56 protein-coding genes and 1 tRNA gene (2 of these 57 cut by a window edge) are annotated in these 56,653 nt (G+C 64.1%); 22 read left to right on the forward strand and 35 right to left on the reverse strand.

All coding sequences use genetic code 11. The features are described 5' to 3' along the window. The 3 genes from E1809_RS06710 to E1809_RS06720 all read left to right on the forward strand — a co-directional run. Positions 1–507, forward strand: the 3' portion of a protein-coding gene (locus tag E1809_RS06710) for a response regulator transcription factor (protein WP_133203446.1). It extends 201 nt beyond the left edge of the window; the window shows 507 of its 708 coding nt (coding positions 202–708); the start codon falls outside the window, past its left edge; its stop codon occupies positions 505–507. After that, complete coding sequence (locus E1809_RS06715) at positions 504–1,859, forward strand: sensor histidine kinase (protein ID WP_133203447.1); 1,356 nt, start codon at positions 504–506, stop codon at positions 1,857–1,859. Before E1809_RS06710 ends, E1809_RS06715 begins: the two co-directional genes overlap by 4 nt. 77 nt (positions 1,860–1,936) lie before the next feature. Next, on the forward strand, positions 1,937–2,338 hold the full coding sequence (locus E1809_RS06720; protein ID WP_133203448.1) for a VOC family protein: 402 nt from the start codon (positions 1,937–1,939) through the stop codon (positions 2,336–2,338). Between the two features lie 6 nt (positions 2,339–2,344). On the opposite strand, the gene E1809_RS06725 is transcribed toward E1809_RS06720, so the two are convergent. After that, positions 2,345–3,598: an acyltransferase family protein gene (locus tag E1809_RS06725; protein WP_165962231.1), complete on the reverse strand. Its 1,254-nt coding sequence runs from the start codon at positions 3,596–3,598 to the stop codon at positions 2,345–2,347. Positions 3,599–3,694: 96 nt separating this feature from the next. Then, positions 3,695–4,177: a GtrA family protein gene (locus E1809_RS06730; RefSeq protein ID WP_133203450.1), complete on the reverse strand. Its 483-nt coding sequence runs from the start codon at positions 4,175–4,177 to the stop codon at positions 3,695–3,697. 214 nt (positions 4,178–4,391) lie between these two features. Here E1809_RS06730 and E1809_RS06735 point away from each other — a divergent pair, with 214 nt between their 5' ends. Continuing rightward, positions 4,392–5,900: a DUF2142 domain-containing protein gene (locus E1809_RS06735; protein ID WP_205754116.1), complete on the forward strand. Its 1,509-nt coding sequence runs from the start codon at positions 4,392–4,394 to the stop codon at positions 5,898–5,900. Positions 5,901–5,910: 10 nt separating this feature from the next. On the opposite strand, the gene E1809_RS06740 is transcribed toward E1809_RS06735, so the two are convergent. The 4 genes from E1809_RS06740 to E1809_RS06755 form a co-directional block, all read right to left on the reverse strand. Beyond that, the gene (locus E1809_RS06740) at positions 5,911–6,372 is read right to left on the reverse strand and encodes a Clp protease N-terminal domain-containing protein (RefSeq protein ID WP_133203452.1); all 462 of its coding nucleotides are present in this window, start codon (positions 6,370–6,372) and stop codon (positions 5,911–5,913) included. Between the two features lie 7 nt (positions 6,373–6,379). Further along, positions 6,380–6,583 (reverse strand): helix-turn-helix domain-containing protein, encoded by a 204-nt coding sequence (locus tag E1809_RS06745; RefSeq protein ID WP_133203453.1) that lies wholly within the window; start codon positions 6,581–6,583, stop codon positions 6,380–6,382. 64 nt (positions 6,584–6,647) lie between these two features. Next, positions 6,648–7,154, reverse strand: a complete 507-nt coding sequence (locus tag E1809_RS06750) for a GNAT family N-acetyltransferase (RefSeq protein WP_165962233.1) — start codon at positions 7,152–7,154, stop codon at positions 6,648–6,650. Continuing rightward, positions 7,151–7,606: an SRPBCC family protein gene (locus tag E1809_RS06755; RefSeq protein WP_133203455.1), complete on the reverse strand. Its 456-nt coding sequence runs from the start codon at positions 7,604–7,606 to the stop codon at positions 7,151–7,153. The genes E1809_RS06750 and E1809_RS06755 overlap by 4 nt, the downstream gene beginning before the upstream one ends. Positions 7,607–7,770: 164 nt before the next feature. On the opposite strand from E1809_RS06755, the gene E1809_RS06760 reads away from it, so the two are divergent. After that, entirely contained in the window at positions 7,771–8,850 is a 1,080-nt protein-coding gene (locus tag E1809_RS06760) for an FUSC family protein (protein ID WP_235835486.1), read from the forward strand. On the opposite strand, the gene E1809_RS06765 is transcribed toward E1809_RS06760, so the two are convergent. Continuing rightward, positions 8,816–9,592 carry an SDR family NAD(P)-dependent oxidoreductase gene (locus E1809_RS06765; protein ID WP_133203457.1) on the reverse strand — a complete coding sequence of 259 codons (777 nt, stop codon included), beginning with the start codon at positions 9,590–9,592 and terminating at the stop codon, positions 8,816–8,818. The genes E1809_RS06760 and E1809_RS06765 overlap by 35 nt on opposite strands. A gap of 56 nt (positions 9,593–9,648) precedes the next feature. Between E1809_RS06765 and E1809_RS06770 the strand changes: the two genes are divergently transcribed. Beyond that, positions 9,649–10,104, forward strand: a complete 456-nt coding sequence (locus E1809_RS06770) for a MarR family winged helix-turn-helix transcriptional regulator (RefSeq protein ID WP_133203458.1) — start codon at positions 9,649–9,651, stop codon at positions 10,102–10,104. Beyond that, positions 10,101–11,705, forward strand: a complete 1,605-nt coding sequence (locus E1809_RS06775; protein ID WP_205754117.1) for a chloride channel protein — start codon at positions 10,101–10,103, stop codon at positions 11,703–11,705. Before E1809_RS06770 ends, E1809_RS06775 begins: the two co-directional genes overlap by 4 nt. A 33-nt stretch (positions 11,706–11,738) precedes the next feature. On the opposite strand, the gene E1809_RS06780 is transcribed toward E1809_RS06775, so the two are convergent. The 5 genes from E1809_RS06780 to E1809_RS06800 all read right to left on the reverse strand — a co-directional run bounded on the left by E1809_RS06780 (position 11,739) and on the right by E1809_RS06800 (position 17,346). Then, positions 11,739–12,893: a hypothetical protein gene (locus E1809_RS06780; RefSeq protein ID WP_205754118.1), complete on the reverse strand. Its 1,155-nt coding sequence runs from the start codon at positions 12,891–12,893 to the stop codon at positions 11,739–11,741. Between the two features lie 27 nt (positions 12,894–12,920). Then, a complete protein-coding gene (locus E1809_RS06785; protein ID WP_133203459.1) occupies positions 12,921–13,277 on the reverse strand; it encodes a GNAT family N-acetyltransferase in 357 nt (118 codons plus the stop codon). Continuing rightward, positions 13,274–14,620 (reverse strand): acyltransferase family protein, encoded by a 1,347-nt coding sequence (locus E1809_RS06790; RefSeq protein ID WP_133203460.1) that lies wholly within the window; start codon positions 14,618–14,620, stop codon positions 13,274–13,276. Before E1809_RS06790 ends, E1809_RS06785 begins: the two co-directional genes overlap by 4 nt. Before the next feature lie 111 nt (positions 14,621–14,731). Continuing rightward, the gene (locus tag E1809_RS06795) at positions 14,732–15,931 is read right to left on the reverse strand and encodes an amidohydrolase (protein WP_205754119.1); all 1,200 of its coding nucleotides are present in this window, start codon (positions 15,929–15,931) and stop codon (positions 14,732–14,734) included. After that, a complete protein-coding gene (locus tag E1809_RS06800; protein ID WP_133203461.1) occupies positions 15,928–17,346 on the reverse strand; it encodes an MFS transporter in 1,419 nt (472 codons plus the stop codon). The genes E1809_RS06795 and E1809_RS06800 overlap by 4 nt, the downstream gene beginning before the upstream one ends. 135 nt (positions 17,347–17,481) lie before the next feature. Between E1809_RS06800 and E1809_RS06805 the strand changes: the two genes are divergently transcribed. Both E1809_RS06805 and E1809_RS06810 read left to right on the forward strand, forming a co-directional pair. Further along, the gene (locus E1809_RS06805) at positions 17,482–18,483 is read left to right on the forward strand and encodes an Lrp/AsnC family transcriptional regulator (protein WP_165962234.1); all 1,002 of its coding nucleotides are present in this window, start codon (positions 17,482–17,484) and stop codon (positions 18,481–18,483) included. 313 nt (positions 18,484–18,796) lie between these two features. Next, complete coding sequence (locus E1809_RS06810) at positions 18,797–21,703, forward strand: aminotransferase class I/II-fold pyridoxal phosphate-dependent enzyme (protein ID WP_308166815.1); 2,907 nt, start codon at positions 18,797–18,799, stop codon at positions 21,701–21,703. 11 nt (positions 21,704–21,714) lie between these two features. On the opposite strand, the gene E1809_RS06815 is transcribed toward E1809_RS06810, so the two are convergent. Continuing rightward, positions 21,715–22,107: a DUF1304 domain-containing protein gene (locus tag E1809_RS06815; protein ID WP_133203463.1), complete on the reverse strand. Its 393-nt coding sequence runs from the start codon at positions 22,105–22,107 to the stop codon at positions 21,715–21,717. A 152-nt stretch (positions 22,108–22,259) separates the two neighbouring features. On the opposite strand from E1809_RS06815, the gene E1809_RS06820 reads away from it, so the two are divergent. The 3 genes from E1809_RS06820 (at position 22,260) to E1809_RS06830 (ending at position 24,190) form a co-directional block, all read left to right on the forward strand. After that, entirely contained in the window at positions 22,260–23,084 is an 825-nt protein-coding gene (locus tag E1809_RS06820) for an alpha/beta fold hydrolase (protein ID WP_133203464.1), read from the forward strand. A gap of 28 nt (positions 23,085–23,112) precedes the next feature. Continuing rightward, a complete protein-coding gene (locus E1809_RS06825) occupies positions 23,113–23,814 on the forward strand; it encodes a FadR/GntR family transcriptional regulator (RefSeq protein ID WP_133203465.1) in 702 nt (233 codons plus the stop codon). 166 nt (positions 23,815–23,980) lie between these two features. Further along, on the forward strand, positions 23,981–24,190 hold the full coding sequence (locus E1809_RS06830; RefSeq protein ID WP_133203466.1) for a dodecin: 210 nt from the start codon (positions 23,981–23,983) through the stop codon (positions 24,188–24,190). Between the two features lie 70 nt (positions 24,191–24,260). Here the strand turns inward: E1809_RS06830 and E1809_RS06835 are convergent, their stop codons facing one another. The 6 genes from E1809_RS06835 to speB all read right to left on the reverse strand — a co-directional run bounded on the left by E1809_RS06835 (position 24,261) and on the right by speB (position 30,256). Then, positions 24,261–24,533: a hypothetical protein gene (locus tag E1809_RS06835; protein WP_133203467.1), complete on the reverse strand. Its 273-nt coding sequence runs from the start codon at positions 24,531–24,533 to the stop codon at positions 24,261–24,263. Beyond that, positions 24,530–24,733 (reverse strand): hypothetical protein, encoded by a 204-nt coding sequence (locus tag E1809_RS06840; protein WP_133203468.1) that lies wholly within the window; start codon positions 24,731–24,733, stop codon positions 24,530–24,532. The genes E1809_RS06835 and E1809_RS06840 overlap by 4 nt, the downstream gene beginning before the upstream one ends. A 211-nt stretch (positions 24,734–24,944) precedes the next feature. Beyond that, complete coding sequence (locus E1809_RS06845) at positions 24,945–26,240, reverse strand: D-arabinono-1,4-lactone oxidase (RefSeq protein ID WP_133203469.1); 1,296 nt, start codon at positions 26,238–26,240, stop codon at positions 24,945–24,947. 28 nt (positions 26,241–26,268) lie between these two features. Continuing rightward, positions 26,269–27,786, reverse strand: a complete 1,518-nt coding sequence (locus E1809_RS06850; protein ID WP_205754120.1) for an aldehyde dehydrogenase family protein — start codon at positions 27,784–27,786, stop codon at positions 26,269–26,271. An 11-nt stretch (positions 27,787–27,797) separates the two neighbouring features. Then, positions 27,798–29,255, reverse strand: a complete 1,458-nt coding sequence (locus E1809_RS06855; RefSeq protein WP_133203470.1) for a purine-cytosine permease family protein — start codon at positions 29,253–29,255, stop codon at positions 27,798–27,800. Further along, positions 29,252–30,256: an agmatinase gene (gene speB / locus E1809_RS06860; protein WP_133203471.1), complete on the reverse strand. Its 1,005-nt coding sequence runs from the start codon at positions 30,254–30,256 to the stop codon at positions 29,252–29,254. Before speB ends, E1809_RS06855 begins: the two co-directional genes overlap by 4 nt. Before the next feature lie 232 nt (positions 30,257–30,488). Between speB and E1809_RS06865 the strand changes: the two genes are divergently transcribed. The 5 genes from E1809_RS06865 to E1809_RS06885 all read left to right on the forward strand — a co-directional run bounded on the left by E1809_RS06865 (position 30,489) and on the right by E1809_RS06885 (position 35,910). After that, a complete protein-coding gene (locus tag E1809_RS06865) occupies positions 30,489–31,988 on the forward strand; it encodes a PucR family transcriptional regulator (protein WP_133203472.1) in 1,500 nt (499 codons plus the stop codon). A 61-nt stretch (positions 31,989–32,049) separates the two neighbouring features. After that, the gene (locus E1809_RS06870) at positions 32,050–32,895 is read left to right on the forward strand and encodes an aldo/keto reductase (protein WP_133203473.1); all 846 of its coding nucleotides are present in this window, start codon (positions 32,050–32,052) and stop codon (positions 32,893–32,895) included. A gap of 32 nt (positions 32,896–32,927) precedes the next feature. After that, positions 32,928–33,899, forward strand: a complete 972-nt coding sequence (locus E1809_RS06875) for an aldo/keto reductase (RefSeq protein WP_133203474.1) — start codon at positions 32,928–32,930, stop codon at positions 33,897–33,899. A gap of 49 nt (positions 33,900–33,948) precedes the next feature. Next, complete coding sequence (locus tag E1809_RS06880; protein WP_133203475.1) at positions 33,949–34,779, forward strand: aldo/keto reductase; 831 nt, start codon at positions 33,949–33,951, stop codon at positions 34,777–34,779. A 63-nt stretch (positions 34,780–34,842) separates the two neighbouring features. After that, positions 34,843–35,910 (forward strand): lactonase family protein, encoded by a 1,068-nt coding sequence (locus E1809_RS06885; RefSeq protein ID WP_205754121.1) that lies wholly within the window; start codon positions 34,843–34,845, stop codon positions 35,908–35,910. Between the two features lie 19 nt (positions 35,911–35,929). On the opposite strand, the gene malQ is transcribed toward E1809_RS06885, so the two are convergent. From malQ to E1809_RS06945, 12 genes are all read right to left on the reverse strand, one after another. Then, a complete protein-coding gene (malQ, locus tag E1809_RS06890) occupies positions 35,930–38,137 on the reverse strand; it encodes a 4-alpha-glucanotransferase (protein ID WP_133203476.1) in 2,208 nt (735 codons plus the stop codon). A 127-nt stretch (positions 38,138–38,264) separates the two neighbouring features. Then, entirely contained in the window at positions 38,265–39,284 is a 1,020-nt protein-coding gene (locus E1809_RS06895; protein ID WP_133203477.1) for a PHP domain-containing protein, read from the reverse strand. A 23-nt stretch (positions 39,285–39,307) separates the two neighbouring features. Continuing rightward, a complete protein-coding gene (locus E1809_RS06900) occupies positions 39,308–40,372 on the reverse strand; it encodes a HoxN/HupN/NixA family nickel/cobalt transporter (protein ID WP_133203478.1) in 1,065 nt (354 codons plus the stop codon). Beyond that, complete coding sequence (locus E1809_RS06905; RefSeq protein ID WP_133203479.1) at positions 40,372–41,409, reverse strand: urease accessory protein UreD; 1,038 nt, start codon at positions 41,407–41,409, stop codon at positions 40,372–40,374. The genes E1809_RS06900 and E1809_RS06905 overlap by 1 nt, the downstream gene beginning before the upstream one ends. Next, entirely contained in the window at positions 41,406–42,023 is a 618-nt protein-coding gene (gene ureG / locus E1809_RS06910) for an urease accessory protein UreG (protein ID WP_133203480.1), read from the reverse strand. Before ureG ends, E1809_RS06905 begins: the two co-directional genes overlap by 4 nt. A gap of 16 nt (positions 42,024–42,039) precedes the next feature. After that, positions 42,040–42,711 carry an urease accessory protein UreF gene (locus tag E1809_RS06915; RefSeq protein ID WP_133203481.1) on the reverse strand — a complete coding sequence of 224 codons (672 nt, stop codon included), beginning with the start codon at positions 42,709–42,711 and terminating at the stop codon, positions 42,040–42,042. Between the two features lie 171 nt (positions 42,712–42,882). Beyond that, positions 42,883–43,362, reverse strand: a complete 480-nt coding sequence (gene ureE / locus E1809_RS06920; protein WP_133203482.1) for an urease accessory protein UreE — start codon at positions 43,360–43,362, stop codon at positions 42,883–42,885. Positions 43,363–43,381: 19 nt separating this feature from the next. Continuing rightward, the gene (gene ureC, locus E1809_RS06925) at positions 43,382–45,166 is read right to left on the reverse strand and encodes an urease subunit alpha (RefSeq protein ID WP_133203483.1); all 1,785 of its coding nucleotides are present in this window, start codon (positions 45,164–45,166) and stop codon (positions 43,382–43,384) included. After that, positions 45,163–45,513 carry an urease subunit beta gene (locus E1809_RS06930; protein ID WP_133203484.1) on the reverse strand — a complete coding sequence of 117 codons (351 nt, stop codon included), beginning with the start codon at positions 45,511–45,513 and terminating at the stop codon, positions 45,163–45,165. The genes ureC and E1809_RS06930 overlap by 4 nt, the downstream gene beginning before the upstream one ends. 9 nt (positions 45,514–45,522) lie before the next feature. Further along, a complete protein-coding gene (locus E1809_RS06935; protein WP_133203485.1) occupies positions 45,523–45,825 on the reverse strand; it encodes an urease subunit gamma in 303 nt (100 codons plus the stop codon). 203 nt (positions 45,826–46,028) lie between these two features. Further along, positions 46,029–46,637: a DedA family protein gene (locus E1809_RS06940; RefSeq protein WP_133203486.1), complete on the reverse strand. Its 609-nt coding sequence runs from the start codon at positions 46,635–46,637 to the stop codon at positions 46,029–46,031. 75 nt (positions 46,638–46,712) lie between these two features. Then, positions 46,713–46,785: transfer RNA gene (locus E1809_RS06945), tRNA-Lys, on the reverse strand. Between the two features lie 158 nt (positions 46,786–46,943). Between E1809_RS06945 and E1809_RS06950 the strand changes: the two genes are divergently transcribed. The 3 genes from E1809_RS06950 (at position 46,944) to E1809_RS06960 (ending at position 49,466) form a co-directional block, all read left to right on the forward strand. After that, the gene (locus E1809_RS06950) at positions 46,944–47,603 is read left to right on the forward strand and encodes a hypothetical protein (protein WP_133203487.1); all 660 of its coding nucleotides are present in this window, start codon (positions 46,944–46,946) and stop codon (positions 47,601–47,603) included. Positions 47,604–47,833: 230 nt separating this feature from the next. Further along, positions 47,834–48,451: a DUF47 domain-containing protein gene (locus E1809_RS06955; protein ID WP_133203488.1), complete on the forward strand. Its 618-nt coding sequence runs from the start codon at positions 47,834–47,836 to the stop codon at positions 48,449–48,451. 1 nt (position 48,452) lies between these two features. Beyond that, positions 48,453–49,466: an inorganic phosphate transporter gene (locus E1809_RS06960; RefSeq protein WP_133203489.1), complete on the forward strand. Its 1,014-nt coding sequence runs from the start codon at positions 48,453–48,455 to the stop codon at positions 49,464–49,466. Positions 49,467–49,788: 322 nt separating this feature from the next. Here the strand turns inward: E1809_RS06960 and pstB are convergent, their stop codons facing one another. From pstB to pstS, 4 genes are all read right to left on the reverse strand, one after another. Continuing rightward, positions 49,789–50,568 carry a phosphate ABC transporter ATP-binding protein PstB gene (gene pstB, locus E1809_RS06965; protein WP_133203490.1) on the reverse strand — a complete coding sequence of 260 codons (780 nt, stop codon included), beginning with the start codon at positions 50,566–50,568 and terminating at the stop codon, positions 49,789–49,791. Positions 50,569–50,616: 48 nt separating this feature from the next. Beyond that, a complete protein-coding gene (gene pstA / locus E1809_RS06970; protein WP_133203491.1) occupies positions 50,617–51,726 on the reverse strand; it encodes a phosphate ABC transporter permease PstA in 1,110 nt (369 codons plus the stop codon). Further along, positions 51,726–52,658 carry a phosphate ABC transporter permease subunit PstC gene (pstC, locus tag E1809_RS06975; protein WP_133203492.1) on the reverse strand — a complete coding sequence of 311 codons (933 nt, stop codon included), beginning with the start codon at positions 52,656–52,658 and terminating at the stop codon, positions 51,726–51,728. Before pstC ends, pstA begins: the two co-directional genes overlap by 1 nt. 139 nt (positions 52,659–52,797) lie before the next feature. Beyond that, the gene (gene pstS / locus E1809_RS06980) at positions 52,798–53,916 is read right to left on the reverse strand and encodes a phosphate ABC transporter substrate-binding protein PstS (RefSeq protein WP_133203493.1); all 1,119 of its coding nucleotides are present in this window, start codon (positions 53,914–53,916) and stop codon (positions 52,798–52,800) included. A gap of 294 nt (positions 53,917–54,210) precedes the next feature. On the opposite strand from pstS, the gene E1809_RS06985 reads away from it, so the two are divergent. Together E1809_RS06985 and radA are read left to right on the forward strand one after the other, a co-directional pair. Further along, positions 54,211–55,344: an FUSC family protein gene (locus E1809_RS06985; protein ID WP_133203494.1), complete on the forward strand. Its 1,134-nt coding sequence runs from the start codon at positions 54,211–54,213 to the stop codon at positions 55,342–55,344. Between the two features lie 68 nt (positions 55,345–55,412). Next, positions 55,413–56,653, forward strand: the 5' portion of a protein-coding gene (gene radA / locus E1809_RS06990; protein WP_133203495.1) for a DNA repair protein RadA. 133 nt of this gene lie beyond the right edge of the window; 1,241 of the gene's 1,374 nt are visible here — the first part of the coding sequence; the start codon lies at positions 55,413–55,415; its stop codon lies beyond the right edge, outside the window.

Genomic DNA, 56,653 nt, shown 5'->3' on the forward strand with positions numbered 1-56,653 from the left:
TGCAGGCAGCTCCGCTTGGCCGAGGACTGGACGCCGGTGCTGTTCGTGACCGCGCGGGATGAGGAAGTCGACCGCGTGCTCGGGCTGGAATTGGGCGCGGACGATTACCTGACCAAGCCGTTTTCGCCGTCGGAGCTCGTGGCCCGCGTCAAGGCCGTCCTGCGGCGCACGGAAGGGATGGTCCGTCCCAAACCGCTTGTTGTTGGCGCGGTGGAACTCGATCCGTTGAACCGGACAGCGCGGGCCGGCGCCAGCCACATCACCTTGACCGCCACCGAATTCGACCTCCTCGCCTACCTCATGGCCCAACCCGGTCGCGTCTTTTCCCGTGAGCAGCTCCTTTCCGCGGTCTGGGGCCAAGCAAGCTACGCGGCCGGACGGACAGTAGATGTCCACATCGCGCAATTGCGCGCAAAGCTTGGCGAATACTCCCCCATCGCGACGAGCCGCGGCGTCGGATACTCGGTGGTCGCAGACGACCGCCCTGCCGCCGGAGGCTCCACGTGAAACGCTGGCTCGGCACACTCGCGGGACGCACGACGGCGATCATCGCCGCGGTGGCGACGGTCGCCGTCGTACTCGCGGGCCTTTTGGCCGCCCAACTCGTGAATGCGACGGCCGTCGACGAAGCGAAGAAGTACCTTGCCGTCGAGGCCGATTCGCTGAGCAAGCAGACCAGCCTTGGGGGTTTCCAGGACCTTCGCGCCGACCTGCTCACCCACGGCGCGCGACTCGCGGCAATCAGCTCCGATGGTCGCGTCACCGGTGGCGGGGCAAGGCTCGTGGACGCGAAGACAGTGGCTGACGTGCAGTCCGGCAAGTCTGTTTCGAAAACCGTGGACGGCCCGCAGAACACCGTGGTCCTCGAGGCGCGGCCACTGACAAACGGCGGAGGGGTGGTCCTTGCGCAACCGGTGTCCGAAATCCGCGCGGCAGCGGCGCCCCTCCTGAGCCGGATGCTGATCGCCCTCGCGGTCTGCTTGGTGTTCGCGATCGTCGCGGGAGCACTTTTGGCGCAGTGGCTGAGCCGCCCGCTGGTGCGCACGGCCCAATCCGCCCACCGGCTCGCGGCCGGAGAACGTTCCGTGGAGGTGGCCGCCGGAGGGCCGGCCGAGGTGGTGGAAGTCTCGCAGGCCTTGGGCGCCCTCGACGCCGCGCTCCGCACCAGCGAGGGACGGCAGCGCGAATTCCTGCTGTCCATTTCGCATGAGTTCCGGACTCCCCTGACCGCGCTGCGCGGCTATGCCGAGGCCCTCGCCGACGGCGTCGTGACCGGCTCCGACGTCGCGGGCGTGGGACGGACCTTGGTGGCGGAAACCAACCGCCTGGACCGCTTCGTCCGCGACCTCCTCGAGCTCGCCCGGCTCGAATCCGACGACTTCCGAGTGGACAGACAGCCCGTGGACGCAGCCCTGATCCTGCGCGAGAGCTGGCAAGCATGGCAAGCCGTGTGCTCCCGGAACGGAATAGCGGGACGACTCGAATTGCCGCAGGGTGCGCTGATTGTCCGCACTGACGGCCAGCGACTGCGCCAAGTGGTGGACGGACTGTTGGAAAACGCCCTTCGGGTCACTCCGGAAGGCTCGCCCGTGGTCCTCGCGGCGTACACGACCGCGCCCGGCTCACCCGTTCTCACCGTGGAAGTGCGCGACGGCGGGCCGGGGCTCACGGAAGCCGATGCCGCCGTCGCGTTCGACCGGGGTGCGCTCTTTGCCCGGTACCGCGGCGAACGTCCTGTCGGCAGCGGATTGGGTCTGTCGATCGCAGCACGGATCGTGGGGCGGCTGGGCGGCCGGATCAGCGTCCGCGCCGCGCTCGAGGGCGGGGCTGCGTTCGTGGTTGAACTGCCCGCTGCCTGACCGTTCCGGCGGGCCATTCCAATGGGCCGTTCCGGCGGGCCATTCCGCCGGATGCCAAGCGAACGTAGACTCACGGCATGGCTGAAGTACCAGCAGGATCGCTGCACCACGTCGAGATCTGGGTGCCCCACATTGGCCGGGCACAAGAGGAGTGGGGCTGGCTATTGTCGGAGTTGGGCTACGAACAGTTCCGGGAGTGGCCCGAGGGCTGCAGCTGGAAACTTGGAGATACCTACATTGTGGTCGAACAGTCTCCGGCACTCACGGGGAGCACTCACCGCCGGACCGAACCCGGACTCAACCACCTCGCCTTCCACGCGGGCAGCAAGCAAAACGTTGACCGGCTCCGGCAGCAGGGCGCAGATTCCGGGTGGTACGAAATGTTCGAAAGTCGCTACCCCCACGCCGGGGGTCCCGATTACTACGCCGCTTACCTCGTGAACACGGACGGCTACGAAGTGGAGTTGGTCGGGGCCTAGCTCCGTTCATCTGGGGATGGGCGCCAACTCCGTTTCGGCTTTCTTCGTCTTCACCATCGACTTCTTCAATTTCATCGCGGGACGCTCCACCGCGTAATACGTCAGGGCCGACAGGGGAAGGGTAATCGCCAAGACGAGCAGGCCGTTCAACGCGACGGAAACTGAGTCCTGCCCAAAAGTCCGATGGTGCGTGATGAGCCAGAAAATGATCGGCAGATGCCAAAGGTAGATGCTGTAGCTAATCACGCCGGTAAAGCGGAAAGGCAACCACTCCAGCACGCGGGCAGCCCTGTTGAGGCTGCCGTTCCGGCTGGACGAAGGCAAAACAACGGCCACCAAACCCAGGGCGGCCGCCACACCCGAAAGGTGGGAAAGGGCCGGCCGCGCCAAGACGATCCCAATGAACACCAGGAGTGCCGCTCCAAAAACAATTGCCGCCTTGATGCCGGTATGTACTCGTTGCACGCCGCGTTGGTGGAGCAGGACAACCGCGACGGCGGCGAGCATCCCATAGGCGAAAAGATCCGCGTGGGCGAGGAAGCTCCTCAAGAGGACAGCGCTTCCGGTCTGGCCAAACCTGAACTCGCCGGCCTCGTCCGATCCCATGCGGCTTGCGGCATCGTTTGACCAGGCCGCAATTCCCAGGGAAACGACGACCATCGCAAACGGACCCCAAACCAGGGCAGACGTGTTGTTCGCTCCCTTTCGAATCCGCCACAGAGCCAGGACCGCCACCAGCGGCAAGACAAAATAAAACGTGATCTCCGCGGTGAGCGACCAGGAAACGGGCAGGCCGCTCATCACGTATTGCGGGATGAACATTTGGACGAGAAGCGCGTTCGCGGCGATCTTCAAAGGATCGGTCAGCCTGCCGATGTTGTCCGGCCCGAATCCGTGCGTGCTCCCCTTGAGATAAACAGCGCCGACCAAAATGCCCGTCACAACGAAAATAACGATGTACACCGGATAGATCCGCAAAAGCCTGTTGTAGGCGTAGCGGCGGATGGACGGTAGCGGCTTTCCCTGCATGATCGCGGAAACGAACGGCCTGTAGAGGAGGAAGCCGGACAAGACGAAGAACAAGGTGAGGCCTTGGTTGAAAAGGGTGAAGGCAACTTCCAAAGGCCCGGTCAGCAAATGGAATGATGCAGTGAGGCCAAGGTGGTAGAAAACGACGATGACAGCAGCAACTCCGCGGAGGCCTTCGATTCCGCCAAGGCGATGTCCCCACGACGGGCGGGCGGCGATGGTGTCCTGCACGTGGTTCCCCCAAGCTGTTGGCCGATCCCGTGGGAGCTTACAGGAAATACCCAGCTGTCCGTGATTTTGACGCGCGGGGGTGGCCGAGGCCTCCGCTCAGGCCCGCTCGCTGTCTTCCACTGGAGCGGGAGTGAACTCCCCGTCCTCTTGGCGCGTCTCCGGGTCACCCCGGAAGATCCAGTGCTTGTAGAGGAAGAAGTTCCAGGCCATTGTGGACACCGTGGCCACGACCTTGCCCCCCGCGTAGGTGAGCGCGAGGTTGTCGAAGAGATTAACGATGATGTCCGTGGCGAAAATGTTGAAAACTACCAGCAGTCCGTACCGGAACATGCTGACGCCCTTCCGGCTCCTTGCGCGGAAGGTGAAGGAACGCTGGACAAAGTAATTGAAGATCAGGCTGGCGATGAAGGCCACCGGCGTGGCAAGCCACAGGTCCACTTCCATCGCTTCGTGCAGCAAGACCAACAGCCCAAGGTCAATGGCAAAGGAAAGGCCGCCGACAATGAGGAATTTCACCAGATGGCTGCGATGGACAAATCCCGCCAGGCGCGACGCGAGAGCACGCGGGTCAAGCGCCATGGTCAATACCCCGGAATCTCTAATGTCCTTGAACTATGGCCCCCGATGACGAGCGGCCCGCCTCAGCGACGGCAAGGCTCCGTCAATTGTAGCGGTTGTGATAAAGGGGCGCGGTCAGCCCAAGGAAGCACCCATGCGGTAACGTAACTGCACGATGGCTACCAATTCTCCCGCACTGCCTGGCTTAGTCCGCCGGCCAGGAGCGTCCCCAACCTTGCGGTACACGCTCCTCGCGTTCCCCGTTTTCGCGGTTCTTTCCATGATTTGGGTTTTTGCTTCGCCACTCATGTCGGTGCCTGACGAACCCGCCCACACCATCAAAGCCGCGGCGGTTGCCCGTGGGGAGCTGAAGGGCGAATCAGCGGGGAAGCAGGGCGACCTGACCATCGTCACAGTGCCAAGGTACATCGCCATGATCAACGCCCAGGCGTGTTTCGGCGCCAAAAACGCTGTTACGCCGGCGTGTGCCCCTCCCATAGATGCCACCGCGCGGGACCTGATGAAGGCTCCCACGAGCGCCGGTAACTACAATCCGATGTACTACGCGATGGTGGGCCTCCCCTCGCGCGTGATGGGAGGAGCGCCAGCCATCTACATCATGCGCTCCATCGGCGCGCTGGTCTGTTCGTTCTTCCTTGCAGCCACCTTTGGCGCGGCGGCTTCCATGCGCCGTCGATTCTGGCCCGTCGCAAGCACGTTGGTTTCCGTCACCCCCATGGTGCTCTTCCTCGAGGGTTCGGTTAACCCCAACGCGCTCGAAATCGTGACCACGTCCGCGCTGTTCATGAATCTTTGCCTTGTCTTCCAGAACTACCGCAAGCTGAATACGGTTCGAACAAGCATCGTCCTGGTCGGGATCTCCGGGGCGGTGTTGGCCAATACCCGGGCCCTGTCCTTGCTTTGGTTGGCATTGGCCGTAGTGGCGGCGGTCCTCATTTACGGATTCAGGCCACTCCTTGCAACCCTGAAAAACAAGCTTGGCCTGTCCATGACCGTCCTGATGGGCCTCGGCTGCGCTATCAGCCTTGTCTGGCTGGTCCGGGCGAACAGTTTCAACAGCCTGACGGGCGCCCCCAGCGACGTGACCCCGGACCAAGCATTCGTCACGATGCTGGACCGCACGTTCGATTACTCTTCCGGCTACATAGGAATCATGGGCTGGCTCGACGCCCCGGCGCCCGCGGCTGTTTTCGCCTTCTGGCACTTCGCCTTCGCTGCCATCATCGTCGGCGGCCTCACGGCACGGCCGGTACGTGCGCGGCCTGCGGTGTGGGTCGCCCTGCTCGCGGTAGTCATCCTTCCGCCGATCCTGCAGGCCCAAGTGATCCAGCAAATCGGCTACATCTGGCAGGGCCGGTATCTCCTTGCCTTGTTCGTCCTGCTCTTGCTCGCGAGCGGGGTGGCCATGCGTTTGCGCCCGACGCCGAACGGAACCTGGGCGCGTTCCCTTTCCCGCTGGCTCCTGGCTGGCGGCGTGGGCGTGCACCTGTATCTTTTCCTCCAGGTACTTCGCCGGTACACGGTGGGCTTCCAGGCCCGGACCAACTGGACGGAAATGTTCGATCCCGCGTGGCAGCCGCCGCTCACCTGGCAGGGCCTGTCCGTTGCCTACCTCCTGGTACTTGCAGCGGGCGCCATCCTCACCCACCGCTTCCTTTTCCCGCGGGAACCGCTCGCGGGACGCAAAGTGAAGCGCGGTGGAGTGGAACTCGTCGCGGCTTAGGCTCCCGGCCTCATTCCGCGTTGCGCAGCCGCGCCTTCATCCCCTCCGGATCCACTCCAAGCTTGTTGAACAAGGCTGCGGCAGGGTCCGGCTGTTGCCTTTCCAATAGGGCGAGCAGGAGGTGGCGACCGCTGATCCTCCGGGCTTTCTCCCGGGTGGTGAGGATCAGCGAATCCTGGATCACCGCGCGGGCACCGGAAGTAAAGGTAGTCCGGATGCTTCCCCTGGGGGCCCTGAGCGGGCCGAAATCGCGGAGGGCAACACCCACGGATTCAAGGGCTTCCTGGTCCAAGGCATCGAGTTGGGCGCGGGCCGATTCAAGGTCCACCGAGAGGACCCGGCAGCTCTCGGGGTCATGCAGCAACCCCAAGAGCAAATGCTCCGTTCCAATTCTCCGGTCACCCCGGTGCTTGGCTTCTTCCGCTCCTTCACGGACCGCAGTCCTTGCCTCGGCAGCGAATCGTTCAAACATGGCAAACTCACTTTCCGTGCTTGGCGTGGACCGACTGCTTGGAGACGCCCAACGCGTCTCCAATCTGCTCCCAGGACCAGCCTTGCTCCCGGGCGAGCGCCACGTTCGTGGCTTCGACCTTCTCGGCGAGCCGGTGCAGGGCACCGACGGCGCGGAGGCCGACTGCCGGGTCCGAGCCGGATCCGGGAGGAGTCAATTCTTCACCGTCCATGCTGTCAGTTTGGACTGACAAAACGGCGCTGTCAATCTAAACTGACAAGTTCCTCGACGGTCTTTTATCCCACCCGACGCCGCATCGCCACCCTCGGCCAGCGGTCAAGGCCAACCATGGCCTCCCACTCCAAGATGCCGCGCAAGCCATCGTCCAGTTCATGGCCTGCCAATTCCTGGAAGCCGAGCCTGCGGTAGTAAGGGGCATTCCATGGAACTTCGCGGAAGGTAGTCAGGGTCAACCACTCCAGGCCCTCAGCCCGGGCCCACTCTTCGGCAGCATCCAGCAAGGAACTTCCGAGTCCTTGCCGGGCATGCGAAGGGTGGACGCTCAGTTGCTCGACGTGCGCATTGCCGTCCAGCCGCTCCAGCAAGAGATATGCCACGGGCTCGTCCATTCGATCGGCAAACACCAACGCGCAACCGCGGGCTTGGAATAGCGCCAACTCCGTGACAGTCAACGGCTCATCGTCAGCTATGGCAGCCATCCCCCAGGCCCGAAAAATCTCGCCGGCGGCATATTCTATACCGCGCAACTGCTCCAGTTCGTGGGCACGTGCTTCCCTGATCACGAAAGGCCGGCTTGCCCGGCGAGGTACCGATTGCGCTGCACAATGAGGTTCCGCAGATATCGCGCGAGGACCATTTTCTCCGCAAGGCGACCCACCACTCCGAAAGGGGCAGCGAACTCGACCTCGTCGACCATGAGCGTCCCGCCGTCGTCGGGAATGAACCGGTGCACGTGGCGGAAGAAGCGGAAGGGACCGCGCACTTGCTCATCGGTGAACGAATCGGGAAAGTGGAATTCCGTGATGCGGCTGCTCATCTGCAAAGGCAACGTGAAATGCCACGCCCGCCACGTCACTTCGTCTCCCTCAGACATCAGCCCGGACACGACGCCGCCCACTGCGCGCTCCCGGGACCGGGCCATGGAACCCACGTGGGCGTCGACGTTGCGGGAGAGGTCGAATACCTCGGCCGGCGCAAGCCTGATAAGGGTGCGGCACGTGAAAGATACGGTCATGCTTTCGATCCTGTCACTGTTTCCCCCACCGCAGTGCCAGCCCGGCTCCCGTTCTGGTGAAACACTCGGCAACGTTGGACCCCTCCCGTGGCGCCAATCTTGAGCTACTGGTACCTTCCAAATGATCGGCCGAATTGATTGGTGGTGTCCCGATGCGATCAATCATGTCCCACGCCCGCGCCCTGTATAAGGTCCCGCCCGCGAGCAACGACCACCTTGCCGCCGTCAGGGTTGCGCTGAGCGTGGCCGTTCCGGCGCTCGTACTGCTCGTGACCGGCCACCCGGAGCTCACGCTTTACGCCGTCTTCGGCGCGCTCACGGGCATGTACGGCCGCAACGAATCGCACCAGTTGCGTCTCAAGCACCAGGCCCAGGCCACCGCCATCCTGCTGGCCGGCGTCTCAATTGGAACGTTCCTTTCCATCGCGAATATCCACTTCTGGAGCCTCGTAGCGGTCGAGGCCGTTTTCGCGGGCGCGGGATCCCTCTTCGCGGACAAAGTGCAGCTCAGGCCGAACGGGCCGTTCTTCGGAATCCTGGCGCTTGGCACTTGCTCCGCCGTTCCAGTGACCATCCCTTTCTTCATACCCCTCCTGGTTTTCGCCGCCTCCGCAGCGTTCTCGATACTTGTCGGCTTTGCCGGATGGCTGCGGTACCGGACGTGGGAGCGCGGGGCCAATCGCGATGTCCCCGCACCGGACCGGCAGTGGCGTCAGGCCGCCGGAATACACGCTGCCCGGTACATGCTGGCGGTCGGCGCGGCAGGCTCCGCGGGCGTACTGTCCGGACTTGGACACCATCACTGGGCGATGGCGGCCGCAGCGGTCCCACTCGCCGGGGCCGACATGCCCAGCCGGCTGCACCGGGGCATCCACCGCATCGTGGGGACGTTCCTCGGATTGGCGATTGTCGCCGTCGTACTCTTCCCGGGCCCGTTGTCCCCGCTCCATTACTTTCCGGGGCAGTCCCAGGTCATCCTCGCGCTGGTGGTGATCGTCTGCCAGTTCCCCACCGAGCTGTTCATGTCCAGGCACTACGGCTGGGCGATGGTGTTTTTTACCCCGGTGATCCTGCTCATGACGCAGATGGCGGCGCCCGCCAGCCCGGCCGTGCTCATTGTCGAACGCGGCGCGGAAACATTCATCGGCGCCGTGGTGGGGATTGCGGTGGCGGTGCTCGTCCAGGGTCGCCGGGCAGCTCCAGCGTCGGCTACTCCAGCCGACGCCGCGCCGGACCCGAAGTAAACTTAGCCGGCACGAACCGCATGACGGTGGTAAGCACCTTGTACCGTTTGCTCGGAACGGAAATCCCCTTGCCGCGTGCGTTGTCTTCCAACCCTTCCCGGACCACGTTTTCGGCGTTGAGCCACAGGAAGCCGGGGATAGCCCTTTTATCCATGGACATGCGCTGGTGGAATTCCGTGTGGACGAAGCCAGGGCAGACTGCCGTCACCTTCACGCCGCGGCCCGCGTAGGCGAGGTTGGCCCATCGGCTGAAGCTGACCTGCCAGGCCTTGGCCGCGGAATAGCTTCCGCGGTTCGCAAAAGCAGCCACGCTGGCAACGTTGATGATCCGGCCGGAGCCGCGCTCCAGCATTCCTTGCAGGGCGGCATGGCAGAGCTCCAAGGGAGTCTGGACGTGGAGCCGCAGGTGCCGCTTCTCGTCTTCCACATCGTTCTTCTCGAACGGTTCCAGCAGGCCGATTCCTGCGTTGTTGACCAGCACCTCCACCGGGCGCGAAGCGTCCTGCAGGCGTGCGACGACGGCTGCCACGCCGGCGTCCGTGGTCAGGTCGGCGGGCAGCACCTCAGCCGTGATGCTGTAGTCGCGCTCCAGGACTTCCGCTTCGGCACGGAGGCGGCCCTCGTCGCGCGCCACGAGGATGAGGTGGTGCCCATCCTGTGCGAGCTGACGGGAGAACTCGGCTCCCATACCGGCCGAGGCCCCCGTGACAAGCGCGGTAATGGCATCTGCTTTCGTAGTCATGGGCCAAGACTAACGGGTAGGAGACAGCAAGCCTTGCATTATGCAATAGTTGTCGTATGCCAAATCCTCTCGACAGCCAGATCGACGCCCTCCAGCGCGCTACGCGGGACCTGCTCGCCGTCGCAATGCGCAGTGTTGACGAGGTGACGGACTTGTCCATGCCACAAATGCGCATGCTGTTCGCCCTCCACGACCACGGAACGGTACCCAGCGGCACGCTCGCGCACGTCCTCGAAGTATCCGGTTCCTCAGTAACCCGCCTTGCCGACCGCTTGTGCGCGGGAGGATATGTCCAGCGCACCGCCGTGCCGGAAAACCGCAGTCTCGTGCTCCTTTCCCTGACCGAGGCCGGCCGGGAGGCCGTCGCGGCCGTCGTCCGCCGGCGCGACGACGAATTCCGCCAAGCGCTGTCCCACCTCAGCCCGGAGCTCCGGGAACAACTCGCCGAAGGACTCACGGCGCTGCATGGGCACCTTTCCGAGGCCTCCCTGAGCCGGGCGGTAGTGGCATGAGCGGCCATCGAAGCCACCCGTTGAGCGATTTCGCCGTCGACCGGCGAATGGTGCTCGTGGCAGCCCTCGCAATCCCGGTCGGCGCACTCGGCGCCCTCGCGGCGTGGGCGCTCCTTGGCCTGATCGGCTTGGCGACCAACCTCTTCTTCTACGGCCGGATCTCCACCAGCCTCGTCGCCGTCGGCAGCGGGCATCCGTGGTGGCAAGTGCTCTTCCTACCGGTCGCGGGCGGGCTCGTCATTGGACTCATGGCCCGATTCGGCTCGGAGAAGATCCGCGGCCACGGGATGCCCGAAGCCATCGAATCCATCCTGATCGGCGGCAGCCGCATCGCGCCGAAGGTCGCCGTACTCAAACCCGTTTCGGCAGCGATCAGCATCGGCTCGGGCGGACCATTCGGCGCCGAAGGACCCATCATCATGACGGGCGGGGCCATCGGTTCGATCCTGGCCCAGCACCTCCACCTCACGGCGGACGAACGTAAGACGCTGCTGGTTGCGGGCGCGGCCTCCGGCATGGCCGCGACGTTCAACTCACCGCTCGCGGCCGTCCTGCTAGCCGTCGAACTACTCCTTTTCGAATGGCGTCCACGCAGCTTCATCCCCGTCGCTGCAGGCGTCGCCGTGTCCACCGTGGTGCGCGGCGTGATCCTCGGCAACTCCCCGATCTTCCCGGTCCCGACCGAAGGACTCCACCTGACACCCGGCATCGAGGCGCTGGCCGCCGTCGTCGGCCTTTCCGGCGCGATCGTCGCCGCCGGCGCGACGTGGCTCGTGTACCGCGCCGAAGACGCGTTCGCCCGTCTGCCCTTCCACTGGATGTGGTGGCCCGCGATCGGCGGACTCATCATCGGTGCGGGCGGCCTCATCGAGCCGCGTGCGCTCGGCGTGGGTTACGACGTCATCGACCAACTGCTCACGGGCCGAGCCACCACCGGCCTCATTGTGGGCATCCTGGTAGTCAAGACGCTCATCTGGTCACTGTCCCTCGGCAGCGGGACGTCCGGCGGCGTGCTCGCACCGATCTTCATGATCGGCGGTGCGCTCGGCGCGGCGGCCGGCCTCGTTTTGCCAAGCGTCATCCCGGGGTTCTGGGCCCTGCTCGGGCTCACTGCCGTCGTCGGGGGCGTCATGCGCTCTCCCCTGACGGGTGTCATCTTCACCCTTGAACTGACCCATGCGTGGGCCGTGGCGCTTCCGCTGCTCATCGCTTCGGTCGTCGCTTACGGGGCTTCCGTCCTGTTCCTTCGCCGTTCGGTGCTGACTGAGAAGATCGCGCGGCGCGGACTCCACCTGACCCGCGACTACACCACAGATCCGCTCGAAACCTTCTTCTGCGAGGACATCATGCGGGCACCAGCGGCAGCGCTTCCGGACGGAGCGCCCGTGCTCCACCCGCGCGAAACCGCCCGGCACGCGGCGTACGTCCTCGCGCTGTCGGGCGCGGCGGAGGCCGCGGTAATGGACGACGGCGGCACGTGCCTCGGGCTTATCGGCCCGCCCGAGCTTCTGGCCGCGCGGCTTCACGACCTCAGCGAAGCCACCGACCGCGACCGCTCGCTCCGCTACCTCACCCGGGTAGGGGCCCAAGCCGCCAAGTAGGCACCCCTGCCCCGTGAGGGAGGGGAAGGGATGTTAGCTCGTCCTTCGACGGCCAAGGATTTGCGGGTCGTCGGGCTTGGTCTCTTGGGAAGTACGGTTCTTCGGCCGCGACGGCATGATCGGCTCGGAGGGGAACCGCCGCGGGCCACTCCACATCGAGGGCGGTGCGTCGATCGCGTAGGCGAGTGCGTACGCGACTTTCTCGTAGTTGACGCGCCAACCCCTGAAGTGCGGCCACGCCTGCTCCGCGGTCACTTCAATCGGGTAGTCGACGCTCCGCATCAACTCCACGGCTTCTTGGAAGTCCGCGAACGTCACGTCGATCGGAGAATCGGGATCCGGATCATCGTCCACCGGGATACCGATTGCCCGCGCGACCTGCCTCAAGCAGGTGAAGCCCATCCGGAGGACCAGCCGGGCCCGGGTGCTCGGGGCCGATCCCGGACTCAAGGCGAGTTGCAGGGCAGCCGCGTCCATCACGCTCAAGAGGGAGTTGAGCCAGTTGGATTGGGCAGACGGCGAACGGAACCACACCAAAGTGAGGTAGGTGCTGTGCGATTCGGCCACATCGGCCGCCCACCGTTCCCATGTCCGGTAGAGGTCGCTTAGCTCGCTCGTGCTGTTTTGCGCGGCCATGCCAAACCTCGTGCGCACCAGGAGTTCCGGCCCCCAGGAAGGCGCACCCGCCCTCGAAACAAGCAGGGTCACCTCCGCTTCGCGCCGGTTGAAAGCCGCATACAGGGTTGGCAGATACCCGATTTGCAGGGCGATGACTATCAAACCCGTATACGCGGCCGCGTAAACCAGCACAGTGTTCCCCACGTTGGACGGCGCCGCGTACCCCAAAGTGAACATCGCCGAACCGGCCTCGCTGGACGCCTGCCAGATATCTCCCTCAACGAACGGCAGCAGCAAGAGGCTGAACGAAACGTCGAACAAGACCACCCACACCAGCAACCGGACGAACAAGGACATCGGAGATTGCCACGACAAAATCCGGTCGCGGACCTCGTAGCTCGTGACCGGAATGGTGATGGTGCGGAAAATCTTCGACGTCGCGAGGGCGGTAACCCGGGAAAGCCTGCTGCGCAGCGGTCGCGGCACAATGAGGGTCCCAATCACGCTCATCCATGTCAGGAGCAGCATCACCCCGCCCACGGAGAAGCACACCCAGTCGATCACGGCCACGGGTCCCTCCGCCGGCGAAACGGAACGCTAATCGTTGCCGGGTTCGCCCACGGGCGGTTCCGGCGGCCAATCGACGTCGAGCTCGTAACCCTCGTGCGCCCGGAGGTAAGCGGCGATGAACGGGCAATGCGGGATGATCCTCTTGCCGGAGGCCACGACGTCGTCGAGGGCGAAATGCGCCAAAACCTTGGCCAATCCCTTCCCCTTGAACTGTGGCCGGGTCTCGGTGTGGAGGAAATCGATGTGCCCCGGTTTGTCCATGAACTGCGAGATCACGGCCACTTCGCCATCAACCAGAAGCTCGTAGCGATGGAATTTGTCGTTCCTGACGGTCGTGACGTGAGCGCTGAACGACTCTGCCGTGGATTCCGTGAACTCAGTCATGAGTCGAGATTGGCACGTAAACCTTGCTCTGGCAATGGCCCCTCAAGCGCACCGCGGGCTGTCGGCGACGGCCCGTCCGCGGGCACACGCCCCAGCAACAGAACCGCGAGCGCGAAGCACGCCGAACCCCCACCCAACAGGGTCAGCGTGAGACCGTTGAAAGCGGCGTCCACCATCGGAATGAAGACCACGACGCCGGCAGTCACCACCGCGGTATGGGCCCGCCCGCGCGCGTGGACGGCCGCCGTCGGGCGCTCTTCGAGCCGGCCGCAGAGCAGCAGGACCGGCACCAGGAGAACGACGACGGCGAGCAGCACGAGCGGCCGCGCCCACCACCATCCAGCCGTTCCAGCTGCCGGTTTGGGGAACGGGGTGAGCAGGAGCAGGCCGGACATCGCCACGAGGAGCGGCAAGTGCCAAAGGTAGATAGTCATCGATCGCCGGCCCGCCACGGCCACCACCCAACTGACCCAACGAACGTTGGCCAGCCACGCAATTCCCGGCCGCAAGAGCTGGAGGGTGGCTGCTTGCGACAAGCCCAGGAGGAGCATGCAGAAGTTCGGCGGATTCAGGTCCACAATCATGTTCCCGGAGTAGACCCCGATCCCGGTCACGAGACCTAGCAGCAGGTTGCTGCCCGCGATCAGGCCCACGAACCAACCCCGGCTTCGTCCCGCGAAGATGCCGTCGGCAATGAAGAAACCGAACTGCTGGACGGAGCACCAGACGAAAAGCATGTTGAGGGATGCGAGAAGCGGGAAGGCCCCGCGCAGGGAATCAACCGTGATCACTGCCGCTACGAGGCCGCCCAGGGTCAACCATGGGGAACGGGCATGGAGGCGGGCCAGCAACGGAACGCTGAGCTGCGTTGCGAGGTACGCGGCGAGGAACCACAAGGGCATTCCCGCGCCGGTGGCGATGAGTTGGATCACTTGGGGGTCGACGCCGGAAAGCCGCGCAGCCGAAAGGCCCAGGAACATTGCGGCCAGCAGGGCGGTCGCCGGACGGATGAGGCGCAAGAGCCGCAATTGGGCGTAGTCGACGCCGGTCCCGCCCCGCCCGCGGAGCCTGCGCCACGAGCCAAGCCCCGTGATGCCGCCAAGCACGAAGAACAGCGGCATGATTTGGAAAACCCATAGCACCGGCTCAAACCATCGCTGATCCATGAGGGTGTTTTCGGTGGTGACCGTCCCGTCCGGATGGAGGACAGGACTGACCATCATGCAGTGGGAAAGCACCACGAGGACCAGGCAGAAGAAGCGGGCAAAATCAATGACCGGATCACGCGGTCCTCCACGCACGGTCCGGTCCACTGATGTGTTTTGTTGCCTCCAAAATCCCATTGCGCTCCCTTGCGAAAGCCCGATTTCCGGTGCCGAGTCCATTCTCTGTCCGATCGGCGGCGGAGCCAAGGCGGTCGGTGGGTCCAGTGTGGTGGGCGCCCCGCCACCTCCTCACCCCTTCACTAAGCGCTCCCTTTGGCACGGGTCGCTCGCTGCCGCGCTTGCTGCCATCGCCAGTCCGAAGGCACCATCCAACACGGCCCGGTCGGCGGAGGCGGATGAACCGTGGGCAGCGAATTCTGCGGTGTGATGGGCTGCCCCGCCAACGTCATAGCCGAGCATGGGATGGATGCTCGGAACCATCTGCGAAACGTTGCCCATGTCCGTCGACGCCACTGGTTCGTTGTTGAATGCCACGGCCCTCCCCCTCGTCAGCATGGCGTCCCGATACGCCTCGGACAGGTATTGGTCCTGTTTGAGTTCGGCATAGGCATTGCCCGTGGGAGTGACCTTGAGGGTGCAGCCGCTGGCGAGCGCACCCGCGTCCAGGCAGCGGCGGACCCGTTCCTCGATGACGCGCAGGTCCTTGAGGCTCGGCGAGCGCATTTCGACGCTTGCCCGGGTCCGTTCCGGGATGACGTTGACGGCGCTCCCGCCCTCGGTGACGATCAGCGAAACAATTGAGCCGGTCGGAAGTTGCTGCCTGGCCAGGGCTACGGCCGTCTGCGCGACGACGAGCGCGTCGAGGGCGTTGATCCCCTCGAACGGCGCGGCGGCGGCATGCGCCGGGCGTCCCTCGTAAAGCACGTCCCACATCCCCATCGCAAGCGATGTTCCCCCGATCACGTCTTCGGCTGCGGCGTGGGCCATCATGGCGAAGCAGACATCGCGGAAGAAACCGTCGTCCATGAGATCGACCTTGCCCCCACGGGATTCCTCGGCCGGAGTGCCCAGGACCTTGACGGTGATCCCGAGATCGTCGGCGACGGATGCTAGCGCGAGCGCCGCCCCCACCGCGCTGGCAGCATTCACATTGTGCCCGCAAGCATGTCCGATGTCGGGAAGTGCGTCGTATTCAACACACAGCGCCACCACCAGTTCACCCGTTCCGAATCGCGCGCTGAAGGACGCCGGCAGCCGCGGTTGGGGCTCGTCAAAGCTGAAGCCGGCGGTCCTCAGCAGTCGGCTCACCCGCTTGGCGGCGCGGAACTCCTGCCCGCTGAGTTCAGGGTCTGCGTGGATGGCGTGGCTAAGTCCCAGGATGTCGGGCTCCCAGCGTTCCAGCGCTGCGGAAATACAGCGTTCGACGGCGGTCGCGGACAGCGATTCAGCGTTACCTGCCGTGGCACCCACCGCAGCCGGGGCCCTCACGCGCGCACCGCCGTCGTACGCTTCTTGGGGTAACGGGCGGCCGAGACGGCGGCGACGAGCGCCGCGCAGGCGAGCGCAATCCAGATCGACATCAATCCGCCCTCGCTGATGTGTCCGGACTGTTCGAACGACGAAGAAATGAGCTTCACGACGGCGGCGCCCACCGCGATGCCGACCGACAGAGCGAGCTCGTTGAGGCCGGCCGCCGTGGCGGTCTCCTCCAAAGGGACGCCTTCGACCGACAGCGCACGGGTGCCCGCTTGGTACATGCCAAGGCTCAGGTTGAACAACGCGAATCCGGTGCAGTATCCGGCCAGCGATCCGTGCGCCATTGCCATGGTCAGGAAGCCGCCGGCGAGCAGCAGTCCAGCGAGAACCAGGGTGGCACGCTCGCCAAACAGTCGGAGCGCCCTCGAGGTCAAGAGTGAGGACACGAGCGAAAGCACCGACGCCGCAGCGAGAACCACCGCGATCATCAACGGACTCATTCCGAATCCGTATCCCGTCTTGTCCGGGTTGGAGTGGAGGAAAATGTCGTTGGTCCCGAAATAGCCAATGGACGCGAAACCGAAGAAGAACGTGGCCATGGAGACGGTGCGGATTCGCGGGACGGCGAGCATGCGAAGGTCCATGAAGCGCTTCGTGGCGCCGGACCGGGCATCGAACACCACCCAGGCCGCCAACAGCGCAAGGCCCAGCACTCCGGCAACGATCGTCTTGGCGTCGAGCCAGCCCCACTCCGGGCCCATCGAAAGAGCCACCACGAAGCCAATCAACCCGAGGGAACATGCCAGAAGCGGCACCACGGCGAGCCCTTCGCGGGTGGGCGTGCCGGCGTCGGGCAGGACAAAGGAACACAACAGCGCGACGACGGCGAACGGCACCGCCACCCAGAAACCGAGGGTCGGATTGTCGACTCCGATGATGCCGGCCAGCAACCCTCCGGCGCCCACCATGATCATGAGCATGCCGATCATCACGCTCACCCCGGTGCGGGTGTGCGAGGGGTTGCTCACGCGCAGAATGCCCATCATGAGCGGAATGAACCCAACGACGCACGTCAGCATCACGACGCCGGCTGTCACCGTCCACAACGACGGCCACAGCGCCATCATGATCACGCCCGCGGCGACTACCGCCGTCGACCAACGCAGCACCAAACGGTAGCCGTAGCTATCGCCGAGCCGGGAAATGATCGGTGTGAGCACGGCAAAACTGACGTTGGAGATGAGGAAGATGCCGTTGATGGTGGGGTCGTCGATCGAGAAGCTTGGTCCCAGCGCGGGGAGGATGGGGTTCAAGTATCCCTGGGTGACGCCACTAAGCGATTCGATAAGCGCCATCGCCACGATCATTCCGGCGATGGTCCGTCGCGCGACGGGCGCGATGGTTGGCGGGGCTGTCTTGCTTTCCATGGGTGGTTCCTTGCGTGTGTCGGGGGTGGGCTATTTGGGGGGGTGATGCGAGTCACAACGCTAGGGTCGTCATCTAGACTTGAGGCGAATTTGTTCAAAATCATCTGGAGCAGGGGAAATTTGAAGGAATCGTCCATGATCTCGGAAACAGACCTTGAAATCGTGAATGCCTTGCAAATCAATCCGCGAGCCGATTGGAGCCGGGTTGGCGATGTCCTCGGCTTATCCGGCCCCACGGTTGCCCGGCGTTGGACCGCCCTCGCCGAGGAGGGCTTGGCGTGGATCACTCCTGCCCCGGGAGCGCGGTATCTGAACGCCGGGTGGTCAGCATTCATCAGCATGTCGTCGATCCCGGGCGAGCAGGAGGCGTTGATCCAGAGGCTGTGCGCGGAACCGGCCTTCGGCACGGTGTCCCTCGTGTCCGGCTCCCATGACCTCTTCGTGGATTGTTTCGCCACGAGCCACGAAGAACTCACGGACATAGTCACCGGGTCTTTCGCCGCACTGCCCGGGCTCACCCACCGCGAGGTCGTTTTCGTGACCAAGCTGTACCGGCAGGCCTCGGATTGGCGCAGCGGAACGTTGGAACCGGCGAGGGCCCGGCTGATGTCGGCCGAACCGCTGCCTGCTCCCGCGGCTTACGCTCCGGACCGGCTGGATGCGGCCCTTCTGGCCGCGTTGGCGCGGGATGGCCGGGCGAGTTGGGCGGAGCTTGGCGCCTCGTGCGGGGTCTCACCACAGACGGCCCGACGGCGGGTGGAACGGTTCCTCGCGGCCGGCTACATGACGCTGAGGTGCGATACCGCCGCCCCAGTCCAGCAGGGGCTCAGGGAAGTGAGCCTGATCCTGAACGTGCCCGCGCACCAGGTTGACGCCGTCGGGCGCTATTTTGCAGCCCTCCCGAACTGCCGGCTCAGCGCACAAGTGCTTGGAGCCCAAAACCTGTTGGTCACTCTCTGGGTGCGCGACTATTTGGAAGTGCAAGGCCATGAACGCGAACTGGCGGAACGGGCGCCGGGGAGCGTCGTGATTTCCAGGCAGGCGGTGGTGCGCAACTACAAACGGCTCGGCCACGTGCTCGACGAGTCGGGCCGGAGCCGCAGCGTGGTCCCCCTGCCGCTGTGGCGCGAGGGATAAGCGCCCGAATCCATCCACACGCCCGCTCACCTATGACCGGGTTTCCCTCGACGCCCGCTCACATCCGATCGGAAAATCAACGACCGTCGCCCACATGATCTGCACAGGCATCCGCCAAAAACCCACCAAACGTGAGCGAGCGTCCGCCAAAAACCCACCAAACGTGAGCAAGCGTCGGAGTAGAGAAACGACGCCGGGACATCCCACGGGTCGCATCTGGAACCCCAGACTGCAACTCGCGCAACAGCCGTGCCCGAACGGGAACCCCCGCGTTTAGTAGATAGTGCTATCAATCCATGACAAAGGAGTCATTGTGGCACGCGCCGATTTCGCGACGACAGTGCAGTCAGCCCCTTCCCACCTCGTTCCGGGCCTTCGCCATCCAGCCGGGCCGATCCTGGCGCCACAAGCCCCGGCGCCACAAGCGTCGGGACCGGGACCGGCACCAGTGCCGAGGCCGAACCGGCATCCAAGCACCGATGATTCAGCCGCGAGCGACATTCCTCCCAGCGCTTGGCGGATCCGCGCTGACGCCTGGGAGTTCCTGGGATACGCCGTCAAACAGATCGGCGCCGCAACCCCATCCGACGCCGCAATACATCGGAACAATCTGCCCCGGGAGATCCGCCGCTTGCTCCCGATGCTCGAAGCCCTCGAAATGTACTGGGCATCTCCGGGCCAGGCCCACGTTGCCGAGGTACGTCGCAACCTCGAGTCCGGAGACCACTCCGAGGCGCTGGCCCTGATCGAGCCGGTTGCCCGTCGGGTCGCCGGCCATCACGCGGCGGAGCCCACGGCCGAGACGGAACGCGAAGGCGACCGCCCGGAGGAACCGGTCGAGGCCAAGAAACGGTTCGAAGTCCTTGTGATCGACGACGTGTCCCCGGCAGACCGCGAAGCCTTCCAAACGGAACTGCTCAACCAACGGCGCCCGGCCGATGCCTTCCACTACGAATTGGTCTTCGTGCCAAGCTTCGAAGATGCCGTCGTCGCGATTCTTTTGAACCCCGACATCCAGGCGTGCGTTTTGCGGCCCGGATTCGTAGCCAAGAGCAAGCAGCGACTCAGCCGGGACCTGCATAAGTTCCTCGATGGTTTTTTGGGGAAAGCCCTCCCCCAACGCCCGCTCGACCGGATCCTGTCCCTGGCCGCCAAACTTGGCCAGCTCCGCCCCGAGCTGGATCTCTACCTGGTGGCCGGCGTCGGCATCGAGGAACTCGCCGGTTCACTGACGCGCCAGTTCCGCAGGATCTTCCGCCGCCAGGACGGCTTGGAGCTTCATTTGTCGCTGTTGGCGGGGGTCGCGGAACGCTTCGAGGCGCCGTTTTTCCACGCGGTCCAGCAGTACAGCCGCAAACCGGCGGGCGTCTTCCACGCGCTGCCGGTGTCCAGGGGCGGCTCCGTCATCCATTCGAAGTGGATCAACGATCTGGGCGAGTTCTACGGCCTGAACCTCCTTCTTGCTGAAACCTCTGCCACGTCCGGCGGGCTCGATTCGCTGCTGGATCCCCACGGCTCCCTCAAACAGGCGCAAAAGTTGGCAGCGCGGGCGTTCGGCGCGCAGAAGTCGTTCTTCGTGACCAACGGGACCTCGACGGCGAACAAGATCGTGCACCAGTCGATCGTGGCTCCCGGCGACGTTGTCCTGGTTGACCGGAATTGCCACAAGTCGCACCACTACGCCCTCATGCTGGCCGGGGCGCAGGTTTCCTACCTCGATGCCTATCCGCTCAACGAGTTCTCGTTCTACGGCGCAGTTCCACTCGAGAGCATCAAACGGACTTTGCTGGATTACCGGCGCGCGGGCAGGCTCCACGAGGTCAAGATGCTTGCCCTGACGAATTGCACCTTCGACGGGATCGTGTACGACGTCGAGCGGGTCATGGAAGAGTGCCTCGCCATCAAACCGGACTTGGTGTTCCTTTGGGACGAGGCTTGGTTCGCTTTCGCGGCCTTCCACCACATCTACCGCCGCCGGACGGCCATGGCTTCAGCGCGCTCGCTCGAGGCGAAGTTCGCGGATCCGGCTTACGCGGCCCGTTACGCCGGGCATCTGCGCGAATTGGGCGCGCCAGCGGACGGCGGCGACCACGGCGGAAACGTGCCCGACGGCGGGAAGTCGCGTTCCGGCGTCGGGCACGTCAGCGATGAGGTGCTGCTGAAGACGCGGCTGCTGCCCGACCCGTCGAAGGCGCGCGTGCGGGTCTACTCGACCCAATCGACCCACAAAACCCTGACGTCGCTGCGCCAAGGTTCCATGATCCACATCCATGACCAGGACTTCGGACAGCTCAACGAAGAGAGCTTCCGCGAGGCGTACATGACGCACACGTCCACCTCGCCGAACTACCAGATCCTGGCCTCTCTGGACATGGGACGCCGCCAGGTCGAGTTCGAAGGCTACGAACTCGTGCAGCGGCAGGCCGATCTCGCCGTGAGCATCGCGCAGGCAGTGGCGCGGCATCCCCTGTTGAAAAAGTACTTCCGGGTCCTTGGAACCACCGACCTCATTCCCTCCCAATACCGTGAAACCAAGCGCCAGATGCCACTGCGCGACGGCTTGGCCGCGATGGCGGAAGCCTGGGAAAAGGACGAGTTCGTTCTCGACCCGAGCCGGCTGACCCTGCACATCGGCCTCACGGGCGTGGACGGCGACACCTTCAAGCACGACTACCTGATGGACAAGCACGGAATCCAGGTCAACAAAACGTCGCGGAACAGCGTGCTTTTCATGACCAACATCGGGACATCGAGAAGTGCGGTGGCCTATCTCGTGGAGGTGCTCGTCAAGCTCGCCGAGACGTTCGAGGACGAACAATCCGGACTCGGCGGTCGTGGTCGGCAGGCACGCCGCGCCCGTGTGGCCACCCTGACCAGCGCCCCGCCTCCGCTGCCCGACTTCAGCCGTTTCGCCGCGCGTTTCCGGGTGGATGGGCAGACTCCCGACGGCAACATGCGGGACGCGTACTTCGAGAGCTACAAGCCCGGTGCCTGCGAGTATTTCAGCGCCGACGAGCTTGCGCGGCGGGTCGCGGCCGGAGAGGAAATGGTCTCGGCGGCGTTCGTCACCCCGTACCCGCCCGGATTCCCCGTGCTCGTTCCGGGCCAGGTGATCACGGAGGAGATCCTCTCGTTCATGTCGGCCTTGGACACGCGCGAGATCCACGGATTCAATCCGGAACTGGGTTTCAGGGTGCTGACGGGCGGGAGCGCCGCCTAAAGCGCCCCGGCTCAGCCGAGTGCCACGGCCAGAATACCGAGCACGACGGCGAGCAACGGCGTCGTACCTTGAAGAACCGCGGCGCGGAGGTACTTTTTGCCGCTCAAGGCGAGCACAAGGGCCGCCAGCAACATGGATCCGCAGGAACTGAACACAAGGGTCCACCCGACCTGGGTGTGCCCAAGCATGACAAAGACAATTCCCGCGAGCGCGCCGACAGCGAGGAAGAGGTTGTAGAAACCCTGGTTGTAGGCAAGGGGTTTGGTGGTCTCGGCGTCGGCCTGCGAGGTGAGGCTGAAGCGCTTCCACGTGGCAGGACGGGTCCAGGTTATGGATTCCATGCTGAAGATGTAGACGTGCAGCAGGCCGGCGAGGAGGGCAAACAGAAGGGAGACCACGGTCATGTGCCGATCCTACTGGGAGTTTGTGTACAGATGATGCCCCTTAAAAGCGCTCTTAACGGGCGCTCTTAACGGGTGTTATCTGTACACAAACTCCGGGGTTAAGGGGTGCGTTTGGTGGGTACGCGTGTGTCAACCGTCACTATGCTTGGCGCATGCTTGAAGAGCCTTCCGGAATCGCGGAACTGCACGTGGACCGCCGGCGCCCGGCACCTTCGGCGAGTACGACGGCGGCACTCACCCGCCAGCCGCCCGTCTTGTTGGTGCATGGCTGGGCGTCCACGGTCGCCTACTGGGAGCCGCTCGCCGCCGAACTCCTCGACGAGGGCTTTGAGGTGTGGATCCCGGAACTGCCCGGCTACCACCCCGGCGAAGCACTGCCCGAAGGATTCGCGTGGACGCTGGAATCGGCGGCCGCGTCGATAGCTGCGATCGCCGCCGAATACCCTTCGCCCGTCCATGTCGCGGGCCACTCCCTCGGCGGCAGCGTGGCACTGACCTTGTCCGCCAACTACCCGGGCCTGGTAGCCAGCGTGGCCCTGATCGGCATGGTCCCCGCACCGCCAAACCAAGGTTTCAAGTCCATGCTCGAGGCCCAATTGGAACAAGGCTTCATTGACGACGCCACGCGTGCCAAATGCATGAAAGCCTGGTTCGGACCGTTGGCTCCAGACGAGGAAAGGCTCCTTGGCGAAGGCTTCAACCTGCCATTCGACGTCCTCGGTCCCAGCGGCCTCGCGGCGATGGCCGGGGTGGCAGCGGATGTCCCCAATAAGGTGACGGCGCCAACGCTGGTGATTGCCGGCGTCGGGGACCGGGTGCGTTCACTCGACCAAGCGGAATCCTTCGTGGCAGCCAGCCCGGGGCGGCAACTCGTGGCAATCCCGGACGCCGGTCACAGCGTCCACTGGGAGCAGCCGCACGCTTGCGCGGAGGCGCTCGGCGCGTTCTGGCGGGAAACCTCGCCGCCTCCAGCGTAAAATGTCAGACATCTAAGATCGGAGCACCATGGCACGCAAGTCGCTGGTCGGCCTCGTAGCCGACGAGCTGCTGGACCGCATCGTCGCGGGCGAATTTCCGCCGGGCACCGTGGTTCCCGGCGAACTCGAGTTGAGCGCGAAGCACGAAGTCAGCCGCATGACCGTGCGCGAAGCAATGAAAACCCTCGAAGCCCAGCGGATCCTCAGCGTGGAACGCGGCCGCGGAACGTTCGTCAATCCGCTCAGCCGCTGGGAATCCCTTGAGGCGGTGTTGCGCGCGGCGTCGGAGGGAAAGAACGACGGCGCCGTGGCTGTGCAACTCATCGAACTGCGCCGCATGCTCGAGACAGGCGCCTGCGAACTCGCCGCATCCCGGGTTTCGCCCGAGGACATCGAACAGCTGCGAGCCCAAGTCTCGGCGATGCAGGACGCCTACGATTCCAACGATGTAACCGCTTTCGTCAAAGCCGACCTCGCGTTCCACGACGTCATCCTCCATGCCTCGGGAAATGTCTTCGTGGCCGTCTTGTTCGAACCCCTGCACCGCGTCCTGGAAACCCGTCGCACGCAGACCTCGCAGATTCCGGACATCCAGAAACACGCCATCGCCCACCACCGGAACATCCTGGAAGCCCTCGAAGCCCGCGACACCCGCCGCGCCCGCCTGGCCATGGACGCCCACATGCAACAAACCCTGGACGACCTCAGAAGCTACGTCCTGGACGCTTAACCGAACGCCCGCTCACCCGCCATCGTCGAACCACTGCGCGCCCCCTAGTCCGCCGCCGTCGTCTGGGCTAGTCTGCTTTCACGGCCTGCCGGGCCCGCAGTTCAGGCGTCGGAGAGTTCAGGTCAAGCAGCAGTTCAGGCATGAAGGACGATCATGAGGAGCAAGAATGGCTGACCACACATATAGCGTTTCCGAAATCGTCGGAACCTCGTCCGAGGGCATCGACGCCGCGATCAAGAACGGCGTTTCGGCCGCACACCAGACCCTCCGCAACCTCGACTGGTTCGAGGTCAAGGAAATCCGCGGCCATCTCAACGAAGGTGAAATCGCGGACTGGCAAGTCACGATGAAAATCGGCTTCCGCCTGGAACGCTAAAGACTTAAACGGACGATGGCCGCCAGTCCTCCTGTGGAAGGACTGGCGGCCATCTGTTGCGAGGCTGGACTCACCCGCGGGTCCAGACTTGGACGGGGTCACCGCCACAGAGGAGTCGCCGGCCACGGCCGACGAAATCGATCCACAGGAATTCGTGATCGCTGGAGACTTCGTCCACCAGCCCGGCGTCGAATCCCCACGAGTCTTCGTGGATCCAAACTGATTCGCCGGGGCTGAGTTCGCGCCATTTCGACGGCGGCAGCTGCCGTGAGGCTTCTGCGGGTCGCCGTTGCGGCGTCGTAGAGCGGCTCGGACCCCAGGGGCCCAAGATCTCCGAACTCATCGGGATCCGGCAACCAGGAATTGGCGGCGCCAGACAGTTGCCGCGCCATTGTGGGTGGGGAATACGTGGCCTTCGAAGAACGTGTGCACAATGTGCGGTTCGCCTTCGGGGCTCCATTGGCCCGAGGCGGGGCAGTGCGAGCCGGTGGAGCCCGTGGACGCGGCGGATGCACGTTCCCTCAGCAGTGCGATGCGTTTCATCGTTGAATTCCATCCTTGGTAATGCGAAAAGGTCTGGACTCAGCGTAATCGGAAATCAAAAGCCAAAAAATGGATGGTTGGCTAGGATCACCCAGATTCGTTATGCAGTCGTACAGTGATTTTAAGGCCTTGCGGCGATTGCGATCACAAAAGCCGGCATCCATGGCGGATGCCGGCTTTCGTTGCCTTGCTAAGTCACCGGGTTCAGGCCTCAACCAAACAGGGCCCGCGTGTGGTCATTGAGGAACATGCCCCGCGGATCGAACTCCCGGCGCACTTGGATGAAAGTGTCCAACTCCGGGTAGAGGCGCTCCAAACGGCTCCTGGTCATGAAGTGGATCTTCCCCCAATGCGCACGCGGCTCGAATTCCTGGAGTACGGCGTCGGCGTCCCGGAAGAACTGCCAGTAGTCGGTCCCCGGCTTCGTGGTCAGGGTAACCACCGTGGTGTCGCGCCCTTGGAATTGGGACATGTAACCTTCGTCGGCCTTCACCCAGCGGATCTCCACCGGGTATTTCTGATCGGGGTGCTTGGTCCGGATCAGGTCCTGAATGGCTTCGACGGCGGCCAGCCCGTCTTCAGTGCGGACGAAGTATTCGAGTTCGTGGAACTGTGTGGTGAACCCGCCCGGGTAGATGCGGTAGGAGCGATCCAGCCGGGAGCCCTCCGTGGTCGAAATCTGGCGTTCGTCCTGGATGGTGGCCACGTTGTACCGCTTGGTGTAGCTGCGGTTCGCCATGCTTTGGTCCGGCGAGCCCGGAAGGTCCAGCAGTTCGCACGAATCGTCTTCCGGACACCAGAGAAACGAGTAGTGCCGGTTCCGGTCGATGTCGGACTGCCACGTCGCGGTGGTCTCCTCCCACGTTGGATACGTGATTTGTTCCTGCAAGTAGTAGCGGTCTTCAACGGCCAACTCGACTTCGAGGAAGATTCCGAGGGTTCCCAAGGCTACCTGGGCGGCCCTGAGTTCACGAAGCTGCCCCTCGCCAATTTCGACGATTTCACCGTAGCCGTTGATCAACTTCACCCAGCGAAGGTTCGACGAGAAACTGCCCAGGTTTTTCCCGGAACCGTGGGTGCTCGTTGAGAGGGCGCCCGCGATCTGCTGTTTGTCGATGTCGCCTTGGTTGCCCAAGGCCAGTCCTTGCTCCCACAAGGGATCGCCGAACGCATTGATGGTGGTGCCCGCCAAGGCACGGGCCCGACGTCGGACGCGGTCAGTTCCGGTAATCGCCGAAAGGGCGGACATGTCCATCAGGACCCCACCTGTCTGGACCAGCGGCGAGGACGAGTGTCCCGAGCCGACCGCCCGCACAGGCAAGCCCTCGCGGATGGCGAAACGGACGGCGTCGAGCGCTTCTTGTTCGGTCCGCGGCCGGACCGTGAAGGCGGGCGTCGCGCTTTGGTTGCCGCCCCAGTTGGTCCAGGTAACGTCGGTTCCGAAAGGGATCGAAGGAGTGGCCGCACGTTCCGGGGACCCGAGGCGGTGGAGGTTGCTGGTGGTCATTGCTGGACTCCGATGCTTGTCTGGATGCTCATGCGCCGTGGTTGATCATCACGTGCTTGGTCCGGGAGTAATCGTCGAGGGCATAGATGGAGAGGTCGCGGCCGTAGCCGGATCCCTTGAAGCCGCCCCACGGCACCTCACAGGCCAGCACCAGATGTGAGTTGACCCAGACCGTGCCGAAATCGAGCTGTTTGGGAATCTTGAGCGAGAGGCTCGAATCCCGCGTCCATACCGACGCGGACAGTCCGTAGGGACTCTCGTTTGCACGGGTCACGGCTTCTTCGGGGGAGCTGAAGGTCTCTACTGTGACCACGGGACCAAAGATTTCGTGTGTTGCGATGGGTGCGCCCGCCGGAACGTCGGTGATGACAGTGGGTTCGATGAAGAAGCCCGGGCCCTCAAGGGCGGACCCTCCGATTGCCACGTTCAGTCCCGCGTCCTTGGCTTCCAGGAGCGATTCCTTGACGCGCTCAAAGTGCGGGCGCGAAATCATGGGCCCGATCTCCACATCGCCGCCTGCCTCCGGCGAACCAACCACCAAAGTACTGACTTCATCCACCAGGTATCCGGTGAACTCCTCGGCAACCGACTCGTGTACCAGGACCCGGCAGGCGGCTCCGCAGTCCTGCCCGGCATTCCAGAACCCGGCGTTTCGCACGCCGGCGGCGGCAGCGCGAAGGTCGGCATCGGGAAAGACCACCACGGGCGCCTTGCCGCCAAGCTCCAGGTGCACGCGCTTGACTGACTTGGCAGCCGTAGCCGCGACAGCCTGTCCGCTGGCGACGCTCCCGGTCAGGGCGAGCAATGCGACGGCCGGATGTTCGGAAAGCCGCTGGCCGACTGTTCGCCCCTGTCCAGTCACGACGTTGAGAATGCCGTCCGGAATGCGCCCGGCGAGCAATTCCGCGAGCTTGAGCGTACTGAGCGGCGTCTGCTCGGAGGGCTTGAGGACGATGCTGTTTCCAGCAGCCAGGATAGGCGCGATCTTCCACGCGGCCATGAGCAGCGGGTAGTTCCATGGGGTAATGACACCCACCACGCCCACCGGTTCCCGGAGGATCACCGAAGTATGTCCGGTTGCGTAATCCCCGCCTGCCATTGAGGTCAGCGCGCGGGAAGCGCCGGCCATGAACCGGAAGGTGTCAATGGTGCTGGTGACATCGTCTTCAGCGACGGCTCCCGGCTTTCCGGTATTGGCTGACTCGATGGCCTCAAAGGCCTCCCGGTTTGCCTCGATGATGTCCGCGATGAGGTACAACACCTCGGACCGTTCCTTCGGCGTTGTGGTGCCCCAGGTCTTCTGGGCTGCGACGGCGGCTTCAATGGCAACGTCTGCGTCTTCGGCTGTTCCGGCGGGCACCGTCGCGATGACCTGCTCAGTGGCGGGATCTACGACGTCGATGAACTCGCCTGAGGAACCCGAAACGAACGAGCCGCCAATGAAGTGGCCGGCGGGTGGCAATACGGCGGCAAGGCGCTCATTCCCCGGGCTGTTGTCCGCGGCGGCCCGCCGGACGGTGAACTGTACGGTGTTGGAGACTGTCATGACTTTCGCTTTCAGACGAGGTCGGTCGCGAGGACCGGGGTGTGGACGGGGGCGGGATCGGACTTCTTCCGGAAGATCCGTGCCGAGAAGTAGTAGAGCGGGGCAACAACCAGCAGGCCGACGAGCCAGGAGATGTCCACTCCACCCATCGCGGCAGCGACGGGACCGGTGAAGATCGCGGTTGCCGAGAACGGAACCTGGATCAGTGCGCCTGCTATGTATGCGCCGATGGCGACCCAATTGAACCGTCCGTACACACCGCCGTCGCGCTTGAAGAAGTCCTCAACCCGGTAGTCGCCGTGGCGGAGAAGGTAATAGTCCACCAGGTTGATGGCTGTCCACGGGACCAGGACGTACATGAGGAAGGAGAGGAAGTTCGTGTAGAAGAGGATGAAGTTGTCACGGGCGAACAATGCGATCAGGAGGGCAAGCAGGAAGATGATGATGGCCCCGATGGTCCGGGTCTTGGCGCGCGGCAACCAGCTTGGCTTGAATGTCTGCCCAATGGTGAGGGTGCACAGGACACCGCAATAAAGGTTCATCGCGTTGGACGCGGCCACGCCGAGGCAGAAGATTCCAATGACCGCGATGGTCCACGGCTGGAGCATTGCTCCGATGCTGCCGACAATATCGACGCTGGCTGCGTCGTGGCCGAACGCGACGGCGAGTGTCCCCACCAACGCACCCAGGATCATGGGGAACAGCGTTCCCAGGACGCAGCCCGAGTATGAAGCCCAGAAAGCCGGAGCCGAGCCGGTTCCTTGGGGCATGTAGCGGGAGTAGTCCGAGACGTACGGCGCATACGCGAGTTGCCATAAGGCGGAGACCGAGATGGTGCCCATGAAGCCGGCCCAGTTGAAGTTTCCTTGGTCCAGGAAAGTCGACGGCAATCCGTGGACGAGCAGGATCCACGCAAAGGCGAGCAGGAGGGCCACGCCGGCCACCACGCTCAAGAAGCGGGCGTAGGCGTGGATGAGCCGGTAGCCGAAAATCGTGGCAACCACGCTTACGATGCCGATGATAATGATGCCTCCGTCGACGCTGACCACCGGACTCACTGCGGCCATGGCTTCGCCGCCGAAGACGAGGTTCGCTGCGAAGAATCCGACGTACATGATGACTACGATCGCGACAATCAGGAGCGCCCCGAACGAGCCGAACTGGCCGCGCGTCTGGATCATCTGTGCCACGCCCAATTGCGGGCCCTGGGCGGAATGGAGCGCCATGAAAACGCCGCCGACGATGTTTCCGATGATGATTCCGACAATTGCCGGCACGAAGTTGAGGCCGAACACCGTGGTGGCGAGGCCGCCCGTCACGATGGTCATGATCATGATGTTGGAACCGAACCAGATGGTGAAGAGGTCCCGGGCTTTTCCGTGGCGTTCGTCCGCCGGGATGGGCTGGATGGTCTTGTCCTCCAGCCGTGGCACTTCGGTGGCGGCAGCGGGGTTGCTTCGCGTGGTCATGACGCGGTCCAAGAAGCTGTTTGCAATTCGCGGGCAGCGGTGGCAGGGGCCTTGCCGCGGTTCACCATGAGCGCGAGCAGGTCGAAGACGAGGGTAGCCGCAGCCACCGTGGTGATGTCGGCGTGGTCGTAGGCGGGTGCGACTTCGACGACGTCGGCACCCACGATGTTGATGCCGTCCAGCCCGCGGAGCAGCGCAAGGAGTTCGCGGGAGTGGAGCCCTCCCATCTCAGGAGTCCCGGTGCCGGGAGCGTACGACGGGTCCAGGACGTCGATGTCGATGGAGACGTAGACCGGGGTGTCGCCGAGACGCTCCTTGACCTTCTCAATTGCTGCCGGAACGCCGATGACGTCCAAGTCGGAACAACGGATGATCTGGAATCCGAATTCGTGGTCGCGGAGGAAATCGTTACGGTCATAAACCGGCCCGCGGATGCCGACATGCATGGACTTGTCTTCCACCAGCAGGCCTTCCTCGAAGGCCCTCCGGAAGATGGTCCCGTGGGTGATGGGCTGGTCGAAGTATGTGTCCCAGGTATCGAGGTGTGCGTCGAAGTGCAACAGCGCCACCGGCCCGTGGACCGTGTTCAGCGCCCGCAGCATCGGAAGGGCGATGGTGTGGTCACCGCCGATCGAGATGAGCTTCTTGTCCTCGCTGATCAGCGGAAGCGCCTGCTCCTCGATTTCGCGGACTGCCCGGGTGATGTCATACGGCGTGCAGGCGATGTCTCCGGCGTCCACGACCTGGACTTCATAGACGGGCTCAACGTCCAATTCGGGGTGGTACCCGGGACGCAGGAGCCGCGAAGCCTCGCGAACCGCCGCCGGACCAAAGCGGGCGCCTGGGCGGAAGGAGGTTCCGCCGTCGAACGGTACGCCGACGATCGCAATGTCGTAGTCCGGGACGCGATCGATTTGGGGCAATCTGGCGAACGTGCCGAGACCCGCGTAGCGCGGTACTTTGGTCGCGTCGACGGGGCCAATTGGCTGGTGCGTTGTCATGCCGGAATCCTTCGTTTGCTTCGCTGCCTGGCGTCTTCGTCGGCGGCGTTTCGGTGGTCGGGTGGGGTTGGAGGTTGAGTGCTCGCCGTTGAGCGGGAAGTAAGTAATCCAATTCTTGGTGACGCCGATCACTTCGTATAGCGGTAGATTGACTACAAATGGCCGAGGCGCTTATACAAATGTCTAAGCGCTGCGAGGCAGGCCGAAAAACCAAGGCTGGGAGCGCAATTCCATGACAATCACCGTTGCCGAGCTCATCGCGGAGCCCCAACTGGGCCTCACGCTGATGGCCGGATCAGCAGGCAGCGGGAACCGGATCACATGGGCGCATACATCCGATTTGCCCAGGCTTTGGGAATGGGTCACCGGCGGCGAGCTGATGATGACAAACGGCCTGTCCATCCCGGCGGACGCGCCGGGCCAAGTGGAGCTCGCCCAAGCGCTGGTGGATGCGGGGGCGAGCGCGTTGGCCATCGGCGAAAAGATGCACGCCCCGCCGTTGCAGCCCGAATTCCTCGAAGCTTGCGAGCGGCTCCCGCTTCCGCTGATCAATGTGCCGTACCCGCTTCCATTCATTGCGATCGCGCGAACGGTGGCCGAATCCTCCCTGCTGGAAGAATCGCGGCGCCTGCGCCAAACGGCCCGGATCTACGACCTGCTCCGGACCACAGGATCTTCCGAGGACCAACTACAAGGCCTCATCCGCGGGCTTTCGGCCGAACTCGATGCGGACCTGTTCGTGGTGGACCGGCGGTGCCTGCATCCATGGCATCCGGACGGCCAACCGTTGCCGGTGTTCCTCCAGGCGGAATTGACCCCCCTGACCGGCCGACTGTCCTTGGCTGGAAAGAAGTTCCAGTGGCATCGGCTCCGCGAGCGGCACGTGCTGATGATGGATATTCCGACCCACCCCAACGCCCTGCTGCTTGTGCTGCCAAAGAGCGATCCGCACCCTGACGCCGTCGTACTCCTGCACGCGGCGACCGTGCTGGGACTTGAGCTCTCACGAAAAGTCATGTCCCTTGAAAGCAGGCACCGGCTGGCGAGCGAATTCCTCTTGCAAGCCGTGGACGGACGCCTGGGAACAGCGGAACTGGAGAGCCGCCTTGCGGCTTTCGGTGTTGCGCCGCAGGCTTTCGTGGTTGCTTCCATAGCAGCCGACGACGGCGAGCGGCTGGCGAACGTCCACACGGAACTGTGGCGCCACGGTTTTCCGGCCGCGTGCCTCCAACGCTTCAACACTCTTCATGTGGCGGTAGCCGCGAACGTGACGGACGACGCCTTGGTCCACTGCGCAGGGCCCGAGACTCGAATCGGCGTCAGCTCGCCAACATCCGCGGGCGGCATCCAGCGCGCCTTGCAGGAATCCCTCTGGGCGCTCGGCTCTGCCAAGGGCAATGCCATGAGGCTGGCCCGTTACGCGGAGGGACCTTCCTGGTTGGGGCTGACGAGTTTCGAGGAAGGGACGGCGCTGGTCGAACGGCTGCTCGGTCCGATCTTCGCGTACGAACAGAGCCAGGAAGGCGACTTGCTCGTGACATTGAGGACCTATCTGGACACCCAAAGATCATGGCAAAAAACAGCTTCGGCACTTTTCGCGCATCGCCAAACCGTCATTTACCGAATCCGCAAAATCAGCGAATTGACGGGGCTGGATATGACCGAAACGTCAACATTGGCCCAGCTCTGGTTCGCCCTGCAGATCCACGAGGCCATGCATGCCGCACGCTAAACCCCAGAGTTTGTGTATAGGCTCGAGAGAGCAATCCCCCCTCGCGACGAAAGGGCCGGACATGTCCAACTCCCGAAATTCCTCCGTACCAAGGCTCGTCCTGAACAACTCGGTCACCATCCCGCAGCTCGGTTTCGGAGTATTCCAGGTTCCGCCCGCCGAAACCCAGAAGGCTGTGGAAGCCGCACTGGAAGCCGGCTACCGGCACATCGACACGGCCGCCGCGTATAGGAACGAATCGGGCGTCGGTGCGGCCATCAGAGCCTCGGGCATCGCGCGCGAAGAACTCTTCATCACCACCAAATTACGCAACGGCGAACAGGGCCAGGCCGCCGCCGCGTTCGACAACAGCCGCCGCGAACTCGGCCTCGACGTCATCGACCTCTACTTGATCCACTGGCCGGTTCCCTCCCAAGGCCTCTTCGTGGACGCGTGGAAAGCCCTCGAAAAGATCCATTCCGACGGCGGCGCGCGGGCAATCGGCGTCTCCAACTTCCTGACGGACCACCTCCGCACCCTCCTGGACTCGGCCGAAGTCGTTCCGGCGGTCAACCAGATCGAACTGCACCCCACCTTCCAACAAACTGAGGTTGCCGCCAAGAGCCGCTCGCACGGGATTGCCGTCGAGGCGTACAGTCCACTCGGGCAGGGGTCGGACCTGAACGAACCGGCCGTCACCGAGGTGGCAGCGAAGCGTGGCGTGACTCCCGGGCAGGTCGTCCTGGCGTGGCACCTCGCCAGCGGAAACATCGTGATTCCCAAGTCGGTCCACCCGGAGCGGATCCGGCAGAACCTCGAGGCGGCATCGTTGCAGCTCACCTCAAGCGAACTGGCAGCGATCAGCGCGCTCGACGGCGGTGCGCGCATCGGCGCCGATCCCGCCGTCGCGTCGTTCAGCCAAATGTAGAAACCGCCAACAGGAAGCGAAGGAACCAGGCAATGCAATACACCCAGTTAGGCCGTTCGGGCCTGAAAGTTTCCCGTTTGTGCCTCGGAACCATGAATTTCGGCCCGCAGACCGAAGAATCCGTTGCGCACTCCATCATGGATTCAGCCGTCGATTCCGGAATCAACTTCGTGGACACCGCCAATGTCTACGGCGGAGCCAAGCATCGCGGTTGGACCGAGGAAATCATCGGGCGTTGGTTTGCCCAAGGCGGCGAGCGCCGGGAACGCGTTGTCCTCGCCACCAAGCTCTACGGGACCATGACCGATCGACCCAACGAATCCAAGTTGTCCGCGCTCAACATCCGGCGGGCCCTCGATTCCAGTTTGAAGCGCCTGCAGACCGACTACATCGATGTCTACCAGTTCCACCACGTCGACCGGAACACTCCGTGGGATGAGATCTGGCAGGCGATCGAAGTCGCGGTCCAGCAGGGCAAGATCCTGTATTCCGGCAGCAGCAACTTCGCCGGTTGGCACATCGCACAGGCCCAGGAGGCAGCGGCCCGGCGTAACTACAACGGGCTCGTGAGCGAGCAGTCCATCTACAACCTGCTCACGCGGAACCTCGAGCTGGAGGTCATCCCGGCGGCGCAGCAATACGGACTTGGGTTGATCCCGTGGTCGCCGCTTCACGGCGGTTTGCTGGGTGGCGTCTTGAAGAAAGAGCGCGACGGCGTCCGGCGCCTTGAGGGGCGCGCCGCCGAAACGCTAAAGAAGCACGAGGAGCAAATCCGCGCCTACGAGGACCTGGTCGACGACCTCGGGCATGAGCCGGGAGATGTGGCCTTGGCCTGGCTGTTGCACCAACCGGCCGTGACCGCTCCGATTGTGGGGCCGCGCACCCAGGAACAACTGGATGCCGCCATCCGGGCTTTGGACGTGGCACTCGATGCCGACGCCCTTAAGCGGATCGACGCCATCTTCCCGGGACACCGCACAGCCCCCGAGGACTACGCCTGGTGAAGCCCGTGGCACCCTGTGCAAACAGCTGCTGATAGGAAAGACTTCCGGTATGGATTCTGCACCCTTGATCAAGCTCAACGACGGCCACGCCATTCCGCAGATCGGCCTCGGAACCTGGCCCCTCGACGACGCCGAGGTCGCAACGGCAGTGGCGTCCGCCGTCGAGCTCGGCTACCGCCACGTCGATACGGCAGTGCGCTACGGTAACGAAGCCGGCGTCGGGCAGGGCGTCCGGGACAGCGGCATCGCGCGCGAAGACATTTTCATCACCACCAAACTGGACGGTCCCTTCCAAGGCCGGGATCGCGCCGTCGGAGGCTTGGACGACTCGCTGGAAAGGCTTGGCCTCGATTACGTCGACCTGCTGCTGATCCACTGGCCGCTGCCCCAACGCGACGAGTACGTTTCAACGTGGAAGACGTTCGAGCGCCTTCAGGCCGCGGGGAAGGTACGCTCGATCGGCGTGTCCAACTTCAAGCCCTCGCACCTCGAACGGCTGATGGAAGAGACCTCGATTGTGCCGGCCCTCAACCAGATCCAGGTCTCGCCGTCGATCACCCGCATTGACTCGCGCGCGTTCCATGACAGCCACGGCATCGCCACCGAGTCGTATAGTCCGTTGGGTGCCGGACGGGACTTGCTCAACGCCCCGATTTTGGGGCGGATCGCCAAGAAGCACGGGAAGACGGCCGGGCAGGTGGTCCTTCGCTGGCATGTCCAACAGGGCCTGGTGGCGATCCCCAAGTCGGCCAATCCCCAGCGGATGAAGGAGAATCTGGACGTCTTCACTTTCCAGCTCGACGACGAAGACCTCTCCGCAATTGCCACTTTGGACGCGGGAGCCGACGCGGGTGTCGACTCCGACGTGGACGGCCACTAAACAGGTCCGCGTCACTTGCGGCAGCGGTCGCCGCGAAATTCACACAACAACTTTAGGGATGGCATGGCGGCGAACACTGGCGAAGCACTCATCTGGGTAGGCACCTATACGGCGGACAGCAACGGTCAGGGGGAAGGTATCACGGCCATCGCGGCCGCCACGGACGGGACCCTCACGTGGCTGGGCACCGCTGCGGAAGCACCATCGCCGTCGTTCGTTGCCGTCCACCCGAGCCTTCCCGTGGTGTATGCGGTAGGCGAGGCCGCCCAGACTGTCCGCGCGTACCGGCGGAACGGCGAATTCGGCCTGGAGCCTTTGGGCGGGTCTTGGTCCGCCGGCGCCGCTGTGTGTCACGTCGCCGTCGATCCGGACGGCCGGTTCATTGTGGTGGCCTGCTGGGGCGACGGGAACGTCATCCTGTACGGACTGGACGACGACGGCGGCATCACCTCGCGCTTCGTGGCCGCGCCGGCGAAAGATCCCCACGCTGGAGAGGAAGGAGCGGTGGACATCGCTACCGGCGGCGTGCGCGTGAGCCGGGCCCATGCGAGCCTCATGCTCGACGACGGCAGGATCATGACTACCGACCTTGGCTTCGACCTGGTGCGGGTCTGGAACTACTTTCCGGATTCCGGGCTGCTCCTGGACCACGAGGTAGCCCTTCCGCTCGGGAGCGGGCCGCGGCATCTCGTCCAGCATCCTTCCAGCGCCGTGTTCATCGTGACGGAATACTCCATCGAGGTCGCCGTGCTCCTGCCCGGTGCTGACGGCCGCTTTGCGATCTCAGGCCGTGGCCCTGCAAGCGAAGGCGGCGCCGTCGACGGCGATGCTGCGGCCGAGATTGTACTGTCGCAGGACGCTCGCTTCGTCTATACCGGGATCCGCGGTTCCAACCGGATCTGCGTTCTGGCGGTGGAAGGCAGCGGAACCCGGCTCCGTCCCGTGGTGGACGTTCCCAGCGGGGGAAATTGGCCGAGGCACCACATTGTCACCGACGGCTGGCTGCATGTTGCGCACGAGCGTTCCCATCAGGTCACCACGTTCGCATTGGACCCGACCACGGGCATCCCCGGTGAGGTTCAGGGGCAGTTGAGCGTCGGCTCACCCACTGCGCTGATCCCGGCCGGCTGACCGGGACCAGGCAAAACGCCTACTTCCGGACTGCCTCGTCAACGGCCGCGAGCAAGGCGTTGAACCGCGGGTTGGCATGGAGATCGTCGATGAGCACTGCGCGGCCGTTCTCGTCCGCCAGCGGTACTTGCCAGTTAGGGTAGACCTCCGAAGTAGTCCCCGGCTGGTTTTGCACCCGCCGCTCCCCTACCGCGTCCACCAGCGCCACGCCCAGCAGGACCGACGGCGCCTGTGCCAGAAGCCGGTGCAGGGCCTGGATGACTTCCGCTTCGCCGGCGTCGGGAGTGAGCAGGCCGCGCTCACGGAGCATGTCCATCATCTTCTCCAAGGACGCCTCATGCTCGGCCCGCTCTTCCGCCACGCTTCGCTCAAGCAAGCCAAGCTCTCCACGGAGGTCCACATGGTCCCCCGCGAGGTAGCCGGCGGTCGGCGGGAGGTCGTGGGTATTGACGCTGGCGAGCGCCTGTGTCCGGTACCGTTCCGGCGCAAGGGGCGCGTCGCCGTCGTTCTCAAACCACAAGATCGAGGTACCCAGGATTCCGCGGGCCGCGAGGTAGTCCCGCACCCAGGGCTCGAAGACCCCCAAGTCTTCGCCGATTACTACGGCGCCCGCGCGGTGGGCTTCCAGCGCGAGGATCCCGATGAGTGCTTCATGGTCGTAGCGGACGTACGCGCCGTCGCTCGCGGAATTCCCGGCAGGAATCCACCACAAACGGAAAAGCCCCAGGATGTGGTCCACGCGAATGCCGCCGGCGTGGCGCAGCACAGTGGAGAGCATCGCGCGCAAGGGTGCGTAGCCAGCCTCGGCCAGGCGCACAGGATGCCACGGCGGCTGGTTCCAGTTCTGGCCGAGCTGGTTGTACATGTCCGGCGGCGCGCCCACGCTCACGCCGTGCGCGAAGCTGTCCCGGAGGTTCCAGGCATCGGCGCTGCTGAGGTCCGCGCCGACGGCGAGATCATGGACTACGCCCAGGCGCATGCCCGATCGCCGCGCTGCTGCCTGGGCTGATTCGAGTTGTTGGTCGCAAATCCACTGAAGCCAACGGTGGAAGGCAATCCGGCCCGCCAAAGCCTGGCGCATCGATTCGACCCTCGCCGAACCGGCCACGACTTCCGGATCCTGCCAGATCGGGTCCTCAGCCGCGTGGTCTTCGCGGATGGCGCACCACAGCGCGAAATCATCCAAGCCCGAACCGGCTTCCCGGCAGAATTCATCGAACGCGCGTTGGCGGGCAGGTGAAAGCCGGACCGAGTGAAGGAGCTCCAGCGCTGCCAGTTTGGCACTGAAGATCGGGTCCCGGTCCAAGCGGTCCGGGTTCTTGTTGAGCGCGTGGACCTGGTCCAGCAGGCGATCCACAGCGGCACGCTTCCGTGGCTTGACATATGCCAACTCGGGAATTTCTTCAATCCGAATATATATGGGGTTGAAGAAGCGCCTGGTCGAGGGGGAATACGGCGAAGCCTGGATGGGAGGCACGGGATCCGCGGCGTGCAGGGGGTTCACCAGGACGTAATCGGCGCCGCGTGCTCCAGCCAGGGCTGCCAAGTCCGCGAGGTCGGCGAAGTCCCCGATTCCCCAGGAACGCTTCGAGCGGACGGAGTACAACTGCGTCGCGATTCCCCAACCGCGCCGTTCCTCCAGCTGGGCCGCCGTTTGCAATTTTGCCGGAACCACGGCGAGTACTGTGGTGGCCAAGACGCCGTCGGACTCCGCCGTGAGCGAGTGGTAGCCGAGCGGCAGGCCCGCGGGGATCTCGAACGCGGCCTGGCCGGTTCGAACGCCATCGACGTCCCGGGCAGGCGCCCAATCCTCTTGCTGGACCGCCGCGAGTTCCGTGCCGTCCTCCAGCGTGATGGTCAGGCTTACGGAAGATCCGTCGCGCACATGGACATGTACCGCGGTCGCGCTTCCTTCCTGGAGCACGACGGCGGGCGGCAGCATCCGCCGCCACGGAGCCAGTTCCACGTCCACCAACGCGGCTTCGATCTGCTCATTCGAGTCCGCGGCTACACCGAGCGCAGCCAGCACCTGCACCAGGGTCCTGGGAGAAACATCGTGCTGGAGGCCGTCCCAACCATGGAAGGAGGTCCCGACGCCGTGGGCATCCGCGAGCCGTTGAAGCAGTTCCCCGTTGATTTCCGAAGCGTCCCCCGGCGCTTGACTGCCTGTGTCTTGCCTGGCGGCGTCGTGTCTCGGGGTGTCCTGCTGGGTGGGAGTGTAGGTCATGTCCGCCTCGTCCTTGATGTGTTTCGTCCGAAGGTGCATACCGCCCCGCGTGCTTCCCGTGCGAGGCAACTGGTTCCGATTATTGCAGGGCATCCCAACGCCTGCTCACGTATGACACCCCCAGCCCCTATTGCTTTGAGCGGAGCCACTGCTCGAGCCGCTCGAGCGGCCACGTGGTGACGATCCGTTCGGCCGGTATGCCGTTGGCTTCGGCCCGTTCCGCGCCGTACTGCAGGAAGTCGAGTTGACCGGGAGCATGCGCATCGCTGTCAATGCTGAAGAGGCAACCGCTGTCCACCGCGATCATGATCAGTTCGTCCGGCGGGTCCTGACGCTCCGGACGGGAATTGATTTCGACGGCGACGCCGTGCTCCGCGCACGATTCGAACACCTTCTTCGCGTCGAATTCCGACGGCGGCCGGGTTCCCCGCGAGCCCTGGACCAATCGTCCAGTGCAGTGTCCGAGGACGTTGGTATGGGGATCCTCCACCGCCCGAAGCATTCGCCTGGTCATCGTCCGTCTGTCAGAGCGGAGCTTCGAATGGACACTGGCGACCACCACGTCAAGCCTCCGGAGAAGCTCAGGGATTTGGTCCAGCTCGCCGCCCTCGAGGATGTCCACCTCGATTCCGGTCAGCAGCCTGAAATCGGGCGAGTCCTGGTTGAGGTCCTCGACGATGTCGATTTGCTTCGTCAAGCGCTCGGCGCTGAGTCCGTTGGCGATGGTGAGGTTGGGCGAATGGTCTGTCAGCGCGAGGTATTCGCGCCCGAGCGTCCGTGCCGCGGCAGCCATGGCCTCAATCGGCGAGCCGCCGTCGGACCAATTGCTGTGGCTGTGCAGGTCTCCCCGGATCTCCGCGGCCAGGGCGCGGCCGCCGTTTGCGAGCGGTTCGGCGCCACGCTGCCGGAGGTTCTCCAAATAGTCGGGGACTTTGCCTTCGACGGCCTGGCTAATGACCTCGAAGGTACGGTTGCCGATTCCCTTGCTCCGTTTGAGGCGGCCATCCCTGACCCGTTCAGCGAGTTCCTCGGCCGACAGGCCAGCGATGACGCCCGCGGCACGGCGGAAGGCCTGCACCTTGAAGCTGTCGGCAAGTTCGCGTTCCAGCCAGAAGGCGGTTTCGTTGAGCGCATCTTTGGCGTCCATGGCTCCATCATGCCCCCCGAGCGTCAGGTTCGGGGCGCGGCACAGTCACGGAGGGCGGCACGACGGCGCAGTAGAGCCGCAATGATCCACGCCGCCAGGAACAGCCCGACCAACACGAGGCCCGCGTCGCCAAGGTCGATTTCGCCCAGCCAGTTAGTGATCGGATCGCTCAGGCCGAAGGCCTCGTTGAGGAAGCCACCGAGGGTGATGACCGAGATGAACAAGGCAGAGAACGCCGAAATGCCCGTGATGACCGCGTTGAACCCGAGTTTTCGCCGGGGGTCGTGGATGGCCGACTTGTACATGTGCATCATGACCACTCCGTTGCTCGAATCGCAGAGGGTCATGGCCGCCGTAAAGGCCAACGGAAGCGCGAGGAGCGCCCAGGCGGAAACACCGGCGAGGGACGCCGCCGTCGTGAGCACCAGCAGCCCGATGGTAGTGGCGGTGTCGAAGCCCAGGCCGAACAAAAATCCGATCACGTAGATGTTCCGCGGACGTTGGACCTTGGACAGAGGTTTGCTGAGGAGCCGCGCGATAAAGCCCCTCGTCGCGAGGTCTTCGACGGCGATGTGCCCGCCGGCCCGCGCCACCCGATACAGGTGCACCGTCCGGAAAAACGCCGAACCGTTGAAGAGTCCCATGCCCAGGAGGAAGAGGCCCGAGACCGCGCTGCCGATCAAACCCATTACGAGGTGGGCGGTGGTGCCTTGGTCCATGAGCTGACCGACCAGCGCGGCACCGCCCACCACCATCACGCCGGCCAGGATCACCACGGAACTGTGGCCGAGGCTGAATGCAAGGCCGACGCTGACCGGATCCTTGTGCTGCGCGACGAACTTCCTTGTCGAGTTGTCGATCGCGGCGATATGGTCCCAGTCGTAGCTGTGCTTGATACCGGCCACATATGCTGTCAGCACAAGTCCCAGCGCGAGCGGCTGCCCGCCGCTTGCGCCGCCCGCGAGCAGGAGACCGACGGCGGCAACGTGCAGGAGGATGACCGAACCGAACATGAACGCGAGCCGCGACTTCATGGGTAGGTGCTCGCGCCTGCGATACATCGAGGCGAACTCGGCGAGTGATGTCATCAGTACTTCCTGAGGTTCAGCGGTGCCCGGCCGTGCCAGCGTTCACGCAAGAGGCCGGTGCAGGCAGCGAGCAGTCGGTTCAATTCTTCCGTGGTGTTCGACAGCGACCGCAAAACAAGCCCTGTGGTGCCATGAACGGTACGCGTCAGCGACAACCCCGTATAGGCGTCGTAGTCCGCCGTCGCGCTGTGCAGTTCGTCCGCCAGCGCCTGGTCCACGCGCGCATCCACCACGATCAGCGAGCCCATATGACTGAAGCCCTCCATGAGTCCCAGGCCGGACACGTCGCCAAGCGGAGGCCGGACCAAGACATTGTCGAGCGCGAGCAACGCCTCGTCACCGCCGCTTTCCACCCGGACTTCGTTCCGAAGCCGCAACTCCTCATAGGTAAACGAGGCGCCGTCCGGCGACCAACCTGGCGTGATGACTTCGGAAATGACAAGGCTCGACGTCGGGTGGACAGTAATGCGCGTATCTTGCCGGTAGCTCGCGTCCCGGTAGGCGATCAGCTGGTCCGGAGCCAACTCCAATTGAGCATGCTCCCCCAAGCGAACAGCCATCCGCTGCTCCGCAAACGACCCGGGGGTCTTATAAATCTTCGTGGCCGACTGGGTCGTCAAAAGCAGCGAAGCCCCTGCCTCGACCTCCACGTCCACGACATACAGATCCGCCCCAAGGTACGCCCCACCCGGATTGACCATGACGTAGCAAACCTGCCCGGACCGATCCAAGTAATGCGGCCTCAACACCCTCAAGGCACCCTGATGAAACTGATGCACGGCCACGGAACGCTGATCACGCAGGGCGACCCGCAAGCTGAGCTCCCCGCGCGGTGAGCGGGCAGCCGAGGCGGCGGAGCCGGATTTGGGGGCCGCGGCGTGGTGATGCTCGCGAGGGGCCCACGGCCGCGAGGGCCCCGGCCCGAGCTTGCGAGGGTTGGGAGCGGCTGGGGACGGGCACGGCCCCAAATCCGGCGGAGCCGCCGGAGCCGAGCCAGCCCCCGCGGTAAGCCCAGCCGCCGTCGCCGTCGTGTTCATTCGGCGAGGTCGAGCATCAGGACATCGTGCCGAATCCATTCGATGACTTTCTCCAGCCCTTCGTCGGTCTTCAGGTTGGTGAAGCAGAAGGGCTTGTCTCCGCGGAATTCCTTGGAATCGCGCTCCATGATGGACAAGTCGGCACCGACGTACGGGGCGAGGTCCGTCTTGTTGATGATGAAGAGGTCGGATTTGATCATGCCTTGGCCAGCCTTGCGGGGGATTTTTTCGCCTTGGGCGACGTCGATGATGTAGATCGAGAAGTCGACGAGTTCGGGGCTGAATGTGGCGGAGAGGTTGTCGCCGCCGGATTCGACAAAGATGACCTGCAAGTCCGGGTGGCGTCGTTTGAGTTCCTCGATCGCTGCAGTGTTCATGGAGGTGTCTTCGCGGATGGCCGTGTGCGGGCAGCCGCCGGTTTCGACGCCGATGATGCGGTCCTCGGGCAGGATTCCGTTGGCGGCGAGGATCTTGGCGTCTTCGATCGTGTAGATGTCGTTGGTGATGGCGGCCATGGAGATTTCACGGCTCATGTGGCGCGTGATGCGCTCGACGAGTTGGGTTTTGCCGGCGCCGACCGGGCCGCCGATGCCGATTCTGATGGGTTCAGACATGTGTCCTCCTGTGCTTCTAGCTCATGAACATGCGCGCACGTTGCCGTTCGTGCCGCATTTGCGAAATTTCCAGTCCGGGGCTGACCGCCCCGAAGTCGTCCCAGCCGAGGTGCCGGACATGTTCGACGGCGGCAGCAACGCCGTCGTGCGCTTGCCGCAGAACCCGCTGCCCGGCGTTCTGGCCGAGCGGGATGGCGCGCACGGCGTTTTGCGTCAGCGAGGTGACCGCCGCGAAGAGGTAAGCGGCGAGCGCCTCTTCCAGCGGCACCCCCAGCGAGCGCGCGACGACGGCGAACGCGAGCGGCTGGTGGCCGTCGGCGCGGCCTGAGGTCACCAGGGCGCGGTAGGTTCCCAGTTCGTCCGACGGAAACACTTCGGCCCCGATTTCGAGCAATCGCGCACCCATCTTGGTGCTGGCCTCCCGGATTTGCCGAGGCAGCAGCTGGGCGCTGAGGTGCTCGTCCAACTCCCCCACATCAGCCCCCTCATAAAGGAACCGAATAGCCAAACCATCCGAGTAAGTCAGCTGCTGCGAAATGAACGCCGACAACCAGCCAGCAAAACTCCCCTCATCAACCACGAGCCCCCGCTCGATGTACGTCTCAAACCCCAAGGAGTGCGCAAACGCCCCGGTAGGAAGCGCGGAATCAGTCAGCTGCCGCAGAGCGAGCTGGTACGACGCGCTCATCGGAAGCCCCCGACGGCCCGAACGGTGATGCGCGCCGAGGCGAGATACCGGACAGCCGCTCCGGAATTTTGGGCCGCGGTGTGGAGGGCACCGCGGAGCGGGCACGGCCCAAATTCCGGAGCGGCGCCCCAACCCGCCGGAGCAACGGCGACCCCACCAGCCCGGGGAGACCTAGTGCGTATGTTCAGCATGGCGGAAAGGCACCGGCATTACGCGCTCTTGGCGGTCGTAGGGCACGCCGACGTGCTTGAGGTAGTCCTCGACGGTGTGGTCGTATTGGCACACCATGGATTCGGTCCCGTACTCGGATTCCGCATCGAAGAATTGGGCTTGCAGGTGCCGGTTGCCGAGTGAATGCGCCACGACCCCCATTTCGTAGATGCTGCGCGGGGCGATGACCAGGACGTCGGTCGGCAACACCGAGACGACGATGAGGTTGGTGTCCTCGATGGCGAGGATGTCGCCGTCGCGCAGGTCGCCCGACCCGGCCGGGAGACGGATGCCGAGTTCCTTTCCGTGGTCGGTGGTGACCCGCTGGATGCGTTTGACCAGTTGGGCGCTCGGCAGGACCACCTTTTCCTTGTGGAGGCCGGCGTATTGTTCGGGGTCGGGCAGCTCGTGAAGGTTGCCGAGGATCTTTTCGATGATCACGTTTCTATCCTTCCGCGATCTAGAAGAGGAAGTAGCGCTGGGCCATGGGCAGCACGTCGGAGGGCTCGCAGGTGACGTCTTCGCCGTCGACCGTCACCCTGTAGGTCTCAGGGTCGACGGCGATGTCCGGCGTTTCGCCGTTGAACTTCAGGTCCGCTTTGCGCAGGTTCCGGATGCCGGAGACAGAGCGGATGACGCGTTCGAGCCCGAGTTCCTGGGGGACGCCCGCGGCGATGGCCGCCTTCGAGAGGAAGGTGATGGAGGACTGCTGCAGTGCTTTGCCGTGGGTGGCGAACATCGGGCGCATGGTGCGCGGCTGGGGGGTGGGGATGGATCCGTTGGAGTCGCCCATGAGTGCGTAGGCGATCTGCCCGCCTTTGAGGACGAGTTCGGGTTTCACGCCGAAGAACGCCGGGTTCCAGAGGACCAGGTCGGCGAACTTGCCTACTTCGACGGAGCCGATGGAGTCGGCCATGCCCTGCGCGATCGCCGGGTTGATGGTGTATTTGGCGATGTAGCGCTTGATCCTGAAGTTGTCGCTTTCGTTGCCCAGGCCGTTGGCTGCGCCGTGCTCCGCACCGGACGGATCCTTGAGGACGCCCCGCTGCCGTTTCATGGCGTCGGCCACCTGCCAGGTCCGGATGACCACTTCGCCCACCCGGCCCATGGCTTGCGAGTCCGAAGAGGTCATGGAGAACACGCCGAGGTCCTGGAGGACGTCCTCGGCCGCGATGGTTTCGGCGCGGATGCGGGAATCGGCGAAGGCCACGTCCTCGGGGATGTCCGGGTTGAGGTGGTGGCACACCATGAGCATGTCGAGGTGCTCTTCGATGGTGTTGCGCGTGTACGGCAGGGTGGGGTTGGTGGAAGCCGGGAGAACGTTGGGAAGTCCGGCGATCTTGATGATGTCCGGGGCGTGCCCACCGCCTGCGCCTTCGGTGTGGAAGGTGTGGATCACGCGGCCGTCGATCGCCTTGATGGTGTCCTCCACGAATCCGCACTCATTGAGGGTGTCGGTGTGGATGGCCACTTGGACGTCGTATTCGTCGGCGACGCGCAAGGACATGTCGATGGACGACGTCGTGGCACCCCAGTCCTCGTGGACTTTCAGGCCGACGGCGCCGGCGCGGATCTGCTCGGCGAGGGGTTCGACGTCGGACGCGTGGCCCTTGCCGAAGAGGCCGATGTTGATGGGAAGCCCTTCAACCGCCTGCAGCATCTTTGAAATGTGCCATTTTCCGGGGGTGATGGTGGTGGCCTTGGTGCCTTCGGCCGGTCCCGTGCCACCGCCCACCATGGTGGTGACGCCGCTGCACAGCGCGGTGGGGACCTGGTCCGGCGAGATGTAGTGGATGTGGGTGTCCACGCCGCCTGCCGTGAGGATCTTGCCTTCACCGGCGATCATCTCGGTGCTGGCGCCGATCACGATGTCCACGCCGTTCGTGATTTGCGGGTTTCCGGCCTTGCCGATCTTGAAGATGTGCCCGTCCTTGAGGGCGACGTCGGCCTTGTAGATTCCGGTGTAGTCAAGGACCACTACGTTCGAAATGACGGTGTCCGGCACATCGAGTGTTTCGCCCGACGCCGCGTTGGAGGCCGGCACACGGCCGTCGCGGGTCACTTGGCCGTTCTGCCCCATTCCGTCGCGGACCACTTTTCCGCCACCGAAGACGACTTCTTCGCCGTAGACCGTGTAGTCCTTTTCGATCTCGAGGAACAGCTCGGTGTCCGCCAAGCGGATGGCGTCGCCCGTCGTCGGGCCGTAAAGGTCTGAATACTGCTTGCGCGATATTTCGAAGCTCACTGTACTGTTCCTTCACTGCCGTTCGCCTGTGCGGGCGTCGAATCGAGCGAACCGTTCACTGCATTCCGCAACCCGTACACTTCGCGGGTGCCTGCTAGTTCCACCAGTTGGACTGTCTTGGCGTCGCCCGGTTCGAAGCGCGCGGCCGTCCCGGCGGGGATATCCAGGCGGCGGCCTTGGGCGGCGTCGCGGTCGAATTCGAGGGCGGGGTTCGCTTCGGCGAAGTGGTAGTGCGAGCCCACCTGGACGGGCCGGTCGCCACGATTGACTACTTTGACGGCCACGGCGTCGCGTCCGCTGTTGCACACGATGGGCTCTTCGCGGAGCCGGTATTCTCCCGGAATCATGCTGGCCTCCTAGCGGATTGGATTGTGGACGGTGACGAGCTTCGTGCCGTCGGGAAAAGTGGCTTCGATCTGGACGTCGTGGATCATCTCGGGCACGCCTTCCATGACGTCTTCCCGGCGAAGCAAGGTGGTGCCGTAGCTCATGAGTTCGGCCACTGTCTTCCCGTCGCGGGCGCCTTCGATCAGTTCGTAGCTGATGATCGCGACGGCTTCGGGGAAGTTGAGTTTCAGCCCGCGGGATTGCCTGCGCCTGGCGAGGTCGGCAGCAACCACGATCATGAGCTTTTCCTGCTCACGGGGCAAAAGATGCATCGGTTCTCCTTAAAAGTTGTGTGCTGCGATAGCGGACATCAGATCACTCGAGGCTGGAAAAGCCGAGGACGTCGCGGCAGCTACTACGGTTATAACGCCAAATATCAGACACATCCAGTTCGCCCCCGCACCACTCCTCCCGAACGAATTGTGACCAGGCTAAGCCCGCCGGGTTACCGCAGGATTTCGGCATGGGAACCGGATCAGGCCTTCTTCGCCCGATGCTTCCTGACTTGCCACACGATCACAATGGCTATCGCAACGACGGCCACAACCGCCGCCGCTCCCCGCCCCACCGTTCGAGCCACTTGCTCGTAGGAGTTGCCTGCCACGAAGCCAAGGGTCACGAACAACGAACCCCAGATAATCCCGCCGCTGAAGTTCCAAAAAGCGAACCTTTTGTAGGGCATCTGGCTGAGCCCTGCGAGCGCCGGCATGACGGCGCGGAAGAATGCCGTGAACCGGCCCAGGAACACGGCCAGGCCGCCTTTGTCCTTGAGGAAGTCCTCGGCCTTTTGCAACTGCTCCCGTCGTTTGTCCAGGATCTTCAGCGCAATGACACGCGGCCCGAAGTGCTTGCCGATCTCATAACCGACGGTGTCTCCGGTGATGGCGGCTGCCACGACGATCAAGAGCATGCCCCACAGGGGAAAGATCCCCCGGCTTGCGATCACCCCGCCCACCACGGCCGCGGTCTCACCGGGGATCACGAAGCCCACGAAGATGGCGTCCTCCGCAAAGACGAGCGCGAAGACGATGCACGCGATCAGGAGGGGGCTGGTGTTCGAGAGGCCGTCGAGGAGCGCTTGCATAAGGAACAGTCTGGCAGTGCCGGCGACTTGACGGGAAAAGGAAAAGGCGCGGATTGCCCGCGCCTTCCACATGGGTGGGCCCTGTGGGGATCGAACCCACGACCCACGGATTAAAAGTCCGATGCTCTACCAACTGAGCTAAAGGCCCCTGCGGCTATGGAAACAGCCATGAATACTGTACCTCAAGCTCAGCGCCGTTTTAGCACCAACCCACCCAAACAAGGTCAGGAACAACGGGCCCTAGGACCGCCAACAACAAACCCCGTCAAGAGTGCGCGACTTGAGGCACAGGAGTAGCGTTGGGGCATGAGTGAACAATCGGTACCCCCTGTATATGGCGGAGCAAACAGGCATCACAAGCCAAAACCCTTCGCGCCGATTGACTTCGAGCCGTTCGCGGGCGGAGCGGACCCCGCGCGGGTGTCGGAGGCCGCACACCTTGCGGCCCAGGCACTCGTGAAGCGTGGCCGCGACAGCGATGATCCCAAGATCACCAAGCGCCTCGTAAAACTCGCCGACGAACAAGGCTTGGACGCCATCGCCGAAATGTGGGCAGAAAGTCCCGCCCGTTCCTTGCCGGGCGCGCTCTGGCGGCTCTACGCATTGCGTGCCGCCACCATGCAAAACTCCGAGCGGATCTCCGTGTACTTCAAAGCCGGCCGCGACACAGCCCAGGTTTCCCACGTTGTGGCGGGAGCCGCGGAGCCGCCGGGAGCGGACGAAATGAAGCAGATGGCGGATGCCATCTTGTCGGGAGCGTTCGACGGCGATTTCGACGTCGCGCTGGAACGTTCAGCTGCGTTTTGCCGCGTCGTGGCGCTCGGGCAGGCCACGCTGGCGGACAGCGCGGAGCACGCGAATGAAGGCCACGCAAGCAAGCTGACCCGGAGTTCGCACCAACTCGTGAAGACTGCCGAGGACCTTGAGCACGCAGCGAATGCCTGGCGCCTTGGTGAGCTCGACTGAGATGAACGCCGGGTGAACGTAACCATCCCCGCGGCCAACTGTCAATGTTGACTTCACCGGGCCGACGTATAAAACTGAAACTGGTGTCGAACCGCGAAACCCCCGGGCTTCAACTTATAGCCGCTTCGAGCGGCCTACCGCCGAGAGGCGTATCCGGTTCGGCACCATTTTTATGCCCTTCGGCGAAGACGCCGCCCAACCCCGTTCCTCCCGCCTAACCCGGAAGCCAAATGAAGCTGCGTCTCTTCCCCCAAGAACCCGCCGGGTTGCAACTGTTGTCGCAGATGGCTCGCCAGATTCTTGAGGCAACCGGGACGTTGTCGGAACTTTTCGGGGCTCCGGTCACCGAGCATGAGAGGCTCGTGGAGGAGCTGCACGAGCACGAAGCGAAGTCCACGGACCTCCACTTCGCGTTGCTGACACACATGCGCACGAGTTTCGTGAACCCGCTCCCCCGCGAGGACATGTACGCACTTTCCCGCTTCCTCAACGAGGCGATGGAGAAGCTCGATGCCGCGGGCGAGCTCGTGGCGCTCTATAAATTGGACCGATTGCCGAAGCGCGCTGCGGACCAGTTGGAAATCATCAGCCGCCAGGCCGAACTAACGGTGGACGCAATGCGCCAGCTCGACGACTTGGATGAGCTGGAGGACTACTGGATCGAGGTCATGCGGCTGGCGAAGCGTGCGGAGCGCAGCCACCGGACCTGGGTGGCCGAAATGCTTCGCGATATGAAGACCACCCAGTTTTCGCGGAACCGGGATGTCGCAAACCAACTGGTGGACGTGACCAAGGACATGCGCCGCGTTGCCACCCAGGTTGGCAGCATCATCGTCAAGGAAGCGTGAGGTGGCGATAGGGTTCTTCGCCTTGGTGGTGGCCTTGGCTTCGGGCTTTGCGTTCCTCAACGGCTTCCGGGATGTCTCCACCGCCGTCGCCCTCTCCGTCCGGACCCGCGCCCTTACACCTTCCGTAGCCGTCGTTTTGGCGGCTGTTTTCAATTTTGCCGGTGTGCTGCTCAGCGGCGGATTCGCGCTCATTTTCGGCCAAGCCTGGGTGGTCCTGCCGTCCGGGATGGGCGGACTGAGCGTGCTTGTCTCTGCGCTGATTGGCGCGATCCTATGGGGCGTTTACGCGTGGTGGCGCGGCGTCCCGCTTTCCTCGACGCACGCGTTGGTGGGGGGCTTGGTCGGCGCGGGCGCGTCAAGCGTGGTCACTGGTGGCAGCCCTGTCAACGGCGCCGACAGCGTGTTTCTCAGCCAAGTGGTACTCCCCCTCGTGGTGTCCCCGATCATTGCTTTCGTCGGCGCATACCTGCTCGTGTGGCCGGTCACCTGGGCCGCGCGTTACACCCAGCCCGACGTCATGCACGGCCGGTACCGCCATGCCCAGTCCGTTTCGGCAGCAGCAGTAGCCTTGGGCCATGGCCTTCAGGATGGCCAGCGAACAGTGGCTGTCCTGTTGCTCGGTGCGGTCGCCGCCGGGGTATCCGGCCACGGCGAAATCCCCCTCTGGATCATCCTCCTCACGGCCGGCATGCTGACCGCGGGCACGCTTTGCGGCGGCTGGCGCATCTCCTACACGCTCGGTTACAAACTGACCAGGGTGGATCCGTTGCGCGGTTTCGTGGCTCAGAGCCTGACCTCGCTCATGCTGTTCGTGGGCGCGATCGGCCTCCACCTGCCGTTGTCCACTACGCACACCGTCACCTCTGCGGTGCTCGGCGCCGGAACCAACCAGGGCTTTTCGGTCACCAACCGCCCCATGGTGCTGCGGATCTTGGGCTTCTGGGTGCTGACACCGATCCTCACCGCCGCCGTGGCATTCGTCATCCAACTCGCGCTCTCGCCGCTGACGAAATAGGGCTGAGGCACACAAATGCCCGACGGCGGCAGTCCCACCAAGGTGGCTGCCGCCGTCGGGCTCTGCTCGTTTTTGCTGTGGGAGCCGGTGGGTGGGCCCACGCCGCCCGGGTTCCCTGGCCGAGCTTGCGAGGCGAGGGTGGCGGTGGGTGGGCCCACGCCGCCCGGGTTCCCTGGCCGAGCTTGCAAGGCGAGGGTGGCGGTGGGTGGGCCCACGCCGCCCGGGTTCCCTGGCCGAGCTTGCGAGGCGAGGGTGGCGGTGGGTGGGCCCACGCCGCCCGGGTTCCCTGGCCGAGCTTGCGAGGTTAGGGAGGCGGTGGGGACTATCCGAAGCGGCCGGAGACGTAGTCTTCGGTGGCCTTCTGCGACGGGTTGTTGAAGATCGTGGTGGTGTCGGCGAATTCGATGAGCTTGCCCGGCTTGCCGGTGCCGGCGATGTTGAAGAACGCCGTCTTGTCGGAAACGCGGGCGGCTTGCTGCATGTTGTGGGTCACGATCACCACGGTGTATTCGTCCTTGAGCTCGTTGATGAGGTCTTCGACGGCAAGGGTGGAGATCGGGTCGAGCGCGGAGCACGGCTCGTCCATGAGGATGACCTGCGGTTCCACGGCGATCGCACGGGCGATGCAGAGGCGCTGCTGCTGGCCGCCGGAGAGGCCGGAACCGGGCTTCTCAAGGCGGTCCTTGACTTCATTCCACAGGTTGGCGCCGCGCAGGGACTTCTCAACGAGGGCGTCAGCCGCGCCCTTGGTGATCTTCTTGTTGTTCAGCTTCACGCCGGCCAGCACGTTGTCGCGGATGGACATGGTGGGGAACGGGTTTGGCCGCTGGAAGACCATGCCAACCTGGGTGCGGACCGTCACGGGGTCCACGCCGTGTCCGTAAAGGTTGTCGCCGTCGAGCAGCACTTCACCCTCCACACGGGCGCCGGGCAGAACCTCGTGCATGCGGTTCAGGGTGCGCAAGAACGTTGACTTGCCACAACCGGACGGGCCGATGAACGCCGTCACCGATTTGGCTTCGATGTTGATGTTGACGCCCTCAACGGCCAGGAAGTTGCCGTAGTAGACGTTCAGATCTTTGACGTCGATCCGCTTAGACATGGTGTTCCTTCGGTGCTGTGGTTGGAAGTTTGCAGATGGCCTGACGGCTCAACGGCCGGTCTTGGGAGCGAAGATCCGGGCGATCAGCCGGGCGCCGAGGTTCAGCAGCATTACCAGGATGATCAGGACGAGCGCCGCACCCCATGCCCGCTGGCTCGATGGCCCCGGGTTGGACGGCGACGTCGGGTTGAGGATCTGGGTGTAGATGAACGTGGGCAATGAGGCCATCCAGCCGCCGAACACGTTGTTGTTAATGGTGGTGGCGAAGCCGGCGGTCACCAGGATGGGTGCGGTTTCGCCGATCACGCGGGCGATCGCCAAGGTGACGCCGGACGCGATACCGGAGATCGCCGTCGGGATGACCACCTTGACGATGGTGCGCCACTTGCGGACGCCGAGCGCGTAAGCGGCTTCGCGGAGTTCGTTCGGGACGATCTTGAGCATTTCCTCGCTTGAGCGCACCACCACCGGGATCATGAGGACGGAAAGCGCGACGGCGGCAACCGCACCGGTTTTGGTGCCGGGTCCTACGAGGGCGAAGAAGAAAGCCGCCGAGAAGAGGCCAGCCACGATCGAGGGAATGCCGGTCATGACGTCCACGAAGAAGGTGATGGCGCGGGCGAGGGCCCGGTCGTTGCCGTATTCAACCAGGTAGACAGCCGTCAGCAAGCCCACAGGCACGGAGATGACGGTGGCCAGCAGGGTGATCTGGACGGTGCCAATGAGCGCGTGGTAGATACCGCCGAGGACCTTGGTGCCGTCGTCGACGCTCTTGTTGTCGAAGGAACCGGTGACGCCGTTCATGGAGGTCGTCAGGAAGCCCGGGGTAATGATGCCCGGAAGGCCATTGACAAGTACGGTCCAGATCACCGAAACGAGCGGAAGCAGGGCGACGAGGAACGAACCGACTACCAGGCAGGTAGCGAGCCTATCCTTGGCCTTGCGTCCACCTTCAACGGCGCCGCTCCAGGCGACCAGGCCGATGGTGAACAAGATGGCGGAGACGAGGCCCCAACCGAAGGCGTTGAAGCCGATCAGGGCAAGGATCGCAGCACCGAGCACCAAGGCCACGGCCAAGACGATGTACGGCGCGAAGGCGGGCAACTGGCCCTTGGTGAGGGCCGAGCGCTTGCGCGCGACGGGGGCTGTGACAGTCATTAGTTGGCTCCCGAGAATTCTTTGTGCCGGGTAATGATCCAGCGTGCAATCATGTTGACACCCAGCGTTATGACGAACAAGACCAAGCCGGCAGCGATCAAGGTGTTGACCTTGATTCCGCTGGCTTCAGGGAAGTTCAGGGCGATTTCCGCGGCGATGGTCTGGTTGCCGCTTTGGATGAGGCTCGCGGTCAACGCGCCGGAAGAGAGGACCAGAGCCACGGCCATGGTTTCGCCGAGAGCGCGTCCCAGGCCCAACATGACGGCGCTGACGATGCCCGGGCGGCCAAACGGGATGACCGCCATCTTGATCATTTCCCAGCGCGTCGCGCCAAGGGCGAGGGCGGCTTCCTCGTGGAGCTTGGGGGTCTGGAGGAAGATTTCCCGTGAGAGGGACGTAATGATGGGCAGCACCATGACGGAAAGGACGATGCCTGCCGTCAGGATGGTCTTGCCGGTCGCGGAGGCGGGGCCTTGGAAAATCGGCAGCCAGCCCATGTTGGCGGCGAGCCAGTTGTAGGCCGGCGAGATTTGCTGGGACAGGAATGCCGCGCCCCAGGCACCGTAAACCACTGAAGGAATGGCAGCGAGGAGGTCAACCACGTAACCGAGGCTCGAGGCGAGCTTGCGTGGCGCGTAGTGCGAAATGAACAGTGCGACGCCGATGGCGATGGGGGTCGCGATGACCAGTGCGATTGCGGCGGCGATAAGTGTGCCCACCACGATCGGCCAGATGTACGGGAAGAAGCCTTGGCCGCCCTGGATGTCCGCGGGGGAAGCCACGAGTGCGGGAATGGCTTGCACAACGAGGAATAGCGCGACGCCGAAAAGCACCACGAGGATCAGGCACCCCGCGGCCAGCGTGGCTCCGGAGAAGACCTTGTCCCCGGCGCGTCCGGCACCTTGGGAAGTGGTCAATGAATTGGTGGTCACTTCACGTTCCTTCAGATTCGTTCAAGAATGGCCAAGTTCCCCGCCCCGTCCGGTGATGTTTCACCAGCCCGGGACGGGGAACCTCGGTATTCAGGGCAGGGGCGCCGCGCCTGGCCGCACCCCTGCTCCGTTGTGGTCCTTAGGCCTTGGCCTTGATGGAGTCGACAGCAGCCTTGGCCTTGTCCTGCAGAGCCTTGGAGAGCGGAGCGGACTTGGCGGCGCTGGCAGCAGCCTGCTGACCGGCGTCGGAGACTACGTAGCTCTCGAAAGCCTTGACGAGGTCGGCGGTTGCCTGCGTGTCGTAGGTGGTGCAGACGACGTGGTAGGAAACGAGCACCACCGGGTAGGCCGTGGAGTCCGTGGTGGTGCGGTCGAGCTTGATGGCGAGGTCATTGGCAGCGCGGCCACTGACGGGCTTGCCGAGTTCAACAGCCTTTGCGGCAGCGTCCGCGGAGATCTTCACGAAGTCCGAGCCGACCTTGATCTGTGCGGTGCCGAGCTTGCCGGACACTGCGGAGTCGTCAGCGTAAACCACGGCACCCGGGGTGTCAGTGACGGTCTTGACGACGCCGGAGGTTCCCTTGGCGTTTTCGCCGCCCAGGGATGCAGGCCAAAGGCCAGCAGACTTGTCGGTCCAGACAGACGGCGCAGCAGCTGACAGGTAGTCAGTGAAGTTCTGCGTGGTGCCGGAGTCGTCCGAACGGTGCACAGGGGTGATCTTGAGGTCCGGAAGCGTAACGCCGGCGTTCATCGCGGCGATGGCCGGGTCATTCCAGTTGGTGATCTGGCCGCGGAAGATCTTGGCGACCGTGGTGGCGTCGAGCTTCAGGTCCGTGACGTTCGGGATGTTGAAGGCGACGGCGATCGGCGAAATGTAGACGGGGATGTTGATGGCACCGTCGGGGCCGCACTTGGTCTTGGAGGTCGCCAGCTCGGCGTCGGTAAGGTAAGCGTCGGAGCCTGCGAACTGGGACGAACCGTCGAGGACAGCCTTACGACCGGCACCCGAGCCATCCGGGGAGTACTGCACCGTGGCACCCGGGTTTGCGGACGCGAAGTTAGCCTTCCAGGCGTCCATGGCGGCCCCCTGCGCGGTGGAGCCGACGCCGGTGAGCGTACCGGTGACCTTGGGGCCCGTGGCAGTCTGCGATGCTGCCGGAGCGTTGGTTGCGTTGTCGGAACCGCAAGCAGATAGCGCAAGGGCGCCGACTGCGAGGACCGCAATTGCCGCGTTGCGGCCGAAGCGAGTTGCCTTCACTTGGATGTACCCCTTCCAGGGATTCTCTGATGCGCGCCGAGGGAGATGGTCGGCGGACGGAAGATTTGCGTACGTTTTTGTACCTTGATCGACGGTATGAGCCGCAGGTAACGGAATCGGCTGTCCAAAGTAAACGGGAGGTGAACGAGTGCGGACCATTGGATTACATCTGCAGCGTCGCTCTTGCGTTTGACCGCCGTCGGGGGCTTAAGTGACGACTCTCACTTTTCTGATTTCTCGGCGGCCAGCACGGAGACCGGTTTGCTCGGGCCACCGCTGAATAGACTTGAGGCTATGGCCTCCCTGCTAGGACTTTCAGCAAGCAAGAAATTCGTCCGAGCACGGCTGCGCACTGGCCTTGTCCGCAGCAGGAACTCGATCGTCCCGGCCGTCCAGATGACCGTGTGCGCAGTGGGCGCCTACGCCTTCGCCGAATACGTCCTGGGACACACCGGACCGCTCTTCGCAGCCACATCATCATTGATCGCCCTTGGCTTCTCGCGGGACCCGCGCCTGCGCCGGGTCGTGGAAGTCGGCCTCGGTTGCACGCTTGGCATTGTGGTGGGCGATCTCCTCCTCCACTGGCTCGGTACCGGGATCCCGCAGGCCGCCCTCGTGCTTCTTTTTTCGATCCTGCTCGCCCGGTTCCTGGACAGCGGAAACATCTTCACCACGCAATTGGGATTGCAGTCGCTCCTCGTGGTGCTGCTGCCGGCACCTGCCGGCGGTCCGTTCACGCGCAGCATCGACGCCGTGGTGGGCGGTTCTTTCGCTCTTCTGATGACGATGCTGGTCCCCAGGGATCCCCGGCAGGAACCTCGAAAAGACGTCCGTCAGCTCCTCCATGAGCTGTCCGAGGTACTCCGTGAATGCGCCAGCGCCCTTGTTTACAGCGACTCGACGCAGGCATGGCACGCCCTGGTCCGCGGACGGAACTGCCAACCCCTGGTGGACCGGATGCGCCAATCCCTCAAGGCGTCGGGCGAAGTTGCCACGCTCGCCCCCGCGTACCGGCGACATCGCGACGAACTGGCCAGACTCGCGGATTCCTTGGATTCGATCGACCTCGCCTTGCGAAACAGCCGGGTCTTCGCCCGAAGACTTACGAGCGCCATCAACCACGCGGCGCTGACCGACGAAGCCACCGACAGCATTTCCGAAGTCCTGCAGGAGACATCCGCCGCCGTTGAAGAACTATCGCTGGGGCTCGCGGAAGTCCACGACGGCGCCCGCCGCGCGCACATGCGCGGTGCCCGGCAGGACCTCTCGGACATTGCCACCCGGCTGCATCCCAAAATGCTCCACGTGCAGAAGCTCGAGGGCGAAACAGTCGTCATGCTGTTCCGCCCGCTCATGGTGGACTTGCTCGGGGCCGCCGGCATGGATCCCAAGGAAGCCCGCGACATCCTGCCTCCGCTGCAGGACTGACCGGGTTTTCGGGCACGTGGACCGCCTGGGCGCCCTGGCTGTCGTACCCCTCGAATAATCTTGTACCCATGGCTTCCAAGACCTCCCGCACCTCGAAGACCCCCGCGTACAAATGCGCCGAATGCGGTTGGACAACCGTCAAGTGGGTGGGGCGCTGCGGTGAGTGCCAAGCCTGGGGCACGGTAGAGGAAGCGGGAACCGTCGTTGCACGTACGACGGCGGCAACAACAGTCCTGGAGCCGGCTCGCCGAATTGCCGAGGTAGATGGCACCACAGCGGCTTTCCTGCCGACCGGCGTCGACGAACTGGACCGGGTCCTGGGCGGCGGCCTGGTTCCGGGCGCGGTGATCCTCCTGGCCGGAGAACCGGGCGTCGGGAAGTCCACCTTGCTCCTGGATGTCGCCGCAAAGTTTGCCCGCACGGGCCAAGACGTCTTGTACGTGACGGGCGAGGAATCGGCCGCCCAGGTCAAGCTCCGCGCTGAACGGATCGACGCCGTCGCGCATACCCTTTATCTCTCGGCGGAGACGGACCTTGGGCAGGCTCTCGGGCAAGTGGAGAAGCTTGAGCCGAAGCTCCTGATCGTAGACTCGGTGCAAACCCTCAGCAGCGCCGACGTCGAAGGCAGTGCGGGCGGCGTTTCCCAAGTGCGGGAAGTGGCAGCATCCATCATCGCAGCCGCCAAGCGCCGCAACATGACCACACTCCTAGTGGGCCACGTGACCAAAGACGGCTCCATTGCCGGACCGCGCCTTTTGGAGCACTTGGTTGACGTCGTGTGCCAGTTCGAAGGCGAGCGCCACTCCCGGCTCCGGCTGCTTCGCGCGGTCAAGAACCGTTACGGGGCCACGGACGATGTCGGCTGTTTCGACCTCAACGAGGCCGGCATCGAGGGCCTTGCCGATCCCAGTGGCCTCTTTGTCTCTCGGACGCGCGAGCCGGTCTCCGGTACCTGCATCACCGTGACCATGGAAGGCCGCCGGCCTCTCCTTGCAGAGGTGCAGTCCCTGCTGGCCGAAAGCGCAAGCTCACAACCGCGCCGGGCGACCAGTGGGCTGGACAGCTCCCGGGTTGCCATGCTCCTGGCCGTGCTTCAGCAGCGTGCGGGCTGCGTCTTGCACAAGGACGACTCCTATGTGGCCACCGTGGGAGGGGTGAAACTCGGCGAACCCGCCACCGACCTTGCAGTAGCACTCGCCGTGGCGTCGGCAAAGTCCCGCAAGGCGCTGCCACAGAGGCTGATTGCTTTCGGAGAAGTGGGCTTGGCAGGCGAAGTCCGCCCGGTACCCGGAATCAACCAACGCATCCA

Origin of the sequence: Arthrobacter terricola (assembly GCF_004354015.1) — a bacterium.
Lineage (GTDB): Bacteria > Actinomycetota > Actinomycetes > Actinomycetales > Micrococcaceae > Arthrobacter > Arthrobacter terricola.

Bases quoted from the DNA above. Each gene is read 5' to 3' on its own strand.
- E1809_RS06900 (WP_133203478.1), bottom strand. From the start codon at position 40,372: ATGACATCACTCGCCGAGTTCGCCTCGATGTATCGCAGGCGCGAGCAC.
- E1809_RS06740 (WP_133203452.1), bottom strand. From the start codon at position 6,372: ATGTTTGAACGATTCGCTGCCGAGGCAAGGACTGCGGTCCGTGAAGGA.
- E1809_RS06825 (WP_133203465.1), top strand. From the start codon at position 23,113: ATGGCACGCAAGTCGCTGGTCGGCCTCGTAGCCGACGAGCTGCTGGAC.
- E1809_RS06835 (WP_133203467.1), bottom strand. From the start codon at position 24,533: ATGAGTTCGGAGATCTTGGGCCCCTGGGGTCCGAGCCGCTCTACGACG.
- E1809_RS06955 (WP_133203488.1), top strand. From the start codon at position 47,834: ATGAAGCTGCGTCTCTTCCCCCAAGAACCCGCCGGGTTGCAACTGTTG.
- E1809_RS06855 (WP_133203470.1), bottom strand. From the start codon at position 29,255: ATGACCACGCGAAGCAACCCCGCTGCCGCCACCGAAGTGCCACGGCTG.
- E1809_RS06755 (WP_133203455.1), bottom strand. From the start codon at position 7,606: ATGACCGTATCTTTCACGTGCCGCACCCTTATCAGGCTTGCGCCGGCC.
- E1809_RS06865 (WP_133203472.1), top strand. From the start codon at position 30,489: ATGACAATCACCGTTGCCGAGCTCATCGCGGAGCCCCAACTGGGCCTC.
- E1809_RS06840 (WP_133203468.1), bottom strand. From the start codon at position 24,733: ATGAAACGCATCGCACTGCTGAGGGAACGTGCATCCGCCGCGTCCACG.
- E1809_RS06785 (WP_133203459.1), bottom strand. From the start codon at position 13,277: ATGACTGAGTTCACGGAATCCACGGCAGAGTCGTTCAGCGCTCACGTC.
- E1809_RS06850 (WP_205754120.1), bottom strand. From the start codon at position 27,786: ATGACAGTCTCCAACACCGTACAGTTCACCGTCCGGCGGGCCGCCGCG.
- E1809_RS06765 (WP_133203457.1), bottom strand. From the start codon at position 9,592: ATGACTACGAAAGCAGATGCCATTACCGCGCTTGTCACGGGGGCCTCG.
- E1809_RS06950 (WP_133203487.1), top strand. From the start codon at position 46,944: ATGAGTGAACAATCGGTACCCCCTGTATATGGCGGAGCAAACAGGCAT.
- E1809_RS06935 (WP_133203485.1), bottom strand. From the start codon at position 45,825: ATGCATCTTTTGCCCCGTGAGCAGGAAAAGCTCATGATCGTGGTTGCT.
- E1809_RS06815 (WP_133203463.1), bottom strand. From the start codon at position 22,107: ATGACCGTGGTCTCCCTTCTGTTTGCCCTCCTCGCCGGCCTGCTGCAC.
- E1809_RS06805 (WP_165962234.1), top strand. From the start codon at position 17,482: ATGATCTCGGAAACAGACCTTGAAATCGTGAATGCCTTGCAAATCAAT.
- E1809_RS06880 (WP_133203475.1), top strand. From the start codon at position 33,949: ATGGATTCTGCACCCTTGATCAAGCTCAACGACGGCCACGCCATTCCG.
- E1809_RS06745 (WP_133203453.1), bottom strand. From the start codon at position 6,583: ATGGACGGTGAAGAATTGACTCCTCCCGGATCCGGCTCGGACCCGGCA.
- E1809_RS06875 (WP_133203474.1), top strand. From the start codon at position 32,928: ATGCAATACACCCAGTTAGGCCGTTCGGGCCTGAAAGTTTCCCGTTTG.
- ureG (WP_133203480.1), bottom strand. From the start codon at position 42,023: ATGTCTGAACCCATCAGAATCGGCATCGGCGGCCCGGTCGGCGCCGGC.
- E1809_RS06790 (WP_133203460.1), bottom strand. From the start codon at position 14,620: ATGGGATTTTGGAGGCAACAAAACACATCAGTGGACCGGACCGTGCGT.
- pstA (WP_133203491.1), bottom strand. From the start codon at position 51,726: ATGACTGTCACAGCCCCCGTCGCGCGCAAGCGCTCGGCCCTCACCAAG.
- E1809_RS06930 (WP_133203484.1), bottom strand. From the start codon at position 45,513: ATGATTCCGGGAGAATACCGGCTCCGCGAAGAGCCCATCGTGTGCAAC.
- E1809_RS06770 (WP_133203458.1), top strand. From the start codon at position 9,649: ATGCCAAATCCTCTCGACAGCCAGATCGACGCCCTCCAGCGCGCTACG.
- E1809_RS06885 (WP_205754121.1), top strand. From the start codon at position 34,843: ATGGCGGCGAACACTGGCGAAGCACTCATCTGGGTAGGCACCTATACG.
- E1809_RS06760 (WP_235835486.1), top strand. From the start codon at position 7,771: ATGTCCCACGCCCGCGCCCTGTATAAGGTCCCGCCCGCGAGCAACGAC.
- malQ (WP_133203476.1), bottom strand. From the start codon at position 38,137: ATGACCTACACTCCCACCCAGCAGGACACCCCGAGACACGACGCCGCC.
- pstB (WP_133203490.1), bottom strand. From the start codon at position 50,568: ATGTCTAAGCGGATCGACGTCAAAGATCTGAACGTCTACTACGGCAAC.
- E1809_RS06985 (WP_133203494.1), top strand. From the start codon at position 54,211: ATGGCCTCCCTGCTAGGACTTTCAGCAAGCAAGAAATTCGTCCGAGCA.
- E1809_RS06870 (WP_133203473.1), top strand. From the start codon at position 32,050: ATGTCCAACTCCCGAAATTCCTCCGTACCAAGGCTCGTCCTGAACAAC.
- E1809_RS06845 (WP_133203469.1), bottom strand. From the start codon at position 26,240: ATGACCACCAGCAACCTCCACCGCCTCGGGTCCCCGGAACGTGCGGCC.
- E1809_RS06940 (WP_133203486.1), bottom strand. From the start codon at position 46,637: ATGCAAGCGCTCCTCGACGGCCTCTCGAACACCAGCCCCCTCCTGATC.
- E1809_RS06720 (WP_133203448.1), top strand. From the start codon at position 1,937: ATGGCTGAAGTACCAGCAGGATCGCTGCACCACGTCGAGATCTGGGTG.
- E1809_RS06730 (WP_133203450.1), bottom strand. From the start codon at position 4,177: ATGGCGCTTGACCCGCGTGCTCTCGCGTCGCGCCTGGCGGGATTTGTC.
- E1809_RS06830 (WP_133203466.1), top strand. From the start codon at position 23,981: ATGGCTGACCACACATATAGCGTTTCCGAAATCGTCGGAACCTCGTCC.
- E1809_RS06895 (WP_133203477.1), bottom strand. From the start codon at position 39,284: ATGGACGCCAAAGATGCGCTCAACGAAACCGCCTTCTGGCTGGAACGC.
- speB (WP_133203471.1), bottom strand. From the start codon at position 30,256: ATGACAACGCACCAGCCAATTGGCCCCGTCGACGCGACCAAAGTACCG.
- E1809_RS06905 (WP_133203479.1), bottom strand. From the start codon at position 41,409: ATGAACACGACGGCGACGGCGGCTGGGCTTACCGCGGGGGCTGGCTCG.
- E1809_RS06800 (WP_133203461.1), bottom strand. From the start codon at position 17,346: ATGGAAAGCAAGACAGCCCCGCCAACCATCGCGCCCGTCGCGCGACGG.
- E1809_RS06775 (WP_205754117.1), top strand. From the start codon at position 10,101: ATGAGCGGCCATCGAAGCCACCCGTTGAGCGATTTCGCCGTCGACCGG.
- E1809_RS06820 (WP_133203464.1), top strand. From the start codon at position 22,260: ATGCTTGAAGAGCCTTCCGGAATCGCGGAACTGCACGTGGACCGCCGG.
- E1809_RS06915 (WP_133203481.1), bottom strand. From the start codon at position 42,711: ATGAGCGCGTCGTACCAGCTCGCTCTGCGGCAGCTGACTGATTCCGCG.